General features: G+C 72.4%; 47 protein-coding genes (2 of these 47 only partly in view). 28 read left to right on the top strand and 19 right to left on the bottom strand.

What is annotated here, in order from left to right; all coding sequences use genetic code 11:
• Positions 1-1,102: the 3' portion of a chaperonin GroEL gene (gene groL, locus HUT19_RS16710; protein WP_176181262.1), read on the top strand. It extends 524 nt beyond the left edge of the window; only the last 1,102 of its 1,626 coding nucleotides appear in the window; the start codon falls outside the window, past its left edge; its stop codon occupies positions 1,100-1,102.
• An 84-nt stretch (positions 1,103-1,186) separates the two neighbouring features.
• On the opposite strand, the gene HUT19_RS16705 is transcribed toward groL, so the two are convergent.
• Complete coding sequence (locus HUT19_RS16705) at positions 1,187-1,960, bottom strand: SDR family oxidoreductase (protein WP_176181261.1); 774 nt, start codon at positions 1,958-1,960, stop codon at positions 1,187-1,189.
• 218 nt (positions 1,961-2,178) lie between these two features.
• A complete protein-coding gene (locus HUT19_RS16700) occupies positions 2,179-2,880 on the bottom strand; it encodes an MOSC domain-containing protein (protein WP_176181260.1) in 702 nt (233 codons plus the stop codon).
• 81 nt (positions 2,881-2,961) lie between these two features.
• Between HUT19_RS16700 and HUT19_RS16695 the strand changes: the two genes are divergently transcribed.
• Entirely contained in the window at positions 2,962-3,870 is a 909-nt protein-coding gene (locus HUT19_RS16695; protein WP_176181259.1) for a LysR family transcriptional regulator, read from the top strand.
• 140 nt (positions 3,871-4,010) lie between these two features.
• Here the strand turns inward: HUT19_RS16695 and HUT19_RS16690 are convergent, their stop codons facing one another.
• Positions 4,011-4,328 carry a WhiB family transcriptional regulator gene (locus HUT19_RS16690; protein WP_176181258.1) on the bottom strand — a complete coding sequence of 106 codons (318 nt, stop codon included), beginning with the start codon at positions 4,326-4,328 and terminating at the stop codon, positions 4,011-4,013.
• Between the two features lie 408 nt (positions 4,329-4,736).
• On the opposite strand from HUT19_RS16690, the gene HUT19_RS16685 reads away from it, so the two are divergent.
• From HUT19_RS16685 to HUT19_RS16670, 4 genes are all read left to right on the top strand, one after another.
• On the top strand, positions 4,737-5,348 hold the full coding sequence (locus HUT19_RS16685; protein WP_003948568.1) for a response regulator transcription factor: 612 nt from the start codon (positions 4,737-4,739) through the stop codon (positions 5,346-5,348).
• 288 nt (positions 5,349-5,636) lie between these two features.
• Complete coding sequence (locus tag HUT19_RS16680) at positions 5,637-6,248, top strand: sigma-70 family RNA polymerase sigma factor (protein ID WP_254885617.1); 612 nt, start codon at positions 5,637-5,639, stop codon at positions 6,246-6,248.
• Positions 6,249-6,374: 126 nt separating this feature from the next.
• On the top strand, positions 6,375-7,877 hold the full coding sequence (gene guaB, locus HUT19_RS16675) for an IMP dehydrogenase (protein WP_176181256.1): 1,503 nt from the start codon (positions 6,375-6,377) through the stop codon (positions 7,875-7,877).
• Positions 7,878-7,967: 90 nt separating this feature from the next.
• Positions 7,968-9,095 (top strand): GuaB3 family IMP dehydrogenase-related protein, encoded by a 1,128-nt coding sequence (locus HUT19_RS16670; protein WP_176181255.1) that lies wholly within the window; start codon positions 7,968-7,970, stop codon positions 9,093-9,095.
• Positions 9,096-9,187: 92 nt separating this feature from the next.
• On the opposite strand, the gene HUT19_RS16665 is transcribed toward HUT19_RS16670, so the two are convergent.
• The 3 genes from HUT19_RS16665 to HUT19_RS16655 all read right to left on the bottom strand — a co-directional run bounded on the left by HUT19_RS16665 (position 9,188) and on the right by HUT19_RS16655 (position 11,808).
• Positions 9,188-10,402, bottom strand: coding sequence for an IS30 family transposase (locus tag HUT19_RS16665; RefSeq protein WP_254885586.1), 1,215 nt, complete (start codon positions 10,400-10,402; stop codon positions 9,188-9,190).
• An 87-nt stretch (positions 10,403-10,489) separates the two neighbouring features.
• Positions 10,490-11,158: a hypothetical protein gene (locus HUT19_RS16660; RefSeq protein WP_176181254.1), complete on the bottom strand. Its 669-nt coding sequence runs from the start codon at positions 11,156-11,158 to the stop codon at positions 10,490-10,492.
• Between the two features lie 206 nt (positions 11,159-11,364).
• Positions 11,365-11,808, bottom strand: a complete 444-nt coding sequence (locus tag HUT19_RS16655; protein WP_176181253.1) for a hypothetical protein — start codon at positions 11,806-11,808, stop codon at positions 11,365-11,367.
• Between the two features lie 93 nt (positions 11,809-11,901).
• Between HUT19_RS16655 and HUT19_RS16650 the strand changes: the two genes are divergently transcribed.
• The 3 genes from HUT19_RS16650 to HUT19_RS43980 all read left to right on the top strand — a co-directional run bounded on the left by HUT19_RS16650 (position 11,902) and on the right by HUT19_RS43980 (position 16,371).
• Complete coding sequence (locus tag HUT19_RS16650; RefSeq protein WP_176181252.1) at positions 11,902-13,059, top strand: rod shape-determining protein; 1,158 nt, start codon at positions 11,902-11,904, stop codon at positions 13,057-13,059.
• Positions 13,060-13,258: 199 nt separating this feature from the next.
• On the top strand, positions 13,259-15,553 hold the full coding sequence (locus HUT19_RS16645; protein ID WP_254885616.1) for a DUF6049 family protein: 2,295 nt from the start codon (positions 13,259-13,261) through the stop codon (positions 15,551-15,553).
• Between the two features lie 206 nt (positions 15,554-15,759).
• On the top strand, positions 15,760-16,371 hold the full coding sequence (locus HUT19_RS43980; RefSeq protein ID WP_176181251.1) for a TetR family transcriptional regulator: 612 nt from the start codon (positions 15,760-15,762) through the stop codon (positions 16,369-16,371).
• Between the two features lie 104 nt (positions 16,372-16,475).
• Here the strand turns inward: HUT19_RS43980 and HUT19_RS16635 are convergent, their stop codons facing one another.
• Positions 16,476-17,747, bottom strand: a complete 1,272-nt coding sequence (locus HUT19_RS16635; RefSeq protein WP_176181250.1) for a nucleotide sugar dehydrogenase — start codon at positions 17,745-17,747, stop codon at positions 16,476-16,478.
• 200 nt (positions 17,748-17,947) lie between these two features.
• Between HUT19_RS16635 and HUT19_RS16630 the strand changes: the two genes are divergently transcribed.
• Positions 17,948-19,654: a glycerol-3-phosphate dehydrogenase/oxidase gene (locus HUT19_RS16630; protein ID WP_176181249.1), complete on the top strand. Its 1,707-nt coding sequence runs from the start codon at positions 17,948-17,950 to the stop codon at positions 19,652-19,654.
• Between the two features lie 68 nt (positions 19,655-19,722).
• Here the strand turns inward: HUT19_RS16630 and HUT19_RS16625 are convergent, their stop codons facing one another.
• Positions 19,723-20,916: a serine hydrolase gene (locus tag HUT19_RS16625; protein ID WP_176181248.1), complete on the bottom strand. Its 1,194-nt coding sequence runs from the start codon at positions 20,914-20,916 to the stop codon at positions 19,723-19,725.
• Between the two features lie 161 nt (positions 20,917-21,077).
• Here HUT19_RS16625 and HUT19_RS16620 point away from each other — a divergent pair, with 161 nt between their 5' ends.
• Complete coding sequence (locus HUT19_RS16620) at positions 21,078-23,174, top strand: serine/threonine-protein kinase (protein WP_176181247.1); 2,097 nt, start codon at positions 21,078-21,080, stop codon at positions 23,172-23,174.
• 145 nt (positions 23,175-23,319) lie between these two features.
• Positions 23,320-25,887 (top strand): protein kinase, encoded by a 2,568-nt coding sequence (locus tag HUT19_RS16615; protein ID WP_176181246.1) that lies wholly within the window; start codon positions 23,320-23,322, stop codon positions 25,885-25,887.
• A 352-nt stretch (positions 25,888-26,239) separates the two neighbouring features.
• Here HUT19_RS16615 and HUT19_RS16610 read toward each other — a convergent pair whose 3' ends face one another.
• A complete protein-coding gene (locus HUT19_RS16610; RefSeq protein ID WP_176181245.1) occupies positions 26,240-27,793 on the bottom strand; it encodes an AMP-binding protein in 1,554 nt (517 codons plus the stop codon).
• Positions 27,794-27,958: 165 nt separating this feature from the next.
• Between HUT19_RS16610 and HUT19_RS16605 the strand changes: the two genes are divergently transcribed.
• The 3 genes from HUT19_RS16605 (at position 27,959) to HUT19_RS16595 (ending at position 31,271) form a co-directional block, all read left to right on the top strand.
• Entirely contained in the window at positions 27,959-29,122 is a 1,164-nt protein-coding gene (locus tag HUT19_RS16605; protein WP_176181244.1) for an acyl-CoA dehydrogenase family protein, read from the top strand.
• Positions 29,123-29,129: 7 nt separating this feature from the next.
• A complete protein-coding gene (locus HUT19_RS16600) occupies positions 29,130-30,215 on the top strand; it encodes an acyl-CoA dehydrogenase family protein (RefSeq protein ID WP_176181243.1) in 1,086 nt (361 codons plus the stop codon).
• A gap of 471 nt (positions 30,216-30,686) precedes the next feature.
• Complete coding sequence (locus tag HUT19_RS16595; RefSeq protein WP_176181242.1) at positions 30,687-31,271, top strand: ATP-binding protein; 585 nt, start codon at positions 30,687-30,689, stop codon at positions 31,269-31,271.
• Between the two features lie 481 nt (positions 31,272-31,752).
• Here the strand turns inward: HUT19_RS16595 and HUT19_RS16590 are convergent, their stop codons facing one another.
• Positions 31,753-32,679, bottom strand: a complete 927-nt coding sequence (locus tag HUT19_RS16590; protein WP_176181241.1) for a cyclase family protein — start codon at positions 32,677-32,679, stop codon at positions 31,753-31,755.
• Between the two features lie 97 nt (positions 32,680-32,776).
• On the opposite strand from HUT19_RS16590, the gene HUT19_RS16585 reads away from it, so the two are divergent.
• The 4 genes from HUT19_RS16585 (at position 32,777) to HUT19_RS16570 (ending at position 37,610) form a co-directional block, all read left to right on the top strand.
• Positions 32,777-33,703 carry an SDR family oxidoreductase gene (locus HUT19_RS16585; RefSeq protein ID WP_176181240.1) on the top strand — a complete coding sequence of 309 codons (927 nt, stop codon included), beginning with the start codon at positions 32,777-32,779 and terminating at the stop codon, positions 33,701-33,703.
• Between the two features lie 56 nt (positions 33,704-33,759).
• On the top strand, positions 33,760-34,956 hold the full coding sequence (locus HUT19_RS16580; protein WP_176181239.1) for an acyl-CoA dehydrogenase family protein: 1,197 nt from the start codon (positions 33,760-33,762) through the stop codon (positions 34,954-34,956).
• Positions 34,953-36,431: an aldehyde dehydrogenase gene (locus HUT19_RS16575; RefSeq protein ID WP_176181238.1), complete on the top strand. Its 1,479-nt coding sequence runs from the start codon at positions 34,953-34,955 to the stop codon at positions 36,429-36,431. The genes HUT19_RS16580 and HUT19_RS16575 overlap by 4 nt, the downstream gene beginning before the upstream one ends.
• Positions 36,432-36,557: 126 nt before the next feature.
• On the top strand, positions 36,558-37,610 hold the full coding sequence (locus HUT19_RS16570) for a Zn-dependent alcohol dehydrogenase (protein WP_176186963.1): 1,053 nt from the start codon (positions 36,558-36,560) through the stop codon (positions 37,608-37,610).
• Here the strand turns inward: HUT19_RS16570 and HUT19_RS16565 are convergent.
• A complete protein-coding gene (locus HUT19_RS16565; RefSeq protein WP_176181237.1) occupies positions 37,600-38,700 on the bottom strand; it encodes a GlxA family transcriptional regulator in 1,101 nt (366 codons plus the stop codon). The two genes, HUT19_RS16570 and HUT19_RS16565, sit on opposite strands and share 11 nt — an antisense overlap.
• Positions 38,701-38,813: 113 nt before the next feature.
• On the opposite strand from HUT19_RS16565, the gene HUT19_RS16560 reads away from it, so the two are divergent.
• Positions 38,814-40,175: an MFS transporter gene (locus HUT19_RS16560; protein ID WP_176181236.1), complete on the top strand. Its 1,362-nt coding sequence runs from the start codon at positions 38,814-38,816 to the stop codon at positions 40,173-40,175.
• A gap of 51 nt (positions 40,176-40,226) precedes the next feature.
• Here HUT19_RS16560 and HUT19_RS16555 read toward each other — a convergent pair whose 3' ends face one another.
• The 4 genes from HUT19_RS16555 to HUT19_RS16540 form a co-directional block, all read right to left on the bottom strand.
• Complete coding sequence (locus HUT19_RS16555; RefSeq protein WP_254885615.1) at positions 40,227-40,862, bottom strand: flavin reductase family protein; 636 nt, start codon at positions 40,860-40,862, stop codon at positions 40,227-40,229.
• A gap of 125 nt (positions 40,863-40,987) precedes the next feature.
• Complete coding sequence (locus tag HUT19_RS16550) at positions 40,988-41,836, bottom strand: enoyl-CoA hydratase/isomerase family protein (RefSeq protein ID WP_176181235.1); 849 nt, start codon at positions 41,834-41,836, stop codon at positions 40,988-40,990.
• Between the two features lie 100 nt (positions 41,837-41,936).
• A complete protein-coding gene (locus HUT19_RS16545; RefSeq protein ID WP_176181234.1) occupies positions 41,937-44,186 on the bottom strand; it encodes an acetate--CoA ligase family protein in 2,250 nt (749 codons plus the stop codon).
• 189 nt (positions 44,187-44,375) lie between these two features.
• A complete protein-coding gene (locus HUT19_RS16540; protein ID WP_176181233.1) occupies positions 44,376-45,533 on the bottom strand; it encodes an NAD(P)/FAD-dependent oxidoreductase in 1,158 nt (385 codons plus the stop codon).
• Between the two features lie 176 nt (positions 45,534-45,709).
• Here HUT19_RS16540 and HUT19_RS16535 point away from each other — a divergent pair, with 176 nt between their 5' ends.
• The 3 genes from HUT19_RS16535 to HUT19_RS16525 are packed head-to-tail and all read left to right on the top strand — an operon-like array spanning position 45,710 to position 47,197.
• Positions 45,710-46,162 (top strand): DoxX family membrane protein, encoded by a 453-nt coding sequence (locus tag HUT19_RS16535; RefSeq protein ID WP_176181232.1) that lies wholly within the window; start codon positions 45,710-45,712, stop codon positions 46,160-46,162.
• Entirely contained in the window at positions 46,159-46,626 is a 468-nt protein-coding gene (locus HUT19_RS16530; RefSeq protein WP_254885614.1) for a Zn-ribbon domain-containing OB-fold protein, read from the top strand. Before HUT19_RS16535 ends, HUT19_RS16530 begins: the two co-directional genes overlap by 4 nt.
• Before the next feature lie 4 nt (positions 46,627-46,630).
• The gene (locus tag HUT19_RS16525) at positions 46,631-47,197 is read left to right on the top strand and encodes a GNAT family N-acetyltransferase (RefSeq protein ID WP_254885613.1); all 567 of its coding nucleotides are present in this window, start codon (positions 46,631-46,633) and stop codon (positions 47,195-47,197) included.
• A 61-nt stretch (positions 47,198-47,258) separates the two neighbouring features.
• Here HUT19_RS16525 and HUT19_RS16520 read toward each other — a convergent pair whose 3' ends face one another.
• From HUT19_RS16520 to HUT19_RS43975, 3 genes are all read right to left on the bottom strand, one after another.
• The gene (locus HUT19_RS16520) at positions 47,259-47,984 is read right to left on the bottom strand and encodes a pyridoxal 5'-phosphate synthase (RefSeq protein ID WP_176181230.1); all 726 of its coding nucleotides are present in this window, start codon (positions 47,982-47,984) and stop codon (positions 47,259-47,261) included.
• Positions 47,985-48,090: 106 nt separating this feature from the next.
• Positions 48,091-49,266, bottom strand: coding sequence for an acetyl-CoA acetyltransferase (locus tag HUT19_RS16515; protein WP_176181229.1), 1,176 nt, complete (start codon positions 49,264-49,266; stop codon positions 48,091-48,093).
• 195 nt (positions 49,267-49,461) lie between these two features.
• Positions 49,462-49,587, bottom strand: a complete 126-nt coding sequence (locus HUT19_RS43975) for a hypothetical protein (RefSeq protein WP_303331911.1) — start codon at positions 49,585-49,587, stop codon at positions 49,462-49,464.
• A gap of 186 nt (positions 49,588-49,773) precedes the next feature.
• On the opposite strand from HUT19_RS43975, the gene HUT19_RS16510 reads away from it, so the two are divergent.
• Both HUT19_RS16510 and HUT19_RS16505 read left to right on the top strand, forming a co-directional pair.
• Complete coding sequence (locus tag HUT19_RS16510; protein ID WP_176181228.1) at positions 49,774-51,195, top strand: acyl-CoA dehydrogenase family protein; 1,422 nt, start codon at positions 49,774-49,776, stop codon at positions 51,193-51,195.
• On the top strand, positions 51,195-51,677 hold the full coding sequence (locus HUT19_RS16505; protein WP_176181227.1) for a nitroreductase family deazaflavin-dependent oxidoreductase: 483 nt from the start codon (positions 51,195-51,197) through the stop codon (positions 51,675-51,677). Before HUT19_RS16510 ends, HUT19_RS16505 begins: the two co-directional genes overlap by 1 nt.
• A gap of 158 nt (positions 51,678-51,835) precedes the next feature.
• On the opposite strand, the gene HUT19_RS16500 is transcribed toward HUT19_RS16505, so the two are convergent.
• Positions 51,836-52,483, bottom strand: a complete 648-nt coding sequence (locus HUT19_RS16500) for a TetR family transcriptional regulator (protein WP_176181226.1) — start codon at positions 52,481-52,483, stop codon at positions 51,836-51,838.
• A gap of 342 nt (positions 52,484-52,825) precedes the next feature.
• On the opposite strand from HUT19_RS16500, the gene HUT19_RS16495 reads away from it, so the two are divergent.
• The 3 genes from HUT19_RS16495 to HUT19_RS16485 form a co-directional block, all read left to right on the top strand.
• Positions 52,826-53,683 (top strand): VOC family protein, encoded by an 858-nt coding sequence (locus tag HUT19_RS16495; protein WP_176181225.1) that lies wholly within the window; start codon positions 52,826-52,828, stop codon positions 53,681-53,683.
• 197 nt (positions 53,684-53,880) lie between these two features.
• Complete coding sequence (locus HUT19_RS16490) at positions 53,881-56,541, top strand: PQQ-binding-like beta-propeller repeat protein (RefSeq protein WP_176181224.1); 2,661 nt, start codon at positions 53,881-53,883, stop codon at positions 56,539-56,541.
• A gap of 366 nt (positions 56,542-56,907) precedes the next feature.
• A protein-coding gene (locus HUT19_RS16485) for a hypothetical protein (RefSeq protein WP_176181223.1) crosses the window boundary here: on the top strand, positions 56,908-57,124 show its start. 344 nt of this gene lie beyond the right edge of the window; the window shows 217 of its 561 coding nt (coding positions 1-217); it begins with the start codon at positions 56,908-56,910; its stop codon lies beyond the right edge, outside the window.

Here is a 57,124-nt window from a genome sequence, read left to right as displayed (position 1 = left end):
CGAGGAGTCCAACACCTTCGGCCTGGAGCTGGACTTCACCGAGGGCATGGCCTTCGACAAGGGCTACCTCTCGCCCTACATGGTGACCGACCAGGAGCGTATGGAGGCCGTCCTCGACGACCCGTACATCCTGATCCACCAGGGCAAGATCGCCTCGATCCAGGACCTGCTGCCACTGCTGGAGAAGGTCATCCAGGCCGGCGCCAGCAAGCCGCTGCTGATCATCGCCGAGGACGTGGAGGGCGAGGCCCTGTCCACCCTCGTCGTCAACAAGATCCGCGGCACCTTCAACGCCGTCGCGGTGAAGGCCCCGGGCTTCGGCGACCGCCGCAAGGCGATGCTCGGTGACATGGCGACCCTCACCGGCGCCACCGTCATCGCCGAGGAGGTCGGCCTCAAGCTGGACCAGGCCGGTCTGGACGTGCTGGGCACCGCCCGCCGCGTGACCGTCACCAAGGACGACACCACCATCGTCGACGGTGGCGGCAAGGCCGACGATGTCGCCGGCCGGATCGCCCAGATCAAGGCCGAGATCGAGACCACCGACTCCGACTGGGACCGCGAGAAGCTCCAGGAGCGTCTGGCGAAGCTGGCCGGCGGTGTGTGCGTGATCCGCGTGGGCGCGGCCACCGAGGTCGAGCTCAAGGAGAAGAAGCACCGTCTGGAGGACGCCATCTCCGCGACCCGCGCCGCGGTCGAGGAGGGCATCGTCTCCGGTGGTGGCTCCGCCCTGGTCCACGCCGCCAAGGTGCTCGAGGGCAACCTCGGCCTGGAGGGCGACGAGGCCACCGGTGTCGCCGTGGTCCGCCGCGCCTCGGTCGAGCCGCTGCGCTGGATCGCCGAGAACGCCGGTCTCGAGGGCTACGTCATCACCGCGAAGGTGGCCGAGCTCGAGAAGGGCCACGGCTACAACGCGGCCACCGAGGAGTACGGCGACCTGGTGAAGGCGGGCGTCATCGACCCCGTCAAGGTCACCCGCTCCGCGCTGGAGAACGCCGCGTCGATCGCCTCGCTGCTGCTCACCACCGAGACCCTGGTGGTCGAGAAGCCGGCCGAGGAAGAGCCGGAGGCCGGAGGCCACGGCCACGGTCACGCGCACTGACGCGAGCCGCACGCCACGAAGGCGCGGTCACCCCGGGCGGGGCGGCCGCGCCTTCGCGCTGAGCGGCGCCTGCCGGCGGGCGGGTTACCGGCGGGCGTACTTGCGGCCGACCCGGGAGGAGACCGCGGACACCGCCGCCCGCGGGACCAGCTTCGCCAGCCCCGTCATCGTCTTGTAGCGCGGGTCCGGGATGGAGAGCGACTTCCCGCGCGAGAAGTCCTTCAGCGCCGTCGCGACCAGCCGGTCGGCGTCCAGCCACATCCAGTTCGGCACGCTGTCCGGCTTGATCCCCGCCCGCGCGTGGAACTCCGTCCGCACAAATCCGGGGCACAGCGCCATCAGCCGTACGCCCGAGCTCGCCAGGTCCTTCGCCGCGCCCTGGGTGAACTGCACGACCCACGCCTTGCTCGCGCCGTACGTCCCGCGCGGGAAGAACGCCGCGATCGACGACACATTGATCACCCCGCCGCGGCCCCGGTCGCCCATCGTCTCGCAGGCCGCGCTGGTGAGCCGGAGCACCGCCTCGCAGTGGAGCCTGAGCATCCGCAGTTCATCGGCGAGCGGCACCTCCAGATAGCGGCCGCGGTTGCCGAACCCGGCGTTGTTGACGAGCAGATCGACCGGGTGCGTGCGGTCGGTGAGCCGGGCCTCGACCGCCGCGATGCCGTCCTCCTCGGACAGATCGGCCCGCAGGACCTCGGCCTCCACGCCGTGCCGGTCGTGCAGATCCGCCGCCTGCTCGTGCAGCCGCTTCTCGTCGCGCGCGACGAGCACCAGGTTGTGCCCGTCGGCGGCGAGCCGGCTGGCGAAGGAGGCTCCGATGCCCGCTGTGGTTCCGGTAATCAGTGCAGTCGTCATAGGCGCACGTTATCGGCAGGGGAACGGCCGGGCGGGCGGTGCGGCGATCTGGGGCGGTCGCGACCGGAGCGAGCGCTTCCGCCGGGGCACTGGTTCCACCGGCGCTCCACCAATGCTTCGGCGGCGGTCCATCAGCTTTCCGGCGGCGCTCCCCGAGCGGTCCCTCGGTGGTTCCGCGAGAACGTCCGCAGGCGGTCGGGGCGGTCAGCGGTCGGCGGTCAGCGCTCGGCCTCGACGGCCCGCCGCTCGGTCTTCGCCAGATAGTCGAGAGCCTTGGCGCGCGCCTCGGGGTGCAGGGCCTCACCCGCCGCCAGCACCCGCGGCAGCAGCACCCGTTCGGTGGTCTGGGCGCGGAACAGGAAGGAGACGCTCACCTCGTGGTCGGGCCGGTGCACGATCTCGACGCGGTCCCCGGAGCGGACCTCACCCGGTTCCAGCACCCGCAGATAGGCGCCGGGGACGGCCGCCTGGGTGAACCGCTTCAGCCAGCCCCGCTCGCCCAGCCGGCCCGCGAACGTCCGGCACGGGATGCGCGGCGAGGTCACCTCCAGCAGCAGGTCGCGGCCGATCCGCCAGCGCTCGCCGACGAGGGTGCCGGTGATATCGATCCCGCTGGTGGTGAGGTTCTCGCCGAAGGAGCCGTTGTGCAGTTCGCGGCGCAGTTCGCGCTCCCAGACGTCGAGGTCCTCGCGCGCGTAGACATAGACCGCCTGGTCGTCGCCGCCGTGGTAGCGGGTGTCGCAGACGGCGTCTCCGGCCAGACCGCTGCCGCCGGAGCCCTTCGGACCCGGTGCCGTCACCCGCACCGGGCCGTCGACCGGCCGCTTGTCGATACCGGTGCCGGTGGGGCTGTCGGCGTAGGCGGCCATCATCGCGCGCCCGACGTTCACGGTGAGCACGGATCCCGCGGATTGCACCATGGTCCGAACCTAAACGACCCAAGGCCAAAGCGTCGACGCGATTTCTCCGGTCGGGTCCAAGGGGCGCTTATGCTCAAAGACATGATCGAGGCCCGTCATCTCAGGGTGCTGCGTGCGGTGGCCGCCACCGGTTCCTTCTCCGCGGCGGCGCGTGAGCTGGGCTGCACCCAGCCCGCCGTCAGCCAGCAGATGAAGGCCCTGGAGGGAGCCGCGGGCACTCCGCTGCTGATCCGCACCGGACGGGAGATGCGGCTGACCGAGGCGGGCGAGGCCCTGGTGCGGCACGCCACGGGCATCCTGGCCGGGCTGACCGCCGCCGAGGAGGAGGTCGCGGCGATAGCCGGGCTGCGGGCGGGCCGGGTGCGGCTGGTGTCCTTCCCCAGCGGCAGTTCGACCCTGGTGCCGACCGCGCTCGCCGAGATGCGCGCCGCCCACCCCGGGACCCGGGTCTCGCTGGTGGAGGCCGAACCGCCGCGCTCGGTGGAGATGCTCCGGGCGGGTGACTGCGAGATCGCCGTGGCCTTCCGTTATCCACAGGTCGACGGTGCGGCGGAGGCGGGCCCGGGCTGGGAGGACCTGGTGGCCCGGCCGCTGCTGAGCGACCGGCTGGCGGTCGTGGTCCCGCGGGAGCACCGGCTGGCGGGGGCCGGGACGGTGGGGATGGCGGAGCTGGCGGAGGAGCCGTGGATCGCGGGGTGCCCACGCTGCCGACGTCATCTGGTGGAGGTGTGCGAGTCCGAGGGCTTCACCCCGCGGATCGACTTCGCGACGGATGACTACCCGGCGGTGATCGGCCTGGTGGCGGCCGGGCTCGGGGTCGCGGTGCTGCCGGAGCTGGCGCTGGAGTCGGTACGCGCCAAGGGGGCGGTGACGCTGGAGGTCAAGCCCGCCGTGCGGCGTGAGGTGGTGGCGCTGACACTGCCGGACCTGGCACGGGTGCCCGCGGTGGCGGCCACGCTGGACCGGCTGGAGCGGGCGGCGCGCCGCTGAGGGGCGCTCCCGGCCCGGGGGCCGGTGCGGGCGGCGGGACGAGAACCGCGCCGTGCGCGCGGTAATCCGCCGCTGGGATGTCCGTATACGGCCGGGTGGGTGATGGAACGTTTCTTCAGTCCTTCGGGCCGGGAATCCTGTCAGGATCCGGGAGGCCCTGACGACGTGGCCACCGCGCGGTGGCGGGCCCGCCCCATGAGCTCCTCACGCTCGTCCTCGGTCAGCCCGCCCCAGACGCCGTACGGCTCGCGTACGGCGAGGGCGTGAGCCGCGCACTGCGCTCGTACCGGGCAGCGCATGCACACCTCTTTCGCCGACATCTCCCGCGCGCTGCGGGCAGCTCCGCGCTCCCCCTCCGGATGGAAGAAGAGCGAGCTGTCGACTCCGCGACACGCGGCCAGCAGCTGCCAGTCCCACAGGTCGGCGTTCGGACCGGGAAGACGGGAGAAATCTGCCATTGCCTTATCTCCTCGAAGCGATCGGCTGCGGACGCTGTGTCCTGGGTTGTGTACCTACGGTGTAAGTAGATGTAAATATGACTCATTGCGAATCTAGCCACACAGGCCAGCAAATTGGAAGCAAGGTCGCCAAATGCCACCGAAGGGGATGACCTGGGGAGGACCTATGGGGGAGAGGCGGCCGAGCGCGACCGGCGCGACGCAGCGGCTCTGTATCCGTCCCCTCACGTAGAGTGTTGAAGGTGCCCGCCGAACCCCGTAACTCTTTCGGGTGACCGTCGTTGAGAGTGCGGAGGCGGTTGATGGGTAAAGCTCTCGGACAGATATCCGGGGCTGTCAATCGCTCAGGTGACGATATGTACCAGCCTGGAGGCTCAAGGTGACGCGCATCAGCTGCGGAGGACGGCCATGACATCCGTCCTCGTCTGCGACGACTCCCCGCTTGCCCGAGAGGCACTGCGCCGCGCGGTGGCGACCGTGCCCGGTGTCGAGCGTGTGACGACAGCGGCCAACGGCGAGGAAGTCCTCCGCCGCTGGGGTGCAGACCGCTCGGACCTGATTCTGATGGACGTACGGATGCCCGGTCTCGGCGGAGTCGAGACCGTGCGGCGGCTGCTGTCCGCCGACCCCGGCGCCCGGATCATCATGCTCACGGTGGCCGAGGATCTCGATGGAGTGGCGCTGGCGGTGGCCGCCGGCGCCCGTGGCTATCTGCACAAGGACGCCTCGCGCGCCGAGTTGCGGGCCACCGTGACCCAGGCGCTGGCCGACCCCACGTGGCGGCTGGCGCCGAGGCGGCTGCGGTCCGCCGAGATGGGCGCGGCCCCCACACTCACCGCCCGGGAGATCCAGGTGCTGGAGGGGATGAGCCACGGCCGCTCCAACGCGGAGATCGGCCGTGAGCTGTTCCTCTCCGAGGACACGGTCAAGACGCACGCCCGTCGGCTGTTCAAGAAGCTCGGTGCCTCGGACCGGGCCCATGCGGTGGCCCTCGGGTTCCGCTGGGGGCTGGTCCGCTAGCGGACCGGCCCGTATCGACGTGCTGCGCAGCGGGGGCGCGACGGTCCCCGTCCGCCGGATGGCGGGCGGGGCGAGAGCGTGTGCGGCAGGCGCTGTGGCAGCGGCTTGTATCAGTTCCCCGCGCGATGCCGCATCCTTGGTGGTGTGGAGTTCCTCGGGGACGAGTCGGTCGGGCGTGAGGGGAGAGCGCAGGACGTGACAACAGCCGGCGCACCTGCTCATAACGCTTCAGCGCACAACCAAGGACGTGGTGCCACGGAGCCTCCGGGCCCAAGGCACCATGGACGGATGCGCGACGACGAGAGGCCAGGAGCCGCCAAGGGCGGCGCCCCGGGGGCCACCGGGGCGATCGGCGCCCTGGTCGGGCGCGCCGTCGAAGGGGACGAGCAGGCCACCCATGACCTGCTGGCCCATGTGCATCCACTCGCCCTGCGCTACTGCCGTACGCGACTGTCCAGGCTGCCCGGGGACGCCCGGCACTTCGTGGACGACCTCGCGCAGGAGGTCTGTCTCGCGGTGCTGTGCGCGCTGCCGCGCTACCGCGACACCGGAAAGCCCTTCGAGGCGTTCGTCGTGGCGATCGCCGCGCACAAGGTCGCCGATCTCCAGCGGGCGGCCATGCGCCACCCGGGGAGCACCGCCGTGCCCTCGGACGAGATGCCGGAGCAGCCGGACGACTCGCTCGGGCCCGAGGAGCGGGCGCTGCTCAGCAGCGACGCGGAGTGGGCCAAAAAGCTGCTCGCCAATCTCCCGGAGAACCAGCGCGAGCTGGTGCTGCTCCGGGTCGCGGTCGGGCTGACCGCGGAGGAGACCGGACAGATGCTCGGGATGTCGCCCGGAGCGGTACGGGTCGCACAGCACCGGGCCCTCAGCAGGCTGCGCGCGCTCGCCGAGCAGTAGCCGCGCGCCGGGCCTGAGCAGCGGCATTGTGCGGGTGCGCACAGTTGTCCACAGGGCTGGATGGGGCACCCGGGAAGGCCGTTAGCATGGGAGTCCGCGCTGGGGCAAGACCATTGGAAGGGTGTCATGACTGACAACGTCGACGGAGTGCCTGAGAAGTTCGCGATGCTCGGGCTGACGTACGACGACGTGCTGCTGCTGCCGGGCGCCTCCGAGGTGCTGCCGAACGCGGTCGACACCTCGTCCAGGGTCTCTCGGAACGTCCGGGTGAACATCCCGCTGCTGTCCGCCGCCATGGACAAGGTCACCGAGTCCCGGATGGCCATCGCCATGGCCCGGCAGGGCGGCGCGGGTGTGCTGCACCGCAATCTGTCCATCGAGGACCAGGCGAACCAGGTCGACCTGGTCAAGCGGTCCGAGTCCGGCATGGTGACCGACCCGATCACGGTCCGTCCGGACGCCACGCTCCACGAGGCGGATGCGCTGTGCGCGAAGTTCCGCATCAGCGGCGTCCCGGTGACCGATGTGGCGGGCAAGCTGCTCGGCATCGTCACCAACCGTGACATGGCCTTCGAGGTGGACCGCGGCCGTCAGGTCCGCGAGGTGATGACCCCGATGCCGCTGGTCACCGGCAAGGTGGGGATCTCCGGCGAGGACGCGATGCAGCTGCTGCGCCGCCACAAGATCGAGAAGCTGCCGCTGGTGGACGACGCGGGTGTGCTCAAGGGCCTGATCACGGTCAAGGACTTCGTCAAGGCCGAGCAGTACCCCCACGCCGCCAAGGACGCCAATGGCCGGCTGGTCGTGGGCGCGGCTGTGGGCGTCGGCGACGAGGCGTACGACCGGGCCCAGGCGCTGGTCGAGGCCGGGGCGGACTTCCTGGTGGTGGACAGCGCCCATGGCCACAGCCGGGGCATTCTCGACATGATCGCCAAGGTGAAGTCCAATGTCGCGGTCGATGTGGTGGGCGGCAATGTCGCCACCCGGGACGGCGCCCAGGCGCTGATCGACGCCGGTGTGGACGGGGTGAAGGTCGGCGTCGGTCCGGGCTCCATCTGCACCACCCGCGTGGTCGCGGGCATCGGTGTGCCCCAGGTGACCGCGATCTACGAGGCGGCGCAGGCGTGCCACGCGGCCGGGGTGCCGCTGATCGGTGACGGCGGTCTCCAGTTCTCCGGTGACATCGCCAAGGCCATCGCGGCCGGGGCCGACACGGTGATGCTGGGCAGCCTGCTGGCCGGGTGCGAGGAGTCGCCGGGCGAGATGGTCTTCATCAACGGCAAGCAGTTCAAGTCCTACCGGGGCATGGGGTCGCTGGGCGCGATGCAGTCGCGCGGCCAGGGCCGCTCCTTCTCCAAGGACCGCTACTTCCAGGACAACGTCCTCTCCGAGGACAAGCTGGTCCCCGAGGGCATCGAGGGCCAGGTTCCCTACCGCGGCCCGCTGGGCTCCGTCGCCCATCAGCTGGTGGGTGGTCTGCGGGCGTCCATGGGCTACGTCGGCTCGGCGAACGTGCCGGAGCTGAAGGAGAAGGGCCGCTTCGTGCGGATCACCGCGGCCGGTCTCAAGGAGAGCCACCCGCATGACATCCAGATGACCACCGAGGCGCCGAACTACTCCGGCCGCTGAGCCCAGGGCCCCGCGCGACCCCGGGCCACGGGGACCGCGCGGGGGGCAGGGATACTGGTACGGCAGATTCAGGCAGCGAAAGGCACCCACGTGACTGAGATCGAGATCGGGCGCGGCAAGCGCGGCCGCAGGGCGTATGCGTTCGACGACATCGCCGTTGTGCCGAGTCGTCGTACCCGGGACCCGAAGGAGGTCTCGATCGCCTGGCAGATCGACGCCTACCGATTCGAGCTGCCGTTCCTGGCCGCTCCGATGGACTCGGTGGTCTCCCCGCAGACCGCGATCCGCATCGGTGAGCTGGGCGGTCTCGGCGTCCTCAATCTCGAGGGGCTGTGGACCCGCTACGAGGACCCCGAGCCGCTGCTGGCCGAGGTCGCCGAACTGGACGAGCGCACCGCGACCCGCCGGTTGCAGGAGATCTACGCCGAGCCGATCAAGGAGGACCTGATCGGCCAGCGCCTCAAGGAGGTGCGCGATGCGGGCGTGGTGACCGCCGCCGCCCTGTCGCCGCAGCGCACCGCGCAGTTCTCCAAGGCCGTGGTGGACGCCGGGGTCGACATCTTCGTGATCCGCGGTACGACGGTCTCCGCCGAGCATGTGTCGGGCGCCGCCGAGCCGCTGAACCTCAAGCAGTTCATTTATGAGCTCGATGTGCCGGTGATCGTGGGCGGCTGCGCCACCTACACCGCCGCGCTGCATCTGATGCGCACCGGCGCGGCCGGGGTGCTGGTCGGCTTCGGCGGCGGTGCCGCGCACACCACCCGCAACGTGCTGGGCATCCAGGTGCCGATGGCCACCGCGGTGGCCGATGTCGCCGCCGCCCGCCGGGACTACATGGACGAGTCCGGCGGCCGCTATGTGCATGTGATCGCCGACGGCGGTGTCGGCTGGAGCGGCGATCTGCCGAAGGCCATCGCCTGCGGTGCGGACGCCGTGATGATGGGCTCGCCGCTGGCCCGCGCCACCGACGCGCCCGGCCGGGGCCACCACTGGGGCATGGAGGCCGTCCACGACGAGGTGCCGCGCGGCAAGCGGATGAACCTGGGAGCGGTGGGCACCACCGAGGAGATCCTGCTCGGCCCCTCGCACACCCCGGACGGTTCGATGAACTTCTTCGGCGCGCTGCGCCGGGCGATGGCCACCACCGGGTACTCGGAGCTCAAGGAGTTCCAGCGGGTCGAGGTCACGGTCGCACCGTCGCAGCACGACAACCGCTGAGCGGCGTTCCACCGCACATCTCCACAGCGAAGGGGAAGGCCCCGACCGCATCGGCGGTTTCTAGGGGTCGTTGCAACACGTGGTCGTGTTGATCAGGCCGCGAGCAGTTTATGCAGGCGCTCGGCTGGGGTTTCCCAGCCGAGCGTTTTGCGTGGGCGGCGGTTGAGCTGGTCGGCGACGGCGGCCAGGTGCTCGGGGCCGTGGGCGGACAGGTCGGTGCCCTTGGGGAAGTACTGACGGAGCAGTCCGTTGGTGTTCTCGTTCGAGCCGCGCTGCCAGGGGCTGGCGGGGTCGCAGAAGTAGACCGGGATGTCGGTGGCGAGGGTGAACTCGCCGTGGCGGGCCATCTCGCTGCCCTGGTCCCAGGTCAGGGACCGTTTCAGCTGGGCGGGCAGGGTCTGGACTGTGGTTGTCAGCGCTCCCAGGACGGCCTCGGCGCCGTGGTCGCCGGGCAGATGCAGGAGCATGGCGTAGCGGGTCGCGCGTTCCACCAGGGTGCCGATCGCGGACTTCCCGTCCTTGCCGATGATCAGGTCGCCTTCCCAGTGGCCGGGCAGGGCCCGGTCCTCGGCCTCGGCGGGCCGTTCGCTGATCATCACCATCGGGGTGGTGAACCGCGGCTGGCGGCAGTTGGCCTGCTTCTGCGGCTTGCGGCGGGCCCGCCCCGAGCGCAGGGTGCCGGCGAGCTCGCGCCGTAGCCGGCCTCTGCCCTGGACGTAAAGGGCCTGGTAGACGGTCTCGTGGACCACGTGCATCTCCGGCCGGTCGGGGAACTGTGCCCGCAGAGCGTGGCATACCTGCTCCGGGCTCCACTTCTCGTCCAGCATCGCCTGGACGGCGGCCCGCAGCTCGGGGTTCTCGCTGATCTTCCGGCGCTTGGGGCGGGGCCGGCGGGCATCCGCGCGGGCCTGGGCCGCGTAGGGCCGGTACTGACCGCTGCCCGGGTGCCGGTTGCGGCGGATCTCCCGGCTGATCGTGGACGGACTGCGGCCCAGCTCGGCCGCGATCGCCCGGACCGTCGCCTTCTCACGCAGCCGGTCGGCGATGTGGATCCGGTCGGCCTCGCACAGGTACCGCGACGGCGCAGAAGGCGGCCCCACCGAGTTGATCGGTGGGGCCGCCTTGTTGCTGCCGGACACGCCGCGTCCGTAGCGCCAGCGTTTCCCGGTCCGCCGGTTGATCCCGACAATCCGGCACGCTTCCGTGTTGCTCACGCCCTGCTGCATGAGCCGGAAGTATGCCTCCCGCTCACGAGTGAGCTTCCTGGGTCCCTGCGGCTGCCGGTCCTCACGGATCTCGAAGTCCATGCCACCCCTTGAGCTGGGGTGTTGCAACGACTCCTAGAACCCAAGATCCGCGGTCGGGGCCTTCCCCTTCGCTGGTGTGCCGTGGCGTCAGTCGTTGTTGCTGAGGCGGAAGGCGGTGCCGACGGCGGCGATCGGAGCGAGGGCCATGAAGATGTAGGTCATCGCGTCCGAGTCCTCCTTCCAGGCGTCGAACAGGCCACCGCCCTGGGTGCCGAACAGCGGCGAGTTGAAGTGATCGAAGAAGATCTCCATCGCGGACATCTTCTCCATGCCGGCGGCCTGGAGCTCGGAGGCGTGCTGGTCCAGGAGGTCGGATGTGATCATGGCGTAGCCGAAGAGCTCACCGAAGAACACCGCGCCCAGCGCGAGGACCGCGCCGACGACCCACAGACCCGGGTTACGGCCACCGAGCTTGGCGATGACAAAGCCGATCAGACCGCCGAGCGCAACACCGGCGTAGGCGAACTGGGTCACCTCCACCTTCGGGCCGTCGGTGTCCGCCATCGCGCTCAGCAGGAAGGCGTACAGGAAGCCGCCCACGAGCGCGGCGACAACAGCGGCACCGACGGCGAGCAGTGCGTTGCCCTGGCGGCCCTGCGGCGCGGGCGGCGGGAAGCCGCCGCCGAACTGCGGCTGCGGAGCGCCGTACTGCGGCGCCGGCTGCTGCTGCGGGTAGCCGTAACCGGCCGGCTGCTGAGGCTGCTGCGGCGGGTAGGGCTGCTGGGGCTGCTGTGGCTGCTGCCAGTTCTGGCTCATGGAGATCCCCCGGGGATGAAGGTGGCAATCCGCGTTCCGGGGACAGCCCTGACCTGCGGTGCAGTGGGCTGGGAACGCGGACGAATAGTTCGCGCCATTAAACTAACAGGAGGGCATGACAACGGGACAAGTCGTGTCTGGCGTCCGTGACATGGCTGGGACCGGACGGAGACACGGCGCCCCGGCATATCGGGATATCGCGGGTGCTATTCGGTGATCCGTTTCGCTACCAGGTAACTTTCCGCCCCCGCCACGGCGTAGAACATGATGTCGTTACGGCTCAGGACCTCCCCGCGCCAATGATCGGCCACCAGGCCGAAGTGGTCGATCAGGGTATCCGCCGTGCCCCAGGAACTGTCGTCCCCGATCTGGACCGCGATGCCGACCAGTTGCGCGAAGAAGACGCTGACCAGGGCCAACGGTATGCCGATCAGCGCGAGGAGCGGAGCGCGGCCGCCCAGTCCGCCCAGCGCGGCGCCGATCAACAGCCCGGTGGCCAGGGCCCAGTAGCCGACCTCCTGACCGCCGTGGCCGATTTTCCCCTGCGCCTCCCCGAAGACCAGGGCCCCGAGCAGTCCGGCCGCGATGCCCGCGGCGAGTCCGCGACCAGGCCGTGCCGTGGGAACGGCGGGGGCTGCGGACGTGATCATGACGGCAAGGTAGCAGCGCTTCGGCCCGCGCGGGGGTGTGCTGATGACATCCGGGGGGAGGACAGAATCCGGCATAAGCAATAATGTCAACTTATGGCGCAGAACAAGTCGTTCACAGGACGAGACATGGGCATCGACCTGGGCACCGCGAACACGCTGGTGTACGTCCGGGGCAAGGGAATCGTGCTCAACGAGCCGTCGGTCGTGGCCGTCAACACGGTCGACGGCAGTGTGCTGTCGGTGGGTTCGGCGGCGAAGGAGACCATGGGGCGGACCCCGACGAACATCGTCGCCGTCCGACCGCTGCGCGATGGCGTGATCGCCGATTTCGAGATCGCGGAGCGGATGCTGCGGTACTTCATCAAGAAGGTCACGGGCAGCCGCCGCCTCGCCCGTCCCCGCGTTGTCGTCTGTGTGCCGTCCGGTATCACCGGCGTTGAGCGGCGCGCGGTGATGGAGGCCGCCACCCAGGCCGGAGCGCGCCAAGTGCACCTGGTCGAGGAGCCGATCGCGGCGGCGATCGGCGCGGGGCTGCCGGTGAGCGAACCGACCGGCTGCATGGTCGTGGACGTCGGCGGCGGAACGACGGAGGTCGCGGTCGTCTCGCTGGGCGGCATCGTCACCGCCCGCTCGGTGCGGGTGGCGGGCGACGCGATGGACACCGCGATCAGCGCGTATGTGAAGAAGCATTACGCACTCGCGATCGGTGAACGGACCGCCGAGGAAATCAAGGTGAGTATCGGCTCCGCGGCACCGGGCGGTTCGCTGTCGACACCGCGCGCCGGCACGTCCGTCCGGCGGCCGGAGCGGAATGTGGAGGTCGTCCTCCCGGGCGACAGCGGTGATCCGGAGGACACCCAGGCGCTGTTGCCGCCGGACCGCTGCACCATCCGCGGCCGCGACCAGGCCACCGGGCTGCCCAAGGTGCTCGAACTGACCGCGGACGAGGTACGGCACGCGCTGGGCGAACCGGTGGACAGCATCGTGGCCGCGGTCCGCTCCACACTGGACGAGACCCCGCCGGAGCTGGCGGGCGACATCATGGACCGCGGCATCGTGCTCACCGGCGGCGGCGCCCTGCTGCGCGGACTGGATGCCCGGCTGGGCCGCGAGTTGGACATCCCGGTGCTGGTCGCCGATGACCCGCTGGACTGTGTGGCCATCGGTACCGGCCGGTGTGTCGAGGACTTCGCGTCGCTGCGGACCGCGATGGACGCCCGGCCCCGGCGCCCCGACACCGTCCGGGTCTGACGGGCTCGGGCGGGGGCGGGCGGGGCCCCGGGCGCTCTGCGGCCGCGGGGCGCCCCCGTTCTCGTACGCCCCGTCTCCGTACGTCCTCGCTCTCGTGCTCCCGCGCGGGGTGGGCCCGCGCCCGCCGTGCCCGCACTCGACGGCGGCCCCTCGGTCGGCGCGTCCGGGCGTGCGGCGGTGCCGCGGCCGTGGTGGGCTGGTGGCACCGCGTCCCGTGCGGCGCGGGCGGACGGGAGGTGCGGGCGTCGAGGTGACGGCAGTCCTGCGCGGGGCACACAGGCGAGCGGTCTTCGTGACCGTCGCCGTCCTGGCCGCGATCGTCTCCCTCCTGCCCTCCGCCGCCGCCCTGCCCCCCGCTTCCCGTACACCGCCCCCCGGCACCCACGTTCCGTCCGCGAACAACCCCGGCACCGCCCCGGGTCACCCCGCCGGGCCACCGTCCGTCAGCCGGGTGGCGTATCCCGCCTCCGTCGAACTGGAGTCGCTGAACCCCTCGGTGGTGCGCCAGGGCGGGGAGCTGAAAATCGGCGGAACCGTCACCAACACCTCGGGCCGCCGGCTCAACGCCACCCGCCTCGGGGTGCGGATCGGACGGCAGGGGGCGATCGACACCCGCAGCGGACTCGCCGCCGTGGCCGGGCGTACCGCCCTGGGCCGCGCCGACGGCCCGCGGGTGCCGGGCCGTACGGCCGCCGTGGCCGCGCTCGCACCCGGCGCCGTGCAACGCTTCCAGCTCACCGTGCCCGTACCGGACCTGGGCCTCGACGGGCCCGGGGCGTTCGGGCTCACCGTGGACGTGGCCCGCGGGAACGGCACCGTCCTCGGGCTGGCGCGCGGTTATGTGTGCGCCTATCCCGACGGCACCGATCCGGAGCCGCTGCACACCACCGTCCTGTGGCCGATCACCGATGTCCCGCACATGGAGGCGCTGACCCAGCGCACCTCCGACCGGGTGCTGCCGGTGTTCCGCGACGACGCGCTGAAGGCGGCCTTCGGGCCCGTCGGACGGCTGCGGCGGCTGGTCGACATGGGCGAGGGCCAGCCGGTGACCTGGGTGATCGACCCCGATCTCATCGTCCAGGCCCAGGCCATGAGGGACGGCTACCGGGTGTCCGGGACCCCCGGCGGCACCGATCCGCAGGACGCCGTCGACGGCGAGGGCGGCGACGCGGCGGCGGACTGGCTGGCCGCGCTCCGCAAGGCGGTCCACGGAAGGGACGTCATCGCGCTGCCGTACGCGGATCCGGACCTGGCCTCGCTCGCGCGCGGCGGCGACGAGTCCCTGGCCGGGCTGCTGCGCCGGTCGTCCCGGACGGGCCGGACGGTGGTGGACCGGGCGCTGGACACCCACGCCCGCGCCGATGTGGCCTGGCCCGCGGGCGGCGCGGTGGACGGTGCGATCGCCGCGTACACCCGGCGGCTGGGCCTGAGCACGGTGCTGGCCTCCGGCGGGTCGGTCGGCCCGTCGGCCGCGCTGGTCGCGGGGGGAGCGACGGACGACGGCGCGGTGTCGCTCGACGGCGGGACGACCGCGCTGACCTACGACACGACGCTCGCCGCCCTCCTCTCCCAGGGTTCCCAAGGCTCCCAGGGGTCCGCTGGCGGCTCCGTCACCGGCGCCCCCGCCCGGCTGCGGCTGCGGCAGCGGCTGCTCGCCGAGACGCTGACGGCCGTACGGGAGCTGCCGTACGCCCGCCGCGACCTGGTGGTGGTGCCACCGCGCCGGATGCCGGTCGCGGTGGCGGGTGTCCTGCTCGGGGCGCTGGCCGACGGCCAGCGGGCGGGCTGGCTGGAGCCCACCCGGTTCGAGGTGGCGCTGCGCGAGCCGGAGCCGGGGGAGTTGCGGAGCTTCGACGGCTATCCCATCGCGCTGCGCGCCTCGGAGCTGCCGCCCGCCCGGCTCGCCGCGGTCGCCCGGGACCGGCGGCGGATGCGGGCACTGGCGAAGGTGCTCTCGGACGGGCGGGCCACCGCCGCGTCCGTACGGGCGGCGATGACGCGCTCCCTGTCGACCGCCTGGCGCGGCAACGCGGAGGGGGCCGGTGCCTACCAGCGGGGCGTGACCCGCTATCTGACGGCCTCCCTGGCGTCGGTGCGGCTGGTGCCCAAGTCGACGGTGGTGGTGGCCGGGGGCACCGCGACCATCCCGGTCACCGTCGACAACGGGCTCCAGCAGGACCTCACCGGGGTCGAACTGCGGGTGCTCTCCAGCCACCCGGAGCGGCTGAGCACGGTGGACCGGTCGGTGGAGGTGCGGGCCTCCCGGGCGGTGAGCCGGACGGTACGGGTCCGGGTGAGCGCGTACGCCAACGGCCCGGTGCGGCTGACCGCCCGGCTCTACACCACCTCGGACGGCCGACCCTGGGGCGAGCCGATGACGTTCACCGCGGATGTGCGGTCGGTGCCCTCGGGAGCCGTCGCGTTCGTCGGGGGCGGGATGCTGCTGATCGTGCTCGCCGCGGCGGTCCGGCTGCGCCGTGCGCGCGGGACGTGACCGACGGCCGACGGCGACCGGTCCCTGACGCGTCCGGTCCCTGACAATGCGTCCGCGCGGGCCTGGCGGTGTCCGGCCCGGGCCGTACAGTGGGGCGGTTTCCGACACGCCGCATGCCGTACTCCGCGTCGTCCGGCGTGATTGCCGTGAGCAGCAGTGCAGCAGTAATGAGCCGTGATAGCTGTGAACCCGTGGAGGTTGCCGCCATGACCATCGGAGGCCGCAAGCGCACCGGCCGGAGACCCGGCGTGACGGAGAGCCGCGACACGATCCTGGGGGTGGCCCAGCGGATGTTCGCGGAGGGTGGCTTCGACGGCGCCTCGGTGCGGTCGATCGCCAAGGCCGCGGGGGTCGACGCCGCACTGGTGCACCACTTCTTCGCCTCCAAGGAAGGGCTGTTCACCGCCTGTATGCGGGACGCGATGCGCCCGGAGCTGCTGCTCGGGCCGGTCCTGGACGGTGGGGTGGAGGGGCTGGGGGAACGGCTGGTCCGCGCCTTCCTGCGGTTATGGGAGGAGGAACCCACCCGCGCCAAGCTGCTGTCGATCCTGCGCTCGGCGGTCTCCCACCCGGCGTCCGCGCGGACGGTGCGCGGCTTCATCGCCCGCGAGGTGCTGGGCCGGGTCGCCGAGATGGCGGGCGGGCGGAGGCCGGACGTACGCGCCGGGCTGGTCGGCTCCCAGCTGGTCGGGCTGGCCCTCACCCGCTACGTCCTGGAGATACAGCCGCTGGCCTCGCTGGACCGGGAGGTGGTGGTCGGCACGGTCGGAGTCACGGTCCAGCGGTATCTGACGGAGGAGCTGCCGGTCGTCGCGTAGTCCGGGGCGCCCGGAGCCAGGGGAAGCGCGGCCCGCCGGCGGGAGTCCGGAAGGCGGCGGCCGGGGCACCGGCGACCGGACGGCTCCGGTGGCCCGCCCCGCCGTCAGAGCCGGTGGGCCGTGCCCGCCGGGCTCGCCCCTCTGGTGTCCAGCAGCAGTTGGGCTTTCACCGCGAGCCCTTGCAGGTCGTACGCCCGGTGGTGTTGCAGCAGCACGGTCAGGTCCGCGTCGGCCGCCGCTTCGTACAGCGCGTCCGCCCGCTCCACCCGCCGCCCCCGCACCCGCCACTGCGGCACATACGGGTCGTGGTAGCTGATCTCGGCGCCCAGCTCCATCAGCCGGGACGCGATCTCCCGGGCGGGCGATCCCTCCTCGTCGGCGATGTCGGGTTTGTAGCCGACGCCCAGCAGCAGGACGTGCGCACCGCGCGCGGACTTGCCGTACTCATTGAGCAGGGCCGTGCACCGCTGGGTGACGTAAGCCGGCATCCGCCCGTTGACCTGCTGCGCCAGCTCGACCATCCGCAGCGGGAGGCCGAGGCCGCGCTGCTGGTAGGCCATGTGGTCGTGGTCGACGGGCACTCCGTGGCCGCCGACGCCGGGGCCCGGGCGGAAGGACTGGAAGCCGAAGGGCTTGGTCTCGGCGCAGCGGACCACGTCCCACAGGTCCACGCCCAGGTCGTGGCAGTACACCGCCATCTCGTTGACCAGGGCGATGTTGACGTGGCGGTAGTTGGTCTCCAGGACCTTGACGGCTTCGGCCTCGCGCGGGCCGCGGGCGCGCACCACCTTCTCGGTGAACCGGCCGTAGAAGGCGGCGGCGGCCTCGGTGCAGGCGGGGGTGAGGCCGCCGATCACCTTGGGGGTGTTGGCGGGGCCGTAGGCGCGGTTGCCGGGGTCGAGGCGGCAGGGGGCGTAGGCGAGGTGGAAGTCGCGTCCTGCGCGCAGCCCGGATCCCTCCTCGAGAACCGGACGCAGGAATTCCTCGGTGGTGCCGGGGTACACGGTGGATTCCAGCAGGACAGTGGTGTGCGGTCGCAGTCGGGCCGCGAGCGTACGGGCCGCCTCGGTGACCGCCGACAGATCGAGCTTCCGGTCCTCGCCCAGCGGGGTCGGGGCGCAGATCACGGCGGTACGGACACGGCCCAGTTCGGCGGGGTCGGCGGTGATCCGGAAGCCGCCGGCGACCATCCGGCGCAGATCGGCGGCGGACAGCCGGCCGTCAGCGGCCCCGGAGGGCAGCCGGCCGGCCCGCAGATCGCCGATGGCGCGCGGATCGGGGTCGTAACCGACGGTGCGGACGGCCGCGGCGGTGGCGGCCTGGGCGAGGGGGAGACCGAGATGGCCGAGTCCGATGACGGCGAGATCTGCGGACATGACTGCGAGCCGTCCTTCCCGAGGCGATTCCGGATGGCGCAAAGGCAGACTAAGCGGAAATATGACTCGTATTCAGTATTGGTGGGGGGTGTTGGCCCGGTGTTGCGGCAGTGGGTGGAGCAGCGCCATGGCACGGCGAGGAGAAAGCCAGGAAAATCACTGAACGTGCGACGTGATGTCGATCACAACGGGAGGCAGCGGTGAGGACACCGGCACTGGGACCGTCCGAGCGTGGCGAGGCGCTGGCCCGGATGGCGGACCGTGAGCTGGACGTACTGGTCGTGGGCAGCGGAGTGGTCGGCGCGGGCACCGCGCTGGACGCCGCGACCCGCGGGCTGGAAACCGGCCTGGTGGAGGCACGCGACTGGGCCTCGGGTACCTCCAGCCGGTCCAGCAAGCTGATCCACGGGGGCCTGCGCTATCTGGAGATGCTGGACTTCGCCCTCGTCAGAGAGGCGCTCAAGGAGCGCGGGCTGCTGCTGGAGCGGATCGCGCCGCATCTGGTGAAGCCGGTGCCGTTCCTCTATCCGCTCAAGCACCGGGGCTGGGAGCGGCTGTACGCGGGTGCGGGGGTCGCGCTCTACGACGCGATGTCGGTCTCCTCCGGACACGGCCGCGGGCTGCCCGTCCACCGCCATCTGACCCGGACCCGGGCCCTGCGGGTGGCGCCCTGCCTCCGCAAGGACGCGCTGGTCGGGGCGTTGCAGTACTACGACGCCCAGGTGGACGACGCCCGCTTCGTCACCGCGCTGGTGCGGACGGCCGCCCGCTACGGGGCGCATGTCGCCAACCGGGCGCGGGTGGTCGGCTTCCTGCGCGAGGGGGCGCGGGTGGTCGGCGCCCGGGTGCACGATCTGGAGCAGGGCGGGGAGTTCGAGGTCCGCGCCCGCCAGGTGGTGAACTCCAGCGGGGTGTGGACCGACGAGACCCAGGCGCTGATCGGGGAGCGCGGGCAGTTCCACGTCCGCGCGTCCAAGGGCATCCACCTCGTGGTGCCCCGGGACCGGATCCACTCCACGTCCGGGCTGATCCTGCGCACCGAGAAGAGCGTGCTGTTCGTGATCCCCTGGGGCCGCCACTGGATCGTCGGCACCACCGACACCGACTGGGACCTGGACAAGGCCCATCCGGCCGCCTCCAGCGCCGATATCGACTATCTGCTGGAGCATGTCAACGAGGTGCTCGCGGTGCCGCTCACCCGCGACGACGTGGAGGGGGTCTACGCCGGGCTGCGCCCGCTGCTGGCCGGGGAGTCGGACGCGACCAGCAAGCTCTCGCGCGAGCACACGGTGGCCCACCCCGTACCGGGCATGGTGGTGGTCGCGGGCGGCAAGTACACCACGTACCGGGTGATGGCCAAGGACGCGGTGGACGAGGCGGTGCACGGCCTCGACCGCCGGGTCGGGCCCTGCGTCACCGAGGAGGTGCCGCTCATCGGCGCGGTGGGCTACCGGGCGCTGTGGAACGCACGGGCCCGGATCGCCCAGCGGTCCGGGCTCCATGTGGCGCGGGTGGAACACCTGCTGAACCGCTACGGGGCCGTGGTCGACGAGATGCTGGAGCTGATCGCCCAGGACCCCTCGCTCGGCGAACCGCTGGCCGGGGCCGATGACTATCTGCGGGCCGAGATCGTCTACGCCGCCTCCCACGAGGGCGCCCGCCATATCGACGATGTGCTCACCCGCCGCACCCGCATCTCCATCGAGACCTTCGACCGCGGTACGCGCTGTGCGCGCGAGGTGGCCGGGCTGATGGCCGGGGTGCTGGGCTGGGGCCAGGAGCAGATCGACAAGGAGGTCGAGCACTACGAGAAGCGGGTCGAGGCCGAACGCGAATCCCAGCGGCAGCCGGACGATCTGACGGCGGACGCCGCCCGGCTGGGTGCGCCGGACATCATCCCGCTCTGAGCGCCCGCGGTGCGGACGGACCCCGTCGAGTGACGCCGGGACGGGGCTCGTCCGTGGGCCGCGAGCCGCTATGAACCGGTGCAGAACGCGGCCTTGAGCAGGGCCGACTCGGTGGCGGGGGCGGGCCGGGCGCCGCTGTTGAGCCGGTAGGCCAGGCCCCGGCGCCCGTCGGAGGTGGCGACGGCCAGTGCGTAGGAGCCGGTGATCTCCCCGTTGTGGCCCCAGAGCGTCACTCCGCAGGGCAGCCGCACCGGGAACAGCCCCATCCCGTACCGGCCGTGGGAGGCCGAGGTGTCGCGCATGGTGCGCAGCCCGGCGCGGTCCAGTACCGGGCCGCGCTGGAGCCCGGAGACCAGCCGGGTCAGATCGTCGAGGGTGGAGACCATCTCGCCCGCGGCTCCCGCCGTGGAGGGGTTGAGGTCGGTGACGTCCCGTCGGGCGCCGTCCTCGCCGGAGTACGCGCGGCCGTGCGGGGCCGGAAGGGTGGTGCGGGTGCCCGGGAAGGAGGTGTCGTCCAGGGCCAGGGGACGCAGGACCAGCCGCCGCGCCTCGTCGGCGTAGCTGTGGCCGGTGACCCGCTGGATCACCATCCCCAGCAGGACGTAGTTGGTGTTGGAGTAGCGCCAGGCGGACCCGGGCCGGAAGTACGGGGGGTGGGAGACGGCGGTACGGACCAGCGAGGCCGGGGTGCGGGTACGGGTGCCGGCCGAAGACAGTTGCCGGGCCAGCTCCGGATCGGCCGGGTAGTCGTACAGACCGCTGGTGTGGGTGAGCAGCTGACGGAGGGTGATGCGCCGTCCGTCGTTCCCCTGACCGTGCACCAGCCCCGGCAGATGGCGCTCGACGGTGTCGTCCAGACGCAGCCGCCCCTGGTCGGCCAGCCGCAGCGTCACCGCCGCGATGACGGTCTTGGTGAGACTCCCCGCACGGAAGTGGTCGTTCCGGTGGATGCGCCGCCCGGTGCGGACATCCGCAACGCCCGCCGCCGTGAACCGCGTCCCGCGCCCGTCCCGGACGAGCACCGCCGCTCCCGGCGCGGCGCCGTCCGCCACCAGCGCGCGGACCGCCGTACGGACCGCCGCGTCCCGTGACGCCCCCGCGCTCGCCGGTGTCTCCCCGCCCGCACCGCCGTTCGCGCCGTGGCCGCAGCCGGACAGCGCGACCGCCAGTGCGGCCGCCAGAGCGGTCGTCAGCGCGGCCGGGCGTGCGAGGGCGGTCGGCATCCGACTCCGCTTGTGCCATCGTAGGGCGGAGATGGGCATGACACGGGCCTTCCTTCTCTGCGTATGCACCGATGTTCGCAGGTGTCGCGGAGGGCGGCGCGCCACGCCGTGGACCCCGGACTTCCGCGGGTCCGCGGATGAGAGACAATGGTCGCTCTCCCAGGGTGGGTTCAGGGTGGGTTGATTTGCAGAGGGGTCGCATGTCGGAGGCGGAGCAGACGCAGGGCCCGACCGGGCGCCTCCTCGCCGGGCGGTACCGGCTCGGGGAGATGCTCGGTCAGGGCGGCATGGGAACGGTCTGGCGCGCGAGTGACGAGACCCTCGGCCGTACGGTCGCGGTCAAGGAGCTGCGCTTCCCGTCCAGCGTCGACGAGGACGAGAAGAGACGGCTCATCACCCGTACGCTGCGCGAGGCGAAGGCGATCGCCCGGATCCGCAGCAACGGGGCCGTCACCGTCTACGACGTGGTCGACGAGGACGACCGCCCCTGGATCGTCATGGAACTGATCGAGGGCAGCTCGCTCGCCGATGTCGTCCGGGACGACGGCCCGCTCACCCCGCGGCGCGCCGCCGAGGTCGGGCTCGCCGTCCTCGATGTGCTGCGCGCCGCCCACCAGGCGGGGATCCTGCACCGCGACGTCAAACCGTCCAACGTCCTGATCTCCGACGACGGCCGGGTGGTGCTCACCGACTTCGGTATCGCCCAGGTCGAGGGCGACCCGTCGGTCACCTCCACCGGCATGCTCGTCGGCGCGCCCTCCTACATCTCGCCCGAGCGCGCCCGCGGCCACAAGCCCGGCCCCCCCGCCGACCTGTGGTCGCTGGGCGGTCTGCTGTACGCCGCGGTGGAGGGCGTACCGCCCTACGACAAGAGCACGGCCATAGCGACCCTCACCGCCGTGATGACCGAGCCGGTGGAGCCGCCGAAGAACGCGGGCCCGCTGGAGGAGGTCATCTACGGCCTGCTCGACAAGGACCCCGAGCGGCGGCTCGACGACGCCGGTGCGCGGGCGCTGCTGGAGGACGCGCTGAGCGCCCCGGAGGGCTCCGCCGTCCCGCCGCCCGCCGACGCCACCCGCGCGATGAGCCTGCCGCCCACCCCGTCGGCGGAGGAAGAGGCGGCGGCCAAGGCCAAGGAGTCGGCCGTATCGGAGCGCAGGCGGGGCGCGCTGCGCTCGGTGCGCAACGCGGCGGCGGCAGCCGCGGCGACGAAGCGGTCGGAGAGCGCGCAGAAGTCGGGGGCGACGTCGGGATCGTCGGGTTCCGGTTCCGGGTCGAAGGCTGCCAGAGGTTCCGGTTCCGGGTCCACGGGAGCGAAGTCGTCCGGTGCGAAGGCGTCGGGCCCGAAGGCGTCGGGCTCGAAGTCCGGTTCCGCCTCTGGTTCCGGGGCCGGTGCTGCCGCGGCGTCGAAGACCGCTTCCGCTTCCTCGTCGTCGTCCCGGTCCCCGGTCAACCCGGAACCGCCCGCTCCGCCCCGCGCCTCGCTCACCGATGTGGTGCCCAGGCGCACGCTGATCATCATCGCGGTGGTCGTGGCCCTCGCCATCATCGGTGTCGTTCTTGCTGTCGTGCTCAGCGGCGGTGACAACAACGACGGCGCCAAGGGGGCGTCCGGCGGCGACAAGGCCGCTTCGGCCGGTGCGGGCGGCAATGCGAAGACCGGGAAGGGCGACGCGGAGAAGTCCGAGGAGTCGGCCAAGAAGTCCCCCAAGACCGAGGCGTCCGGCGGTCCGTCGGAGCAGGACGACAACAACTCCGGCAAGGGCGGCGGCAAGGGCTCGGACGACGACGGCGACAAGGGCAAGGGCTCCGGCGGCAAGGAGAAGGAGGGCGGTTCGCTCCCGGACGGGTACGAGATGGTCAAGAGCTCCGACTTCCCCTTCACCATGGCGATGCCGAAGGGCTGGTCCGCCCACCGGATGGACGGCTACGACGGCGGCCGGAAGTACTACGGCGGCTCCACCCTTCCGCGTATCCAGGTCGACTTCACCAACTCCCCCAAGGACGACGCGGCTGCGGACTGGCGCAAGAGCGAGTCCAGTGCCCCGCAGCGGATGACCGACTACAAGGGGCTGGGCATCAAAGAGGTCGACTGGCACGGCTACCCGACGGTCGCGGACTGGACGTTCGAGTACCACACCGGGGGCAAGCGGGTCCGGGCGATCAACCGCGGGTTCAAGGTGGACAGCAGCCACGGCTTCGCCATCGTGGTCACCTGCGAGGCGTCCAAGTGGGACGACAGCGAGTGCAAGACCCTCCGCGAGACCGCCTTCAGGACCTTCGACATCACGGACTGAGCACTCCTGTCGGCGAAGCGTCGCACGGGCACGTATCGTGAGAGGCCGTGGACCGTGCGCAGCCGTATGGACCGGCAAAATGACCGTACTTGACGGTTTCCGGCTGTGCTGATGAGCGTGTGAAACCCGCGCTCGGGGAGGCGTCGTGGACGAGTACGCCGGTCGGGTGCTGGCCGACCGCTATCGCCTGCCCCTGCCACCCGCCGACGAGTACGAGTTCGTCGAGACCCGCGCCCTCGACACCTACAGCGGGCAGGAAGTCCATCTGCGGCAGATACCGCTTCCGGAGGTCGTCGACGCGGAGGTCGTCGACGAGGAGGCCCGCTTGGGCCGGGCCCACTCCGGCGGCCCGGGACGGACGGGCGGAGGGCCGGCGGACGAGCCGGCCGGGGGCGGTGACCCGGCCGTACGACGTGCCACGGTCGCCGCGACGGCGGCGGCCCAACTCCCCGACCACCCGCGGCTGGGACAGGTCTTCCATGTCTTCGCCGAGTCCGGAAGCCTGTGGATCGTCAGCGAACTGGTCGCCGGACGGCCGCTCGCCGCGCTGCTCGCGGAGGGGACGCTCTCCCCGCACCGCGCCGCCGAGATCGCCAACGACATCCTGACCGCGCTGCGCGCCCTGCACGCCCACGGCTGGATCCATCGCAACATCACCACCCGTACGGTCCTGTTGTGCGAGGACGGCCGTGCGATGCTGACGGGGCTGGCGGCCGGGGCCGCGGAGGAGGCGCTGTGCGGCTACGACCCGGTGCCGCCGCCCGCCGGGGCGGATGCGGATGAGGACGACGGTCCGGCCGCGGAGCCGCCCGCACGCCCGGTCCCGGTCTCGTCTCGGGCTCCGGTTCCGGCTCCGGCCGCGCCGGAGCGGAGCGGCGGACCGCGCTACCGCGACCAGGGCGCGGCCGGTGGCTTCCCCGGTCCGCGCGCCGCGCCCGAGGCGGGCGCGAGGGCCGGAACGGGCGTACCGGCCGTACCGGGCGGGCCCGGTGGGCCTGCCGTGGGCGAGCGGGAGCCGGGCATGCACTGGGTGCCCGGTGCGCGGGAGAGCGAGCCGGGCGGCGGTACGGCCGATCCTCAGGGCGCGGCCGCGCGAGCCGCGCGCGCCGGAGCCATCGCCGCGTACGCGGCGGGAGCACGCGCCGCCGCGCGGGCGGGCGTCGATCCGTCCCCGGACGCGTACGCGGAGCACGACCCGTACGACGAGCGGGACACCGACCTCGACCACGAACCCGGCGACGACCGGGACCAGGACCTCGTCGGCGACGGTGCGTCCTGGCCCGGGGCGCCGGACCCCGGCGCACGCACCGGCGGCGGTTCCTGGGACACCGACGGCGCTCCGGGCGGCGCCACGGGCGGGGGCCCCGGCACCGCGCTGGCCGCCGAACGGGCTCGGCAGGCGCGGATCGTCGTGGTGGGCGCCGTCAGCGAGCGCTGGGCGCCCGAGCAGGCGGTCCCGGTCCACGAGAACTGGCGGCTCGCGCCGCCCGTCGGCCCGGCCGCCGATCTGTGGGCGCTCGGCGTGCTGCTCTTCCGCGCCGTCCAGGGCCACGCCCCGTACCCGGAGGACAACGCCGCCGAACTGGTCCAGCTGGTGTGCGCGGAGGCCCCGGCGTACGCGGAGGAATGCGGTCCGCTGCGTCCCGTGGTCGAGTCGCTGCTGCGCCAGGACCCCACCGAGCGGCCGGATTTCGAGGAACTGCGCGGCTGGCTGCGGTCGCTGATCCGGTCGGCGCCCGAACCGGATGTCGGCAGCCGTACGGTCACGGTGCCGTCGATCGGTCCGGGCGGCGCGTCCGACCCCCGGCGGCTGCCGGTGGTGCGCCGCCGAGGCTGGCTGGTGCGCAGGGGCCGGGGCCGCCCCGTCCCGTCGGCCGCCGCCGTGCACGGCCGCCACAAGCGCGCCAAGCAGCCGAAGCAGCCGAGGCAGCCCAGAGCGCCCAGACCGCCGCGCGTCGACCGGATGGCGCAGCAGCGGCCGCAGACGTCCGCCGGGGCGGAGGAGCAGCGTGAGCCGCACCGGCTGGGCCGGGTGCTGTTGCTGGTGATACTGCTGGCGCTGGCGGCGGCGGTGCTGTACGCGATGATGTTCATGCCGCGCGACAAGGAGACCGGCGGGCAGGACCGTACGGGGTCGGCGGGCGCGCAGAGCGCGGCGCCCAGCGCCCCCCACGACCCGGCCCCCCGATCCACCGCTCCCGGCTCCCCCGGCGGCAAGGGGGACTCCCCGCAGCCGCGGTCCACCCATCCGGCGGGGATGGCGAAGGGCTTCGCGGTCCGCGATGACCCCAAGGGCTTCAAGGTCGCCGTGGACGAGGACTGGACCCGCCGCGGTGAGAACGGGCGCGGTCAGATCCGCTATCTCGGCGGTGACTTCGAGCTGCTGGTGGTGGCCGGGCGGGACAAGGCGTCGGAGTTCGGCGGCGACCCGATGGCGTACCAGCAGAACCGGGAGGCGGAGCTCGACGCCTTCCGCAACTCCTCCTGGGCCTCGTCGTCGGGGCTGCGGCGGATCGACGTCGGCCGCACGGCGATGGCGGAGGGCGCGTTCAGCTGGCGGGACAGCAGCGGGCGCGATGTCTACGCCCGGAACCTCGCGATGCTGATCGACGGCCGGTACCACGTGGTGCTGGTGATCGGCCCATCCGACGAACGCCGCGCGGTCAGCCGTTACTTCGAGCAGGCCACGGCGACGTACAGCACCACGGGCTAGTGCCGCGCCAGTCAAGGTGTGCCCGGTGGCGAGGCGTCCTGGCGCGTGCGATCGCAAGGCGGCGGGGAAGCACTCGTAGTGGGCCTGCTCGGGCTTTCGGCCAACGCGGCGAGAGGGGGCACCTCCCAGCGGTAGCTGGGGGAGCGTGCCAGGGCGGCGAGCGGGGCGAACCTCGGCTGACGCGGCACTAGGCCCTGTCCTGCCGATCTTCGCGGGGCCGCGACGCCTGGCACCGCACCTCGCCGCGTTGTCGGGATCATCCGAGTACGCCCGGTACGAGGACGACCCTCCGCCTTGCGATCCACGGCACCAGACGCCGCGGCCTGATCCACGAAGATCGACAGGACAGGACCTAGGCGGGCTGACCGCCCCCGCCGAACCGCTCGCGCAGCCGGTACTTCAGCACCTTCCCCAGCGTCGGGTTCCGGGGCAGCGCGGCCACCACCTCCAGCCGCTCCGGGAGCTTGTGGACGCTGAGTCCCGCACTCCGCAGATGCGTGGTCACGGCGTCGAGCGTCAGCGGCCGGGCCGCCGCGGGCTGTTCGACAACGGCGCAGACCATCTCGCCGCGAGCCGGGTCCGGCAGTCCGACCACGGCCACATCACCCACGTCCGGATGCTGGTACAGCAACTGCTCGATCTCCTTGGCCGAGATGTTCTCGCCCTTGCGGATGATGATGTCCTTGGCCCGCCCGGTGAGGACGAGATGGCCGCTTCCGGTGAGACGGCCCAGGTCACCGGTGCGGAAGAAGCCGTCCTCGTCGAACGCCTCCCGGGTCTGGGCCTGGTCCAGATATCCGGCGCAGACCGCTTCGCCGCGCAGCCGCACCTCCCCGTCCACCACGCGGATCTCCATGTCCGCCGGGGGACGTCCCTCGGTCGTCGCGAGGAGTTCGTCGGTGTCGTCCGGCGACCCCATGGTGATCATGGGGGCTTCGGTCATGCCGTAGCCGTGGGTGAGCACGCAGCCCAGTTCACGGGTGACCTCGTAGTACAGCTCGGGCGGTTTGGGGGCGCCGCCGCCCGCGAGCAGCCGCAGGGTGGGGATGAGCGGATGTGCGGGGTCCTTGCGCTGTTCGGCCAGGAACATCGCGTAAAAGGCGGTACTGCCGCCCGCGGTCGTCACCCCGTGCCGCCGGTACGCGGCGAGCGAGCCGGGCAGCGCGAAGTGCTCGAACAGCACGGCGGGGAAGCCGTGGAGCAGCAGCATCACGGTGTAGTCGGGTCCGGCGACATGGGCGTAGGGAAAGGCCATGGAGCCGACGTCGTCCGGGCCGAGCCGCAGCGCGTGGGCGAGACAGGCACCGGCGGCGATGAGGCTGCGGTCGGTGTGCAGCACGCCCTTGGGGTCGGAGGTGGTGCCCGAGGTCCAGTAGATCCAGCGCACATCGGTCCCGTCGGCCGGTGGCGGCGGCAGCCGTACGGCCGCGGGGTCGGCCTCCGGCAGGGTGTCGTACGCCTCGATGACCAGCGGTGGTTCGGGCAGTTCGGCGGCGAGGCGGTGGGCCAGCGCCGTGTGGTCGAAGCCGCGCCAGCGCCCGGGTACGGCGAAGAAGCGGGCCCCGGACTTCCGTAGCACGAACCCCACTTCGCGGTCGCGGTAGGAGGGGATCAGCGGGGTCTGGACGGCGCCGAGGCGGGCCAGCGCCATGGTCAGGACGACCGTCTCGATCCGGGTGGGCAGCTGCCAGGCGACCCGGCTGCCGGGGTGAACGCCCAGCTCGTGGAGACCGGCCGCGGTCCGCTCGGCGCGACGGCGCAGGGCACGGAAGGTCAGCCGCCGGTCCTGACGAGGGGAATCGGCGGCCTGGAGCAGGGCGGGGGCGTCGGGGGTGAGGGCGGCACGCCGCTCCAGCAGCTCCCACAGCGTCGCCGATCGTCCGAGTTCATGCGCGGTGTCGGTCATCCCGGCCTCCCGTGGCACGCGCTCGCCCGCTCGCCGTAGCTGACGGGTAGTCAGGTAGTGCGAGCGTAGGACGCCGGGCCTTGTCGGTCCAGAGGGCGCGGGCTAGCCTTCCGGTGTCACGCTTGTCTGACACCCCATCAGAAACCGAAGGACGGGCGGCCGCCGATGGATCTCTCCTGCACCGAGGACGAGGAGGACTTCCGGCACCGGCTGCGCGCCTGGCTCGCCGCGGTCCTGCCCACGCTGCCGCCCCGCCCGGACCCGGCCGACTGGCCCGGCCGCCGCGCCTACGACTGCGGCTGGCAGCGCATGCTCCACGACGCCGGGTACGCCGGACTGCACTGGCCGGAGGAGGCCGGTGGCCAGGGTGCCACCCCCACCCAGCACCTGATCTTCCTGGAGGAGACGGAGCGCGCCGGTGCGCCCTATGTGGGCGCCAACTTCGTGGGACTGCTGCACGCGGGCCCGACCATCGCCGCCGAGGGCACGGCCGCGCAGCGGGCGCGCTGGCTGCCGCCGATCCTGCGCGGCGACGAGGTCTGGTGCCAGGGCTTCTCCGAACCCGAGGCCGGATCCGACCTGGCGGCGCTGCGCACCCGGGCGGTACGGGAGGGCGACACCTATGTCGTCAGCGGCAGCAAGATCTGGACCTCGCATGCGGAGGTCGCCGACTGGTGCGAACTCCTGGTGCGCACCGCGCCGGTGAACCAGGACACCCCGAAGCACCGGGGCATCTCCTGGCTCGCCCTGCCGATGGACGCGCCGGGGGTGACCGTACGGCCGCTGCGTACGCTCGCCGGGACCGCGGAGTTCGCCGAAGTGTTCCTGGACGAGGTGCGGGTGCCGGTCAGCCACCGGGTCGGCGCGGAGAACGACGGCTGGCGGGTGACCATGGTGACCCTCTCCTTCGAGCGCGGCACCGCCTTTGTGGGCGAGGTCGTCGCCTGCCGCCGGGTGCTGGAGTCCCTGGCCCGGACGGCGAAGACCAACGGGCGCTGGGACGATCCGGTGCTGCGGCGGAGGTTGGGGCGGCTCGCGGCCGACTGCGCCGCGCTGTGGCGGCTGACCCAGTGGAACGTGAGCGAGGCGCAGCGCACCGGCGGGGTGCCGGGCGTCGGCGGCTCGGTCTTCAAACTGCGCTTCTCGCAGGTGCGGCAGGAGCTGTACGACGCGGCCGCCGAGGTGCTGGGGCCGGACGCGCTGGACGCGGAGCACGAGTGGGTCACGGGCCGGCTGTCGTCGCTGTCGTACACGATCGCGGCCGGGACCACGCAGATCCAGCGGAACATCGTCGCCGAGCGGATCCTCGGCCTGCCGAAGGGGCGGTGACCGGGCCGTGGACTTCATGCTCACCGAGGACCAGGGGGCGCTGCGGACGGGGATGCGCACGCTGATGGAACGGCGCTTTCCGCGCGCGGCGCTGCGCGCGGTGGTGGACGCGGTCGGGGACGCGGTGGGGGAGGGCACGGCGGGAGGGGCGCTCGACCGGTCGTTGTGGCGGGAGCTGGGGGCGGTGGGATTCTTCGCGCTGCGGCTGCCGCAGGCGGTGGGCGGGGTGGGGCTCGGACTGCCCGAGGCGGTACTCGCCTTCGAGGAGGCGGGCCGGGCGCTGCTGCCGGGGCCGCTGGTCACCACGCATCTGGCGGCGGGCCTTTCGGCGACGGGCCTTTCGGTGGCCGGTGCCGCGGCCGAGGGGAAGGCCGTGGTGACGGGCCTGGACGCGACGGGTGCGACGGCTACGACGGGTGCGACGGGTGCGACGGGTGCGACGGGTGCGACGGGGGCGACGGGGGCGACGGATGCGGTACTGGTCGAGCATCTGGCGTCGGCCGACGCGGTCCTGGTGCTCGGCGAGGAGGATGCCGGGATGCGCCCGGCGGAGGAGGTTCTGCCCTCGGCCGCGGCCGTACGGTCCGTGGACCCGGCGACTCCGCTGCACCGGGTGCGCGGCGAGACGAGGGCACTTCGGCAGCGCGGGACCGCCGCCCGGCTACGGCGGGAGGCCGCGCTGCTGACCGCCGCGCAACAGCTCGGCAGTGCGGCGCGCACGGTCGAGCTGGCGGTCGCCCATGCCGGGGAGCGTGTGCAGTTCGGCCGGATGATCGGTACTTTCCAGGCAGTTCAGCATCTGTGCGCGTCAATGCTGGTCCGTGCGGAAACAGCCAGAAGTGTGGTGTATGCGGCCGCGATCACAGAAGACCCGGGGGATGTCGCCGCCGCCACACTGCTGGCGGACGAGGCGGCTGTCCGCAATGCCCGCGATTGTCTGCAAGTCCACGGTGGGATGGGCTTCACCTGGGAGGCTGATGTCCATCTGCATCTGAAGCGGGCCTGGGTGAGGGCTGAGCAGTGGCAGACCGCGGCCGCGGCGGAGGAGGAACTCGCCGCTCGTCTGGTGTTGACCGGTGCACCATGTTTGTAGCCGAGCTCAGGGGATACGCCTGAATTGTTGGGATGTCGCAATCTTCGGGGAAATCCCCCTGGGCTTTGAGGTGACCGAGCGTTGATACCGGGTTGTTTCCTAGGCGTGACTCGTCACAGGGGGGAGTCGGGGCCGCGCTCGGGTACTCTCCGTTGGGTGCGAGCGCTTTTGGGGTGCGATGAGCCCGGTGTTGCCCGTGGGGCGACTCCGGGCATGACGATATGCCCCGGTCGCGCGGGGTGTGCGGTGGTTCGGGCTCGGTGTTCGAGTCCGCGGACCGTGCGTCGCACAGTATGCCCCACGCATACTCCTTGGCGCTGGAATATGACTGAAGCGCTTGTTGGGGTGACTGTACGTCAACCATGCTGTCCCGCAAGGGGGTACTTCCCAGCGGTTGCTGGGAGAGAGTCACGTTCGGTGACCTCTTGGAGGTACGAGGCGATGTGTCCGCCAGTTCGGATGGTGTGAGCGGTGCAGGTGCTTCAGATGCAGATGGAGGTCAGGCCGGACCCCTCGGAGGTGAGCCGGGCCCGTCGGTGGGCGCGCTCGCGTCTCGCCGGTTCCGGGATCGCGGCCGACGAGGCGCTCGCCGATACGTTGGTCCTGCTGATTTCCGAGCTTGTCACCAATGCCGTGGTGCACACGGGCTGTCCCGCGGTGCTGCGGATGCTCTTCCCCGCACAGTCCGCCGCGGGCGGCGGGGCCGGGAGCGGTGGCGGTTCGGGCGGCGCCGGCGTTGGCGCGGTCGGTGGCGGTGGATCGTTCGCGGGCAAGGGGCCGGGCTTCGGGACCGTCCGGGTCGAGGTCGCGGACACCAGCACCCGGGCGCCCCGGCAGCGCTGTGCCGATGAAGAGGCCACCAACGGCCGCGGTCTGGAGCTGGTCGACGGGCTCGCCGACCGCTGGGGCTGGCAGCCGGAGGGCGCGGGCAAGCGCATCTGGTGCGAAATCGACCGTGAGAAGCGTGAAGATCCTTTTCTGGCCGCACACAGCACCGCTCATACGCCATCACACATAGGGCGAACTCGACAAAGTCCAGACCAGGTGTTGACGTGACGTGGTCGGTTGATCACTCTAGGATCAGCGATTCGTCGCGAGGGGACGTCGAGGGCGTTGGTGGCTCTGTGGGCTCTGTGTTCACGGAGTCGTTCCTCGGCGAGTGCGGGTCGCGGCCTGGTGGCTGAACAGGGCTCAGCGCCGGAGCCGGGTGGCGGTGCGCGGTGCCGTGCTCGGGGTGTGCACGAGCGCACCGCCGCCCGATGACCCGCCCGTCCCCTCGCGCCTTGGACGCCGACAGGAGCAAGACGGCCGTGGGGTACAGGCTGTGGGGTGCTGGTCCGTGGGGTGCTAGAGCCGCGCCAGCCGAGGTTCGCCCCGCTCGCCGCCCTGGCACGCTCCCCCAGCTACCGCTGGGAGGTGCCTCCTCTCGCCGCGTTGGCCGAAAGCCCGAGTGGGCCCCCTGCGAGGGCTTCCGGCCGCCTTGTGATCGCACGCACCAGGACGCCTCGCTACCGGGCGAACCTTGGTTGACGCGGCACTAGAGGATCGCCACGGGGGCGACCGGTGAGCCCGTCCCGCCGGTGAACGGCTCGGGTGTGGCCGACAGCAGAAACGCGGAGCGTCCCTCCTCGGCGCAGACCGCCGCCAGCTCCTCCAGATTCCAGTTCTGGCCCTGCATCATGCCCATTTCGACGAGGTCGAGGGCGTGTACGGGCATCCACAGGTCCTCGATCTCCGGCGGGAAGACCTCGAAGGTGAGCGTGTCATTGGCGACCGCGGCCACATCGCGTGTGTGGAACCACTCCGGAGTGCGGATCGACAGCCCGGGCGAGGGGAACGCGTACGCCTCCTTCTCGCCCGCCAGGCAGTGCTGGATCTGACCGGTCCGGATGAGCGCGATGTCGCCGCAGCGGACCTTCACCCCGGCCAGTTCCTCGGCGGCGTCGAGGTCTTCGGGGGTGATGGGGTGTCCCTCGGGCAGCCGGTCCGCGCCACGGGCGCGTGCGACATCGAGGAGTACTCCGCGGGAGACGACATGGCGCGCCTTCTCGATACCGCTGAACGCGGCGCGGGTGTGGGCGGTGATGGAGTCGGCGGGGCGGCCGTTGTAGATCCGGCCGGAGTGCGAGGCATGGGGCAGCCCGTCCCAGTGGGTGCCCGCCTGTAGCCCCATGGTCACGGCGTCGTCGCTGGTGGCGACGGTGTCCGGGCCGAACATCTCCATATTGACGGCGACCATGGTGTGCAGGGGATTGACCCGCCCGGGGATCATCCCGGTCTGGATGCCGTCCTGGCGCAGCGGGATCGCGAGGGGGACGCGATGGCCGGTCCGTATGGTGTCGGCGGCCTCCCGGACCACCTCGTCGGTGATCAGGTTGAGGGTGCCGATCTCGTCCGCCGCCCCCCAGCGGCCCCAGTTGTTGACGCGCTTCGCGATCTCGTGGAACTCGGCCGGCAGCGGCATGGCGTCTCCTTCGCGGTTTCCGTTCGAGGGCTTGTACTCGGGCCGCCTCTGCTCAAAAATCTAACGGGCCGTCAGAAACTCCGGGAGGGGATGCGACGTGGGCAACTTCTTGGACGGCAAGGCGATCGTCGTCACCGGGGCCGGGCGCGGCATCGGACGAGCCGTGGCCCTCGCCTGCGCGGCCGAGGGGGCGAAGGTCGTCGTCAATGACTACGGGGTCTCCATCGAGGGAGCCCAGCCGAGCAGCGAGGTCGCCGAGGCCGTGGTCAAGGAGATCGAGGCCATGGGGGCCGGCGGGGCGGGCGGTGCGGCGGTCGCGGTCGCCGACGACGTCTCGACCATGGCCGGTGGCCAGCGCGTCGTGGACGCCGCGCTCGCACGCTTCGGCCGGCTCGACGGCGTCGTCTGCGTCGCCGGGATCCTGCGCGAGCGGATGCTCTTCAACATGACGGAGGAGGAGTGGGATCCGGTCCTCGCCACCCACCTCAAGGGCACCTTCACGGTCTTCCGGGCGGCGGCGGCCGTGATGCGCGGGCAGCGCTCCGGCACCCTGATCGGCTTCACCAGCGGCAATCACCAGGGAAGCGTCGCCCAGGCCAACTACGCCTCCGCCAAGGGCGGAATCATCTCGCTGGTCCGCAGCGCCGCACTGGGCCTGCACAAATACGGGGTCACCGCGAACTGTGTGGCTCCGGTCGCCCGTACCCGGATGTCCGCCAACGTCCCGATGGAGCTCAAGGAGATCGGCGAACCGGAGGATGTGGCGGCACTTGTTGTCTATCTGCTGAGCGAGCGCGCCCGCGCCGAGCAGATCACCGGGCAGGTCTATACGATCGCGGGCCCCAAGATCGCCGTCTGGGCCCAGCCCCGGGAGCTGCGCGCCGGGTACGCGGAGGGCGCCTGGACCCCCGAGAAGATCGCCGACTTCCTCCCGGGCACCGTCGGCACCGACCCGATGCCGATGCTCGCGCAGCTGGAAGCGATGGCCCGGGCGGCCGCCGACGGCCAACGCCCCAATGCCTGACCCCGCCGGGAACCACGCCGCCGTCGGGAACGGCCACACAGGAGAGGGGAGAGGCCGTGGACTTCGCTTTCGGGGCGGAGGACGAGCGGTTCCGCGATGAGGCGCGGGCCTGGCTCGAGGAGCATGCTGCCGGACCGGTCGCTGCCCTGCGCGGGCAGCCGCCCGGGGACGGCCGGGCAGCGGCGCACCGCGCGTGGGAGCGCACGCTCGGAGGGGGCGGCTGGATCGGCCTCGGCTGGGCACGCACGCACGGCACCTGGGGAAACCGGACCGTCACCCTGCCCCAACAGGTCGTCTGGGCCGAGGAGTACGCCCGAGCCGGGGCGCCCGCGCGACTCGGGCACATCGGCGAGAACCTCCTCGCGCCCACGCTGCTCGCCTACGGCGACGACGCCCAGCGCACCCGCTTTCTGCCCGCCATCGCACACGGCGAGGAGCTGTGGTGCCAGGGCTACAGCGAACCGGACGCGGGCTCGGACCTCGCCGGGGTGCGGACCCGCGCCGTCCGCGACCCGGGCGAGGGCACCTACCGCATCACCGGGCAGAAGATCTGGACCTCCCTCGCCCGTGAAGCGGACTGGTGCTTTGTGCTGGCGCGCACCGAGCGGGAGTCACAACGCCACCATGGACTCTCCTTTCTGCTGGTGCCGATGGACCAGCCGGGCCGGATCGAGGTGCGGCCGATCCGGCAGATGACCGGGACCGCGGAGTTCAACGAGGTGTTCTTCGACGGGGCCGTGGCCCGCGCCGAACACCTCGTCGGCGGCGCGGGCCAGGGCTGGCAGGTGGCCATGGGCCTGCTCGCGGTGGAGCGCGGGGTCTCCACCCTCGCCCAGCAGATCGGCTTCGCCCAGGAGCTCGGCCGGGTCGTGGCACAGGCCTTGGAGACCGGAGCCGCCCGCGAACCGGTGCTGCGCGACCGGCTGGTACAGCAGTGGGCCGAGCTGAAGGTGATGCGCTGGAACGCTCTGCGCACCCTTGGCGCCACACCGGACCCGGGCGCGCCCAGCGTCGCCAAGCTGCTGTGGGGCGGCTGGCATCAGCGCCTCGGCGAGCTGGCCGTAGAGGTCAGGGGCGCGGCGGCCGCACTGGGCCCGGCGGGCTGGACCGCGGAACACCCCTATGAACTCGACGCTTCCCAGCGTCTCTTCCTCTTCTCCCGTGCCGACACCATCTACGGCGGCTCGGACGAGATCCAGCGCAACATCATCGCCGAGCGGGTACTTCACCTCCCCAAGGAATCACGCGGATGACCACGGACCGGCAGAGCACGTACGGACACTGGATCGGCGGCGGGTGGCGGGCGCCCGGCCGGGGGCACTACCCCGTGCTCAACCCCGCCACCGAGGAGACCGTCGGCCATGCCCCCGAGGCGGCCGCGGCGGAGGTCGACGCCGCGGTCCGGGCCGCCCGCGCCGCGTACGACGGCTGGTCGCGCACCGCCCCACGGGAACGCGCCGCCGTACTCGACCGCGTGGCCGCCCTTCTGGCCGAGCGCGCCCCCGACCTGGTGCCCCTCCTCCAGGCGGAGACCGGTGCGACGCTGCGCGTCACCTCGGCGCTGCAAGTGCCCCCGGCCGTCGACCGCTTCCGCCGCTATGCGCGCGGCGCCGTCGAAACGGACACCCTTCCGCTCGCCCCGTTGCCCGTGGCCGCCACCCCGCTGGCGCCCGGCGGGCTCATCGGGGCGGCCGCGGTCCGCCGCCCCCTGGGTGTTGTCGCCTGTATCACCTCCTACAACTTCCCTCTCGCGAATCTCGCGGGCAAGGCCGCCCCGGCCCTGGCCATGGGCAATACGGTGGTGGCCAAACCGGCCCCGCAGGATCCCCTGTGCTGTCTTGAACTCGGCCCGCTGCTGAAGGAGGCCGGGCTCCCGGACGGTGTCTTCAATGTCGTCACCGGCTCGCGCGCGGCGGTGGGCGAGGCACTGGTCGCCCACCCCGGTGTCGACATGGTCAGCTTCACCGGATCCACCACTGTGGGGAAAAAGATCGCCGAGTCCGCGGGGCGGTCGATGAAGCGCACCCTGATGGAACTCGGGGGCAAGGGCGCGGCCATCGTCCTGGGGGACGCCGACGAGCGAGTGATCGCGTCGGCGGTCGGGGCGGTCGGCTCGACCTTCTCCTTTCACAGCGGGCAGATCTGCACGGCGCCGACCCGCGTGCTCGTCCATCGATCGCTGTACGAGAAGGTCATCGCCGCACTCACACACTACGCACGGTCACTCAAGATCGGTGACCCTGTGGATAACTCCACGATCGTCGGCCCGCTCATCTCCGCGGCCCAGCGCGACCGCGTCGAGGCGTATCTCGCCGGAGCCCGTGAGCAGGGAGCCCGCATTGTCGTGGGCAACGAACGCCCCGCCCTCAAACCCGGTTTCTACGCTGCCCCCGCCCTTGTCGCCGACGCCGACCCCGAGATGGCCATCGCGCAGGAGGAGGTGTTCGGCCCGGTCGTCGTGGCCCTGCCGTTCGACGACGAGGACGAGGCGGTACGGATCGCGAACGGCACCCCGTACGGCCTCTACGACTACGTCTTCAGCGCCGACGCGGGCCGAGCCTGGTCCCTCGCCGCCCGGCTGCGCAGCGGAAACGTCGGCATCAACACCGCCCAGCGCCACCCCGAGACCCCCTTCGGCGGGTTCAAGGACAGCGGTGTGGGCCGCGACGGCGGCTCGTTCGGCCTGCACGCGTACAGCGAACTCCAGTCGCTCGTCTGGGCCTCCTGATCTCCGGGCCCCGTGCGAGCGGTGCGAGGAGCCGCCGTGGGACCGGAGCCGGAGAGCCGCGAGCGGCCCGTGGTGCCCGGAACACCCGAGGAACGCCGACCCCAGGAATCGGGGAGTGTGATGAGGATGCGAGGCGTCGTCTTCGACGGCACGGAGGCGCGGGTCGTCGACGACCTGGAGATACGGGACCCCGGCCCCGGCGAGGTGCTGGTGCGCGTCGTCGCCGCCGGACTCTGTCACAGCGATCTGTCGGTCATCGACGGCACCATCCCCTTTCCCGTCCCGGTCGTCCTCGGTCATGAAGGGGCGGGTGTCGTCGAGGCGGTCGGCCCTGCCGTCGGCCATGTGACCCGTGGCGACCATGTCGCGCTCTCCACCCTCGCCAACTGCGGAACCTGTCCGGACTGCGACCGCGGCCGTCCCACGATGTGCCGGGCGGCCATCGGCCGGCCGTCCCGGCCGTTCTCCCGCCCCGGCGATCAACGGCTGTTCAACTTCGCCTCGAACTCGGCCTTTGCCGAACGCACCCTGGTCAAGGCCGTTCAGGCGGTGAAGATCCCCGAACAGATCCCGCTCACCTCGGCCGCCCTCATCGGCTGCGGTGTCCTCACCGGCGTCGGCGCCGTGCTCAACCGCGCCCGGGTGGACCGCGGCGAGTCCGTCGTGGTCATCGGCGCCGGGGGGATCGGGCTCAATGTGCTCCAGGGGGCCCGTATCGCCGCGGCTTCCCCGGTCGTGGCCGTCGACTCCAACCCCGCCAAGGAGCCGCTGGCCCGGCACTTCGGCGCGACCCACTTCGTCCCGTCCGCCGAGGCCGTCCGGGAGGTCCTGCCGACCGGCGCGGACCACGCCTTCGAATGCGTCGGCTCCACGCACCTCATCCGGCAGGCCGTCGATCTGCTCGACCGGCACGGCCAGGCGGTGCTGCTCGGCGTCCCGCCCGCCGCCGCCGAAGCGTCCTTCCAGGTCTCCTCGCTCTATCTGGACAAGTCCATCCTGGGCTGCCGCTACGGCTCCTCCCGCCCCCAGCGCGACATCGCCCTGTACGCCGACCTCTACCGGCGGGGCAGACTGCTGCTGGATGAACTGATCACCCGCAGCTATCCGGTGGAGGACTTCGCCAAGGCCGCCGACGACGCCCACCACGGACGGGTGGCACGGGCCGTGCTCACCTTCTGACCGCCCGCTCCGACGACTCGAACGACTCGAACGACTCAGACGACTCCGGCGAGCCGGGCGGTTCGGACGACTCGGAGAACGCGACGGAAGGAGACGCGGCCGCGGTCCCGGTGCGGAAGGTGCGCCGGTAGGCCGTCGGCGAGACACCGAGCGCCGCCTGAAGGTGCTGGCGCATCGACGCGGGGGTGCCGAAACCCGCGTCCCGCGCGATCCGGTCCACGGACAGTTCGGTGTCCTCCAGCAGGTGCCGTGCGCGTTCGACCCGCTGCGCCGCCAGCCACTGGCCGGGGCTGACCCCGGTCTCCTCGCGGAAGCGCCGGGTGAAGGTCCGTACGCTCATCGACTCCTGGGCGGCCAGCTCACGCAGCGAGATGGGGCGGTCCAGACGGCCCAGGGCCCAGGCCCGCGCCGCCGTCGTGGTGGCCTGCTCAGGCTCGGGGAGCGGACGGCGGATGTACTGCGCCTGGCCGCCGTCGCGGTGCGGCGGCACCAGGCTGCGCCGGGCCACCTCGTTGGCCACGGCCGTGCCGTGGTCGCGCCGCACGATGTGCAGGCACAGATCGAGCCCGGAGGCGACACCGGCGGAGGTGAGCACATCGCCGTCGTCCACGAAGAGCACGTCCGGGTCGACCGTGATGGCCGGGAAGAGCCGCTGGAAGTGGTCGGTGCTGTGCCAGTGCGTGGTGGCCGGACGGCCGTCGAGCAGACCGGCCGCCGCGAGCACGAAGGAGCCTGTGCAGATGGACACCCAGCGGGTGCCCGGGCGGGCATGGGCCAGCGCGGCGGCGAGCGCCGCGGGCAGCCTGCCTTCGTCGAAGACCGGCCCGAGTTCGTACGACGCGGGCACCACGATGGTGTCGGCCTCGGCCAGGGCCTCCGGACCGAGCTCCACCGTGATCGGGAAGTCGGCGTCGGTCCGTACCGCACCGGGCTCGGGGGTGCAGGTCACCACGTCGTACAGGTGGTGACCCCCGGGGGAGCGGGCCTTGCCGAAGATCCGGTAGGGGATGCCGAGTTCGAAGGGGATCACGCCGTGCAGGGCGAGCACGACCACACGGTGGCGCCCTTCGGCTGTCTTCGTCCGGGGCATCCGCCACCTCCAGAGCGTACGGGTACATCACGGGAAAGGGCCTGGCCCGATCCTAACGAATACTGTCCCGCGGGCCACTCGATCGTGCCGGCCCGCGGACCGATCCTGGTCCGGTGACACAGACAACCGGACTCCCCGAAGCCTCGGAACAGGATGAGCAGCGGCCCGAACCGGCCGCGCGACGGGCACCCCGCCTACGCCTCCCCCACGGCGCCCCGCACCGGGCGTGGCTGGTCGCCGCCATCGGGTTCGTGACGATCATCGGGGCGGCCGGTTTCGCCTCGCTGCCCGGTCTGCTGATCGATCCGCTCCATGAGGAGTTCGGCTGGTCGCGCGGCACGATCGGATTCGCGGTCTCCGTCAATCTCGCCCTCTATGGGCTCACCGCGCCGTTCGCGGCCGCCCTGATGGATCGCTTCGGCATGCGAAAGGTCATCGCCGGTGCCCTCGTCGTGATCGCGGCGGGCGGCGGGCTGACGGTCTTCATGACGGCCCCGTGGCAGCTCATCCTCTGCTGGGGCGTGCTCGTCGGCCTCGGCAGCGGCTCCATGGCGCTCGCGTTCGCCGCGACCATCACCAACCGGTGGTTCGTCGCCCGGCGCGGGCTGGTGACCGGCATCCTCACCGCTGGCGGGGCCTCCGGGCAACTGGTCTTCCTGCCGCTGCTCTCCTGGATCGTCGAAGACCACCACGACTGGCGCCCCGCCGCCGTGACCGTCGCGGTCACCGCGCTGGCGATCGTGCCGTTCGTCTGGCTGCTCATGCGCGACTACCCGTCGGACGTGGGGCTCACCGCCTACGGCGCCGACGGTCCGCCCGTCCCGCGGCCCGCGCCACGGCGGGGCGCGGCCCGGCGCGCGGTCACCGCGCTCACCTCGGCCGCCCGCGGCGGCACCTTCTGGCTGCTCGCCGGGACCTTCGCGATCTGCGGCGCCTCCACCAACGGCCTGATCAAGACGCACTTCGTCCCCGCGGCGCACGACCACGGGATGCCGGTGACGGTCGCCGCGAGCCTGCTCGCGGTCATCGGGGTCTTCGACATCCTGGGGACGGTGGCCTCCGGTTGGTTCACCGACCGCTTCGACGCGCGGCGGCTGCTGGCCGTCTACTACGCGCTGCGCGGGCTGTCGCTGATGTTCCTGCCGATCCTGCTGGCCGACGCGGTGCATCCGCCGATGATCTTCTTCATCGTCTTCTACGGACTCGACTGGGTCGCCACCGTGCCGCCGACCATGGCGCTGTGCCGGGAGCGGTACGGCGAGGACAGCGCGATCGTCTTCGGCTGGGTGCTGGCGTCCCACCAGGTGGGGGCGGGGCTCGTGGCCTTCCTGGGCGGCGCGGCGCGCGACGCGTTCGGCTCCTACAACCTCGTCTGGTACGCGTCGGGCGCGCTGTGCGCGGTGGCGGCCCTGATGGCGCTGGTGATCCGGCGGACCGGGCCGGTCGCGGCCGAGCCGGTGCCGTCCGCCGCCTGAGGGGAGTGGGCCGCCCGCCCCTCCGAGGAGGGCGGCCGGGGCCCCGGGGCGCTACGACGCGGGAGCGAGGGCGCCGAACCCGCCCCGGTGGAAGAGCAGCGGCCCCGCCTGCGCCGCCGTCTCGTCCGTACCGAGCGCACCCACCCGGCCGACCACGACCAGGTGGTCACCACCGGTGTGCACCGTGTGCACCGTGCAGTCGATCCACGCCGGAACGCCGGTGAGCCGGGGCGAGCCGGTGGCCGGGGACGGTTCGTGGGCGACGCCCGCGAACTTGTCCGGCCGTACGGACGCGCTCACCGCGAAGCCCCGGCACAGCTCGCCCTGGTCCGCGCCGAGGACATTGACGCAGAAGACCCCGGTGCGGGCGATCCGCGGCCAGGTGGTGGAGGTGCGGGCGACCATGAAGGCGATCAGCGGTGGAACCAGGGACAGCGAGGTGAAGGACTGGCAGGCGAAGCCCGTCGGGCCCTCCTCGTCGGCGGTCGTGATCACGGTGACGCCGCTCGCGAAGTGCCCCAGCACCCGGCGGAATTCGGCGGGGCCGAACGGAACGCGCTCGTCCGCCCGGATGCAGCGCAGCTCGGGTGGGGGCAGCGGATCCACCGCGCGCGGTGTCGAGGTCGGTGAGCCGACCGCGCGCAGATAGCGGACGGCGGTGGCGGCCATACCGGCATGTCCCATCATGCGTTCCATTGAATCTGATGGAGTGTCAGATAGGAAGCGGGGTGACATACGGTTCCCCACCCGGTCCGCGGCCTTCGACCGGGCCCGGTCCGCGGCCTCGAGACCGGGCCCGGTCTCAAGGCCGCTCACCGGCCCCGGTACGCGGGGGAGCGCCGTTCGGTGAACGCGCGGATGCCCTCATCCGCGTCGGCCGTGGACATGTTGATCTCCTGGGCGGTGGCCTCGGCGGCGAACGAGGCGGCCCGGCCCGATTCGAGCGAGGCGTTCACCAGCGCCTTGGTGAGGGCGATGGCCCGGGTGGGGCCGGTGGCGAGGCGTTCGGCCCAGGACCGGGCGGCCGCGGCCAGCTCGGCGTCCGGGACGACCCGGTTGACCAGGCCGAGCCGCTCGGCCGCGGCGGCGGGCAGCGCGTCGCCGAAGAACATCAGCTCCTTCGCCCGCTGCGGACCGGTCAGCCGGGGCAGCAGATACGCGCCGCCGCCGTCCGGGACCAGGCCGCGGCGGATGAACACCTCGATGAAGGTGGCCGATTCGGCGGCCAGCACCAGATCGCAGGCGAGCGCGAGATGGGCGCCGAGTCCGGCCGCCGTGCCGTTCACGGCGGCGATGACCGGCTTCTCGCAGTCGAGCACGGCGGCGATGAGCCGCTGCGCCCCCGCCTGGACCAGCCGTGCCACATCGCCCGGAATCCGCTCGCCCCGCTGTCCGTTCGCGGTGCCGCCCGGCCGTCCGTTCGCGGAGGGGCCCCGCAGATCGGCGCCCGCGCAGAACCCCTTGCCGGTGGCGGTGAGCACCACCGCCCGGACCGCCGGGTCGGCGGAGGCGCCGTCGAGCAGGGAGATCAGCCGTTCCCGCTGGTCGGGGGTGAGGGCGTTCAGCGCGGCCGGGCGGTTGAGGGTGATCCACGAGACGCCGTTGTCAGTGGCGTGCCGTACAACGGAGTCGAGGGAGTCCTCGGGGGAGGGAGACATCATGGGGAAGCTCCGGACATCGGCGTGCTCGGCGGGGTGGACGAGTGCGGCCGGGCCGGTGAGGCCGGCCGGATGGGCGCGGTCGGCGGGGTGGACCGGGGGTTCAGCGGCAGATCGCGAGTGCGTCCAGCGCCACCGCGCCCTGGCCGCGGTTCAGCACCAACAGGGGGTTGACGTCGAGTTCGGCGAGGTCGTCACCGAGTTCCAGAGCCATGCGCTGGACCCGCAGCACCACCTCGACCAAGGCGTCCACATCGGACGGGGGAGCGCCGCGTACACCGTCGAGCAGGCCGCGCCCGCGCAGTTCGTCGATCATCGCGCGGGCGTGGTCCTCGCCGAACGGGGGGACGCGTACGGCGGTGTCCTTGAGGACCTCGACGAGCACACCCCCTACACCGACGGTCACGGTGGGGCCGAAGAGGGAGTCGTGGCTGAGGCCGACGATCATCTCCACGCCGCGCTCGACCATCTGGCAGACCAGGACGCCGTCGAGTTCGACGCCGTCGTAGCGGGCGATGTCGGTCAGTTCGCGATAGGTGTCGCGGACCTGGCTGGCGGAGGTCAGCCCCAGTCTTACCAGGCCGAGTTCGGTCTTGTGGGCGAGCTGCGGGGCGGACGCCTTCATCACGACCGGGTAGCCCACCAGACCGGCGGCGCGGACGGCCGCGGCGGCGCTGGTCACCAGCTGCTCGCGCGGCACGCGGATGCCGTACGCCCGCAGCAGTTGCTTGGCCGCGTGCTCGCTCAGCTGCTCGCCGGGCCGCAGCAGACCGCGCACCTTGCGCACCGCGGGGGAGGGGGTGCGCGGGGCGTCGTCGAAGGGGGAGCGGTAGCCGGAGGTGAAGCGGTGGTGGCCCAGATAGGCGCGGACGGCGGTGATGCAGTTGGCGAAGGTGCGGAAGGTCGCCACCCGGGAGGAGCCGAGCAGCGTGGTGCGATAGGCGTCCTCGGTGCCCACCGGGGAGCCCCAGACCACGCACACGAGCTTGTCGGTCTGCTCGGCCGCGGCCACCAGGTCCTGGGCGAGCCGGTCGCTCATGGGCGGGAAGGGGCCGGTGATCGGGCAGATCAGCACCCCCACGGCCGGATCGGCGAGGATCGCGTCGATGATCTTCCGGCCCCGCTGGTCGCCGACCGGGTGGCCGCCGTTGTCGACCGGGTTGGCCACGCTGAGGTCGCCGGGTATCCACCGGTGGAGTTCGGCCTGCCTCTCGGCGGAGAGGACGGGCAGGGGGAGCCCGGCCGCGGTGGCCAGGTCGGCGAAGTGGGCGCCGGTGCCCCCGGAGATCGAATACACCACCACGCCCTCGGCGCGCGGGGGCCGGGCGCGGGCCAGTAGCGCGGCGGTGTCCTGCAACTCGTCCAGGCCGTTTACCCGGATCACGCCGAACTGCCGCATGGCCGCGTCCACCACCGCGTCCGAGCCGGTCAGTTTGCCGGTGTGGGAGGCGGCGGTGCGGGCGCCGGTCTCGGTGCGGCCCACCTTCACGGCGACGACGGGCACCTTGGCGCGGGCGGCCCGGTCGGCGGCCAGCAGGAAGCCGCGTCCGTCCTTGAGCCCCTCCGCGTACAGGGCGATGGCTCCGACCTCGGGCCGGGTGGCGAAGTATGAGATGAAGTCGGCGGTCTCCAGATCCGCTTCGTTGCCGGTCGGGGCCCAGTGGCTGAGCCGGATGCCGAGTTGCTGGAGGGTGAAGACGGGGCGGCCCTGGTGGCCGGACTGGGTGATGAGGGCGATGGCGGGCCCCTCGAGGTCGTCGCGGAACTCCTCGAAGGCGTTGAGGTTGGTGTTGGGGCCCAGCAGGCGCAGCCCGGCGCGGCGGGCCGCGGCGGCCAGCCGTGCCTGTGCGGCGGCACCTTCGGGGCCGGTCTCGGCGAAGCCGGAGGCGAAGGCGACGGCGAACTTCACCTTGGCCCCGGCCAGTTCCTCGATGACCGGCAGTGGATCGCGAACGAGGAGGACGGCGAGGTCGACCGGTTCGGTCAGCTCGGCCACGGACGGGACGCAGGGAATGCCGAAGACGGATGGACGGGAGGGATGTACGGGGTGCAGCCGGGCGCCGACGCGCTCGGCCCAGGCCACCAGCTGCCGGGTGATACCGGTGTTGGGGCGGCCCTCGGTGTCGGACGCGCCGATGAGCGCCACCGACTCGGGGCGGAAGAAGCGGTCCAGGTCGGGGACACCGGTGTACAGCGGACGGCCGCTCACGTCCCGGTCCTCCGCCTCCTCGGCGCTCCCGGCCCCCGCCGAGCCGGTGTGGACGTGGACGGTGGGGCCGGGAGCCCGTCCGCAGGCGACGGCGCGGGCGTGACGGGAGTTGGTGGTGAGGGTGCCGTGAGTCGATCCAAGCATCGGTGTCCGCCACTCCTGCTCGATGGCCAATAGTCCATTAGCTGACGACCAGTCAAATTACCGCCTAGTCAGGTTACTGAAGTGAAGGCGAGTCAGGAACGGTCGCAACGTGGAGAACACGTACCGTGACGACCCGGGGACGGCCCGGGTCGGATGGAAGGACGAGGTCAGGACGCGGTCTGGACGTCGTCAGGACGTGGTGCGGGCTACGGTCTTCGCGATCTTGCGGGCGTCGATGGCCAGCTCGCGCAGCATGCCGCTGATCGGGTTGGTGTAGCCGGTGAAGTGCAGTCCGGGGGCGGCCTTCAGGGTGCGCCGGCCGTGGGTGAGGGGGCGGCCACGGGCGTCGAGCACGCCCAGATGGCCGACGAGTTCCTCCAGTCCGCGCCGGTAGCCGGTCGCCGCGACGACGGCCTCGGGGCTGATCCGGGTGCCGTCCGCCAGCACCACCTTGTCCTGATCGAAGGAGTCGACCGCCGCGACCACCTCCACTCGGCCCGTCCGTACCGCGTCGACCAGCCCCACGTCCTGCACTGGGATGGCCCCCTGTCGTACCCGGGTGTAGAGCCCGGTGTCCGGCCGGGGCAGCCCGTGTTCGGTCAGATCCGGCATGCTCACCCGGCACATCACCCGCGCCGCCCGGTCCACCAACGGGCGCGGCAGCCGCCGCACCAGGATGCCCGTGCGCTGCGCGGGCCAGCCCGCCGTCGAGCGGCGCAGGATGTGCGGTGGGGTGCGGACCGCGAGCCGCACCCGCTCCGCACCTCCGTCGACCAGGTCGACCGCGATCTCCGCGCCCGTGTTGCCGACCCCGACCACCAGCACGTCCTTGCCCGCGTAGGGGCGCGCGTTGCGGTAGTGCCCGGCGTGCAGCAGTTCACCGGTGTAGGTCTCGCGGCCCGGCCAGTCCGGCAGTCGCGGAGTGTGGTTGAAGCCGGTCGCGACCACGACCACCGGCGAGGACAGCGCCCGCCCGCCGGTGGCCCGCAGCATCCACGCGGTGTTGTCCGCCGTTCGCTCGATCCGGGAGACCTCCACCCCGGTGACGACCTCCAGCCGGTGGTGTTCGGTGTAACGCTCCAGATACCGGATGACGTTGTCCCGGGTCACCCACCGGCCGAACGACCGCGGCATCGCGAGTCCGGGGAGCGCGGACAGCCGACGGGTGGTGTGCAGATGCAGCCGGTCGTAGTGGTTGCGCCAGGAGGCGGCGACCGTGTCGGACTTCTCCAGGACCACGGAGTGGATCCCGTGCGCGCGCAGCGTGGCGGCGGTGGCGAGTCCGCCCGGTCCGCCGCCGATCACATACACGGGTGAGGACTTCGGAGAGGGGTTGTCGACGGCCATGCGGGCGAGCGTAGTCGGGTATTTGACGGGTTTCGGTCAAAGGGATTCCGAATCGATTGCGGATGGGTCACGGCAGGTAACGCGACCCCTACCCCTTGCGCACATCCCGTCCGTCCCATGAAACTGACGTACCGTCAGAAAAGTCGGGGATCAGCCGGGCAGGAGGTGGAGGCACCATGCGGACGATCTGGCTCAGCGGCCCCGAATGGCTCGCCGTGCTGCGGACCGGACTCGGGCTGTGGTGGCTGGAGAGCTGGCGGCACAAGGACAAGAAGAGCTGGTTCCAGCGCGGCAGCGGAATCGCCTGGGCGAAGGGTGTGGCCGCCGAGCACCGCTGGACGTTCGTCCGGCGCGGTTTCGACGCGGTGGTCTCACCCCGGCCCGACCTCATGGCGTATGTGGTGGTCCATGCCGAACTCGCCCTCGGCCTCGGGCTGATCCTCGGCCTGCTGACCCCCGTCGCCCTGATCGGCGGTCTGCTCCTCAACCTGCTCTACTTCCTGCTCATGATCCACGACTGGGCCGAGCAGGGGCAGAACAGCATGATGATGCTGATCTCCCTGGTCGCGCTGGCCGGTATGAGCTGGCAGACCTGGTCGCTCGACGAGGCCTGGGGGCTGTTCCTGTGAGCGCCGGGCCCAACGCCGCACCGGGCAGCCGGGCTCCGCGCTTCGATCTCCCCGAGCCCGATGCCTTCACCCGCCCCTACTGGGACGCCGCCGCCGAGGGCCGGTTGCTGATCCGCCGCTGTGCGGTCTGCGGACGCGCCCACCACTACCCCCGCGAGTTCTGCCCGCACTGCTGGAGCGAGGACGTCGCCTGGGAGGAGGCGAGCGGCGACGCGACCCTCTACACCTGGTCCGTGGTGCACCGGAACGACCTCCCGCCGTTCGGCGAGCGCGTTCCGTACACCGCGGCCGTCGTCGATCTCGCCGAAGGGCCGCGGATGATGACCGAGCTGGTCGACGGCGCCTCGGGCGACCCGCACAACGGGGCCGGGCTGTCCGTCGGGATGCCGCTGCGCGCCGCCTTCCGCGCCCCGGGCGACGGCGGAACACCGGCTGTTCCGGTCTTCCGCCCGCTGCTTGAATGATCGGGTGCTGAAACCGGTGGAGCTCCAGGGCGCGGGGCTGCGGCTGCGCCCGTGGGAGAACACCCCGGGCGACCGCCGGGCCGCCCTGCGCGGGCTGACCGACCCCGACTTCCGCCGCTGGAACACCCCGGTGGCCCTGGTCGACGACGAGGAGGACGTCCGCGCCTGGACCCATGGCCGGGCCGATGGCTGGCGGCGCGGCGACATGGCGTCGTTCGCCGTCCTGGAGGACACCGAGATCCGCGGCCATGTCTCCCTCGGCGTGTTCGACTACGGGGCGCGCAGCGCCCGGGTCGGCTACTGGGTGCTGCCCGAGGCCCGCGACCGCGGGATCGCCTCCCGCGCCCTCCGGACGATCACCGGCTGGGCCTTCCACGACCTGGGTCTGCACCGTCTGGAACTCCGGCACGACATCGGCAACGAGGCGTCCTGCCGGGTCGGCCTGCGCTGTGGGTACGTCCCCGAGGGCCTGCTGCGCCAGGCGCGCTTCGACCTCGGCGGGGTACCCCACGACGTCCATCTGCACGCCCGCCTGGCCGTCGACGACCCGCGGCCGGACGTTCCCCGGTGAGCCGCGCGGGTCGGGGCCTTCGCCGGCGTCTTCGCCAGGGCCTTCGGGGCCTTCGGGGCCTTCAGGGCCAGAGCAGCTCCCGCCGCCAGCCGCCGGGCTCCTCCGGAGCGCGCCGGTAGCGCAGCCGTACGTGCCGCCGCCGCGCCTCCTCCTGGTAGAACTCCACCTCGTCCGGCTCCAGTACGTACAGCGTCCAGGTCGGCGCGGTGGCGTCCGGCTCCCGCTCCGCCCGCTCGTACGCCGCCTCCAAGGCACGCTCCAGCTCCTCGTACGAACCGAGCACCTCGCTCTGGCGCCCGGCCCCGGCCAGCGCCGCCGCGAGCGCGGCGGGGGACCGGCCGCGCAGATCCGCCGCGCTCTCCTCGGCCCCGGCCTCCTGGACCCGGCCGCCGATCCGCACCTGACGGCCGGTGCGCGGCCAGTGGAACGCCAGCGAGGCGTACGGGTGCTCGGCCAGCTCCCGGCCCTTGCGGCTGGTGCGATGGGTGCCGAAGTGCCAGCCGCGGGCGTCGGCGCCGTGCAGCATCACCGTGCGCTGGGACGGGCGGCCGTCCGCCCCGGCCGTGGCCAGCATCATGGTGTGCGGGGTGGGTTCGTCCGACCCGGCGGCCTCGCGCAGCCAGCGCCGGAACAGCGGAAGCGGTGCGTCCGGGGCCTGGTGCGGGTCGAAGACGGGCAGTTCGCCGCCGTGGCGTACGCGCAGTCCGCGCAGCAGTTCCTCGAAGGCCGCGTCGTCAGGGGTCCCCGCCCCGGGCGCCCCGGGGCCGTTCTGCTCGGCTTCGCTCATCGGACGTTCTCCGCCTCCCGCGTCCGCGCCTCCGCGCACGCTCGCTCACCCCACGGTTTCGGCCATCCGATCACCCGGGACCGGCCGGGGCAAGCGCGGCGGCCCGTCAGCCGCGGCCGAGGACCACCGTGCCCGACGAACAGAACCAGCCACCCGTCCCCGAGGCCACGGCCAGCTCCGGCAGCCGGCCGTCGGCCTTGCGGACCTGGTGGCCGCCTGCCTCGCCACGCAACTGCCGTACCGCCTCGACCAGGAGGAACAGCCCGCGCATCCCCGGGTGGCAGGCCGACAGGCCACCGCCGTCGGTGTTGGTCGGCAGCTCACCGCCGAGCGTCAGCCGCCCCTTCGCGGCGAACGCGCCGCCCTCGCCCTTGGCGCAGAAGCCGAGGTCCTCGAGGGTCACCAGGGTCATATAGGTGAAGGCGTCGTACAGCTCCGCCACATCGATCTCCGACGGGCGCACCCCCGCCCGTTCGAAGGCCGCGCGCCCCGAGGCCGCCGCGGGGGAGGCCGTGAAGTCGTCCCACTCCGACATGGTGGAGTGCGAGAGGGCGGTGCCGGAGCCGAGCACCCACACCGGCGGCGCGGCCGTGTCCGGTACGTACTCCTCGCCCGCCAGCAGCACCGCGCAGCCGCCATCCGAGCGGATGCAGCAGTGCAGTTTGGTGAACGGATCGGCGATCATCGGCCCGCTCAGCACATCATCGACGGTGATCGGATCGCGAAACATCGCATCCGGATTGTGCGCGGCGTTGACACGCGCCTGAACGGCGATGTCCGCGAGTTGCTCGAGTGTGGTGCCGTACTCATGCATATGGCGACGGGTGGCCATCGCGTACTTGGCGATCAGCGTATGCCCGTAGGGCACTTCGAACTGGAGGGGGCCACGCGCCCCGAAGGAGAGGTTGGCGGTGCGGCGGCCCGCCCGGATGTCGGCGCGGGCGGTCGAACCGTAGACCAGCAGGACGGCCCGGGCGCGGCCCGCGGCGATCGCGTCCGCGGCATGGGCCGCCATCACTTCCCAGGTGGCGCCGCCGACGGTGGTGGAGTCGGCCCAGGTGGGGCGCAACCCCAGATACTCGGCGACCTCGACCGGCGCGAGCGTGCCCAGTCCGGCGGAGGCGAAGCCGTCCACGACGGAGCGGTCGAGCCCGGAGTCGGCGAGCGCACGGCGCGCGGCCTGGGCGTGCAGCGCGTAGGGGGTGGCCGTGTCGACCCGGCCGCAGTCGGAGAGGGAGACGCCGACGACGGCAACCTTGCGGACGCGCTTCGCTGCGCACATGAATCTGACGGTACATCAGGTAACTGGTGCCGGGGCAGGGTCGTGCGGGCCATGCGCAGGGGGTGACTGCGCGGAGTGGTGCGCGGGCAGCGGGCGGCGCCGCGCGGTTGGGGCCCGGACGCCCTCGTAGTCGCACACTCGACCGCCGACGGTCGAGCGTGGTCCCCGTCCGGACCTCATGTGCGGCGGCGACGGCTACTGCATGAACTGCGCCGCACACGCGGCGATCGCCACCAGAAGGCTCAGCAGCCCGATCACGACCTGCCACTTGTCAGGGCTGGTCCAACGGCCGCTCGTCTCCTGTGTGTCCCGATCGTCCATCACCCCTCCTCGCTCCTCCGACAGGCCCCGGAGGACAGGGCCACCGCCGGTCCGAACTCCGGCGGAGCTGAAGGGAGGAACGTGGTGGGGCGGCGCCCATCCTACAAAGGACCGCGGGCGGAAGGGGTGGGAAAGTGTGGATTGCCTCTCTAGTATGACGACCCGTCAGAAACGGAGGGATCGCCGATGGACACCGCGTTCACCGAGGAACAGGACCGGATCCGCCGTACGCTGCGCGAACTGCTGCGGGAGCGATGCGGCGCGGACCGGGTCAGGGCGGCGACCCGCACCGCGCCCGGCCACGACGCGCCGCTGTGGCGGCTGCTCGCCCGGCGCCTGGGGCTGCCCGGGCTGGCGCTTCCCGAGGCGTACGGCGGCGTCGGCTGCGGACCCGTCGAACTGGCCCTGGTCTGCGAGGAGGCCGGACGGGCACTGCTTCCGTCGCCCCTGCTGGCCACCGCCGTGCTCACCGCGCCGCTCGTCGCCCGGCTCGGCACCGACGCCCAACGCGCCGAACTGCTGCCGCGGATCGCGAGCGGGGAGCTGACGGCGGCACTCGCGGTGCCGGGCGGTGCGCTGCCGGAGGCACTCGGGCTGACCGGGGCCGACGCGGGCGCCGCCGGGGGAGCGCGGGGCAACGGTGCCCGGGCGGACAACGGTGTCTGGGAGAGCAACGGTGTCTGGGAGAGCAACGGTGTCTGGGCGGGCGGCGGGCGCGCGGGCGGGGTGCAGGCGCGCCACGACGGCGTCGCGGGGTGGCGGCTGTACGGACAGGTGGACCAGGTGCTCGACGGGCACAGCGCGGGGCTGCTGCTGGTCGCGGCCCGCGCCGGGGGCTATACGCGCGGCCGGACACTGCTGTTCACGGTCCGGGCGGAGGCGGCGGGGCTCACCCGTACCCGGCTCACCGCGCTCGACGAGACGCGTCCGCAGGCCCGTATCGAGCTGCGGAACGTGGCGGCGGAGCCGCTGGGCGGCGACCCCGGCCAGGGCGTGAGCGGGGGCGAGGGCTCGGGCGAGGGCCGGGACGCGCAGCGGGCGGCGGACGGGCTGGTCCGGCTGGGTGCGACGGCCGCGGTCCAACTCGCCGCCGAGGCGGTGGGGGTGGCCGAAGCGGCGCTGACGCGCACGGTCGCGTACGTACGGCAGCGGGAGCAGTTCGGCCGTCCGATCGGCTCCTTCCAGGCGGTCAAGCACCGGCTGGCGGATGGGTACGTGAGGGTCCAGGCGGCTCGTTCGGCGGTGTACTACGCGGCCTGGGCGGCGAGCCGGACGGACGCCCCCGACCAGCGGCCCGAGCACCAGCAGTCCGGTCGGTGGCCAGGGCGTCAGCGGGACCGCGAGGCGGTGGTCGCGGGCGGGCTGGCACTCGCCCATGCGCTGGAGGCGCAGCGCGCGGCGGCGGCCGAGGCCGTACAGCTCCACGGCGGCATCGGCTTCACCTGGGAGCACGACGCACATCTGGCCTTCAAGCGCGCGGCCTCGGACGAGCTGCTCTTCGGCCCCGTCCACCGGCTGCGGGCGCGCGCGGCGGAGCGGGACGCGCTGTTCGGTGTCGAGCTGTCCGCGGCGTCCGCGGCGGTTCCCCGGACGGCGGTGGCGGTCTGATGGCCGGTTACGGCGTGCGGCTGGTGCGGAAGGTGTCGTCGACCCGGGCCTTCGCGAAGGTCGCACCGTCTGTTGTCCCGGTGTTCGACCGGGCCGTCCACCGACTGACCCGCGGCCGGGTGCTGCCGAGCGCGCTGATGCTGCCGGGGGTGATCCTCACGGCCCGGGGCGCGCGGACGGGGCGGCCCCGCCGTACGCCGCTGGCGTGCATGCCGGAGGAGGGCGGCGGTTGGATCCTGGTCGGCAGCAACTTCGGCCGCCCGGGGCATCCGGCGTGGACCGCGAATCTGCTGCGGCACCCGGACGCCGAGATCAGCTGGCGGGGCCGGGACATCGCGGTGCGGGCCCGGCTGCTGGAGGGCGCGGAGCGGGAGTCGGTGTGGGCGGCGGTGCTGGCCTTCTGGCCTCCGTACGCGAGTTATCAGGCGCGGGTGGAGCGCCGGATCCGCCTCTTCCGCCTGGAACCGGTCCCGCGTGACTGAGCGGAGACCTGCCCGCTGCCCCGGATGGCCCGGTCCCGGCCGCCGTCCCGCTCCGGAGAACGGCCGCGGCGGACCACTCGGGTCGAGTGGTCCGCCGCGGCGTGACAGGACGTGCCGGCCCGCCGGTCGGCCGGACCGGCGCGCGCAGTGCTACCCGGCTATTTCGCCGGTTTCCGGCCGGTGATGCCCAGGTGGACGATGTAGGCCAGGTTCGGCTTGAGCTCGGCCTGCTTCACGCCCCAGCTCTGGAAGCCCTTCTGGTGCGCGGCGACCGCGGCCAGCATCGCGACGAGCGTTCCCGCCACCGCCGCGGCGCTGATGTGCTTGTCGATCCGTCCCTTGGCCTGGAGGTCCTTGACGGCGTCCGTCAGGGAGTTGGTCACGGCGTTGAGGATCTTCATACGGATCTTGTAGAACCGTTTGTCGCCCTCGGCCGCACCAAGATCGACCACTCGCAGGATGGCGTCGTGTTTGCGCCAGAACGAGAGGAAGCCGTCGACCAGGTCCTCCGCCGCCTGCGCGCCGGACTTCCCGGCCCAGGAGCGACCGGCGACCAGATCGGTCAGCGCCGCGCCCTCCTTGGCCATCTCCTCCGCGAGCTCGAGGACGGCGCCCTCCACATCGGGGAAGTACTGGTAGAACGTCGCGGGCGAGGTCCCTGCCTTGCGTGCGACATCGATGACCTTGACATCTCGGTACGGGGATGAGCTGAGCATCTCGCTGAGGCAGTCGAGCAGCTTCTGCCGCGTCGCCTGCCCGCGGCGACCGGCCACCCGCCCGTCGACGGTGCGTACTTGTCCTGTCATGCCGTCAGCTTACCGAGGGGTGATCAGAGCGCGATTCGGCTGCGTGCAAATGGGGTTAGCGAGGGATGAGAGGGTTTGTCGGGCCTCCCAAGCAGGTCGGAATGGCTTATTCCGGCCGCTCTCGACCCTCGGAAGCCCGTCCGAGACCACTCCCCCACTTGAGTGGTTCATGTTATCAACAGCCTGTGGATAAGGAGGGTGGATGAGCCCCCGGGTCCGGGTGTGGCCGTACAGGATTGGCCGAAAGGTGAGATTTCCGGAGCGGGCGCCGGGGGCGATCCCCCGTTAGCGTGGCAATAGGGAAGAACGCTCCCTACAGGAGGACGCGGGAGGATCCGGGACATGGCCGCATTCGCCGAAGGCGTGCCCTGCTGGGCGGACGCGATGCTTCCCGATCTCGAGGCGGGCAAGCGCTTCTACGGCGAGCTGTTCGGCTGGACCTTCGAGGAGCGCGCCACGGACTACGGCTCGTACACCCGCGCCCTGCTCGGCGGCAAGGTGGTCGCGGGGCTGGTGCCCAAGCCCGACGGGCGGATGCCGACCGTCTGGAACATCTACTTCGCCACCAAGGACGCCGCCGCGACCGCCGCCCGGATCCGCGAGGCGGGCGGCCGGGTGATCGCCCCGCCCGTGTGGATCGACGATTCCTGTGTCATGGCCACGGCCGCCGACCCGGGCGGCGCGGTCTTCGGGCTCTGGCAGGCGGGCAGCCACTCCGGCTTCGCGCGGCGCGGCGCCCCGGGCTCGTACGGCTGGACCGAGGTCCGCACCCGGCAGCCCCGTCCGGTGGACGCCTTCTATCGGGCGGTCTTCGGATACGGCATGGAACCCGTCGCGCCGCGCGAGCCGCGGGGGGACGCCGCCCCGGCGGAGGCCCGTGGCGCCGCTCCCGACCGTGTCCTGTGGACACCGCGCGGCGAGCCCACCGGGCCCCGGCACGCGATCGGCGGACGGGTGGTGATCGGTGAGCGGTACCCGCCCGAACTCCCCGCGCATTTCCTCACGTACTTTGTGGTGGCGGACTGCGACCACGCGCTGCGCACGGCCCACAGGCTGGGCGGGCGAGTTCTCAATGACCCCGAAGATGCGCTGTACGGGCGTTTCGCGGTCCTTGCGGACAATCAGGGCGCGGTCTTTGCCGTCATCGACACCTCGGCGACGGGTCCTTCCCCGGCGGAGAGCAGGGCGGGACCGGGCTGAGAGCGCGGTGACGGCCGCGCCGTCGAACCGGGTGGTGTCCGGCTCCGTATCGCCCGATGACACGACGATTCGGCCCCGGGTTCGCAACCGCCGCCTTCGCCAGAGAGAATGCAGGATGCGTGCCGCCGGACGGTTTGTCGGTGAGACGCTGCACGGGGCTGTACTTTTTCAAGCCCCCACGGGGAGGTGGCAGGCAAGTGGTGGAGCAGCTGACGCAGCACGATCCGAGGCGGATCGGCCCTTTCGAGGTGCTCGGTCGACTCGGCGCGGGCGGCATGGGGCTGGTCTATCTGGCCCGCTCGGCATCGGGCCGACGGGTCGCGATCAAGACGGTGCGGACCGAGCTCGCCGAGGACCAGCTGTTCCGCGTCCGGTTCACCCGTGAGGTGGAGGCGGCCCGCGCGGTCAGCGGTTTCTACACGGCCGCGGTGGTCGACGCCGATCCGCGGGCGGCGGTGCCCTGGCTGGCCACGGCGTACGTCCCCGCGCCCTCCCTCGAGGAAATCGTCAATGAGTGCGGGCCGATGCCCGCCCAGGCGGTGCGCTGGCTGGCGGCCGGGGTCGCCGAGGCGTTGCAGTCCATCCACGGCGCGGGTCTGGTCCACCGGGATCTGAAGCCCTCGAACGTGCTGGTCGTCGAGGACGGCCCGCGCGTGATCGACTTCGGTATCGCGTCCGGCGTTTCGAACACCCGGCTGACCATGACGAACGTGGCGGTCGGCACCCCCGCGTACATGTCGCCCGAGCAGGCGCGTGACTCGCGCAGCGTGACGGGCGCGAGCGACATCTTCTCGCTCGGCTCGACCCTGACCTTCGCGGCCACCGGACACGCGCCCTTCCACGGCGCGAACCCGGTGGAGACCGTGTTCATGCTGCTGCGTGAGGGCCCGGACCTGGCCGGACTGCCCGACGAGCTGCGGCCGCTGATCGAGTCGTGCATGCAGATGGAGGCCGACCGCCGCCCCTCCCCGGCCGACCTCCAGTCGCAGCTGGCCCCCCATCTGTTCGCCGCCAACGCCGACGACAGCGGTACGGCCTCGGCCTGGCTGCCCGCGGGCGCCGTCGCGCTCATCGAGCGCAAGCGCAGCGGGCGTAACCAGGTGCGCGGCGCCTCCGGCTCGCGCCCCTCGCCCGGCGGTCGCCGTTCTTCCCAGGGCAGCGGCAGCGGCGGCGCCGGCCGTGCGTCGGCTCCGCTGCCGCCGGAGCGCCCGCCCACACCGCCGCCCTCCTACGCGCCCGCCGCCGGAGCCGGAGCCGCCGCCGGGGACGGTCCCGGCGGCCGCCACGGCGCGGCCTCGCCCGCCGCCGCGGGCGGCTGGGAGCCGGTGGGCGTGGGTGATCCGCGCGGCGGTCTGCGCGCGCCGGAGGCCGCGAGCCCGCCGAGCGCGCTGGGCTCCATCGGACCCGGCCGGCACGCCGCCCCCGCCGGGCCCCCGTCCGCCGTACCGTCGGCGCCGCTGCCCGCCGCGGCCGACGGCCCGGTGCGGCTGCCCGGCTCGCAGGTGCCGATCGGGCCCGGGATGCGGGCGGCCGAAGCCCGCGATCCACAGCAGCGGCAGGACACCGGCCCCGCCACGGGCTGGGTGCGCCCGCCCGGCGGGATGACCACCGGCGGGGTGAACGGCGGTGAGGCCGCGGCCACGGGCGCCATGCCGCCGCCCTCCCACGCCGCGTCCGCCGACGCGGCCGACGGGCCGGGCGGCGCGGGTGGCCGCGGCCGCTGGCGGCCCTGGCGGTTCCGGATGTCCAACGACGTCTGGGGCACCCCGGCCGTCGCCGACGATCTGCTCTATGTGACCTCCTTCGAGGTGCACGCGCTGGATGTGGCCACCGGGCGGCGGCAGTTCAAGACCCGCGACGTGGCCTGGGCGATGGCCGTGGCCAACGGGCGGATCCACGCCTCCGACGGCCCCACGCTCTACGCGCTGGACGCGGCGGACGGCGCCGAGCGCTGGCGGCTGTCCACCGACGGCTGGGTCTACTCGCTCAAGGTGGACCGCGGCACGGTCGTCACCGGTACCCGCGGCGGCGGCGTCCAGGCGTGGGAGGCGGCCAACGGCGAGCTGCTGTGGGAGATGCAGGGGCTCCAGACGGATTTCGAGACACCGGAGTCCGGGCCGCTGATCCACGACGGCACGGTCTATGTGTGGGCGGACGCGCGGCTGCGCGCCCTGGAGGCGCGTACCGGCGCGGAGCGCTGGTCGTACCCGATCGGCGACGCGGCGTCCTGCGGCGGGGTCCCGATGCGGCTGCTGTCGGCGCCCGACGGCGTCGTCTACGTCACCGCCGGTACCCGGGTGCTCGCGATCGACATCGCACGCGGCGATGTGCGGTGGCGTTTCGAGGCACCCGCCGTCTTCCTGTGCGCGCCCGCGTACGCGCCGGGGCCCGCGGTGACCGGCGGCGGTATCTACATCGCCGACTACCTCGGCACGGTCTACGCGCTGGACGCGGCGAACGGCCGGGACCGCTGGCGGATCGCCACCGAATCGCGCCAGTCGGTCGAACCGGTGCTGGTGGCCGACGGTTCGGTGCATCTGGGCAGCGGCAGCGCGCTGTACACGCTCGATGCGGTCACCGGCACCCCCAAGTGGCGGTTCGCGGCGGGCGGCGAGGTCATCGGCTCGCCGGTCGTCGCGGACGGCCGGGTCCACTTCGGCTCGGCCGACCACTGCCTCTACACGGTGGACGCGGCGGGCGGACAGCTGCGGTGGAAGCTGGCCACGGGCGGTGAGATCACCGGGTCCCCGGTGGCCGCCGGGGGTGTGGTGTACGCATGCAGTAAGGACCGCTGTGTCTACGCGCTGGACGCGGTCAAGGGCACCGGGCAGTCCCGCCCCTCGGGCAACCGGCCGTAGCGGACGGCCGGGACGCGGGCGCGGCCGGACGCCGGGTCACCGGCCGGTGGTGGTGTTCCTGACAAGTCCTGCTACCGTTGCGCGCGTTCAGCGACCTCCCGGGGGAGCACGGGAGGTCGGTGGACCGTTGCGGGGAGTTCCCGGCCCGCGGGGCCACCGGGGCAGAACTCCGGCCCCCTCTCTCCCTCGTCACTCCTCCCGCGCCGTCCGGAACCGCCGTGACGGGTGGGGTCGTCTCCGACTACTGAGAAGCCGGGCCGGGCCCCGATGTGACTTTGGGGTAGGAAGTGCCGTTGCTAGGGTGGCGTGCACTCGTCAATCGGTTTCCGGTTGGCTTGATAGTGTCTTTCAACGGGGGAGAATTCCATGCAACGCCGCTCTGTTCGCCTGCTCGCCGTCACCCTCATCGGGCTGATGGCACTCACCGGATGCGGGAAGAAGGGCAGGAGCCACGGGGGCGGCGGCTTCGGCGGCCTGGGCTCGGGCGGCAGCGGCGGTGACTCCCCGGCGTCCGACCCCAGCGGTCTGCCCAGCGGCGTTCCCACCGATCTGCCCTCGGGGGTGCCGTCGTACACCCCGGGCT

This window comes from Streptomyces sp. NA02950 (assembly GCF_013364155.1).
Lineage (GTDB): Bacteria > Actinomycetota > Actinomycetes > Streptomycetales > Streptomycetaceae > Streptomyces.
This window is presented reverse-complemented; position numbering and strand designations above follow the sequence as displayed.

Excerpts from the sequence above, each read along its gene's own strand:
- HUT19_RS16705 (WP_176181261.1), bottom strand. The coding sequence starts at position 1,960 with ATGACGACTGCACTGATTACCGGAACCACAGCGGGCATCGGAGCCTCC.
- HUT19_RS16700 (WP_176181260.1), bottom strand. The coding sequence starts at position 2,880 with ATGGTGCAATCCGCGGGATCCGTGCTCACCGTGAACGTCGGGCGCGCG.
- HUT19_RS16695 (WP_176181259.1), top strand. The coding sequence starts at position 2,962 with ATGATCGAGGCCCGTCATCTCAGGGTGCTGCGTGCGGTGGCCGCCACC.
- HUT19_RS16690 (WP_176181258.1), bottom strand. The coding sequence starts at position 4,328 with ATGGCAGATTTCTCCCGTCTTCCCGGTCCGAACGCCGACCTGTGGGAC.
- HUT19_RS16685 (WP_003948568.1), top strand. The coding sequence starts at position 4,737 with ATGACATCCGTCCTCGTCTGCGACGACTCCCCGCTTGCCCGAGAGGCA.
- HUT19_RS16680 (WP_254885617.1), top strand. The coding sequence starts at position 5,637 with ATGCGCGACGACGAGAGGCCAGGAGCCGCCAAGGGCGGCGCCCCGGGG.
- guaB (WP_176181256.1), top strand. The coding sequence starts at position 6,375 with ATGACTGACAACGTCGACGGAGTGCCTGAGAAGTTCGCGATGCTCGGG.
- HUT19_RS16665 (WP_254885586.1), bottom strand. The coding sequence starts at position 10,402 with ATGGACTTCGAGATCCGTGAGGACCGGCAGCCGCAGGGACCCAGGAAG.
- HUT19_RS16660 (WP_176181254.1), bottom strand. The coding sequence starts at position 11,158 with ATGAGCCAGAACTGGCAGCAGCCACAGCAGCCCCAGCAGCCCTACCCG.
- HUT19_RS16655 (WP_176181253.1), bottom strand. The coding sequence starts at position 11,808 with ATGATCACGTCCGCAGCCCCCGCCGTTCCCACGGCACGGCCTGGTCGC.
- HUT19_RS16650 (WP_176181252.1), top strand. The coding sequence starts at position 11,902 with ATGGCGCAGAACAAGTCGTTCACAGGACGAGACATGGGCATCGACCTG.
- HUT19_RS43980 (WP_176181251.1), top strand. The coding sequence starts at position 15,760 with ATGACCATCGGAGGCCGCAAGCGCACCGGCCGGAGACCCGGCGTGACG.
- HUT19_RS16635 (WP_176181250.1), bottom strand. The coding sequence starts at position 17,747 with ATGTCCGCAGATCTCGCCGTCATCGGACTCGGCCATCTCGGTCTCCCC.
- HUT19_RS16625 (WP_176181248.1), bottom strand. The coding sequence starts at position 20,916 with ATGCCCATCTCCGCCCTACGATGGCACAAGCGGAGTCGGATGCCGACC.
- HUT19_RS16620 (WP_176181247.1), top strand. The coding sequence starts at position 21,078 with ATGTCGGAGGCGGAGCAGACGCAGGGCCCGACCGGGCGCCTCCTCGCC.
- HUT19_RS16610 (WP_176181245.1), bottom strand. The coding sequence starts at position 27,793 with ATGACCGACACCGCGCATGAACTCGGACGATCGGCGACGCTGTGGGAG.
- HUT19_RS16605 (WP_176181244.1), top strand. The coding sequence starts at position 27,959 with ATGGATCTCTCCTGCACCGAGGACGAGGAGGACTTCCGGCACCGGCTG.
- HUT19_RS16590 (WP_176181241.1), bottom strand. The coding sequence starts at position 32,679 with ATGCCGCTGCCGGCCGAGTTCCACGAGATCGCGAAGCGCGTCAACAAC.
- HUT19_RS16575 (WP_176181238.1), top strand. The coding sequence starts at position 34,953 with ATGACCACGGACCGGCAGAGCACGTACGGACACTGGATCGGCGGCGGG.
- HUT19_RS16570 (WP_176186963.1), top strand. The coding sequence starts at position 36,558 with ATGCGAGGCGTCGTCTTCGACGGCACGGAGGCGCGGGTCGTCGACGAC.
- HUT19_RS16565 (WP_176181237.1), bottom strand. The coding sequence starts at position 38,700 with ATGCCCCGGACGAAGACAGCCGAAGGGCGCCACCGTGTGGTCGTGCTC.
- HUT19_RS16555 (WP_254885615.1), bottom strand. The coding sequence starts at position 40,862 with ATGATGGGACATGCCGGTATGGCCGCCACCGCCGTCCGCTATCTGCGC.
- HUT19_RS16550 (WP_176181235.1), bottom strand. The coding sequence starts at position 41,836 with ATGATGTCTCCCTCCCCCGAGGACTCCCTCGACTCCGTTGTACGGCAC.
- HUT19_RS16545 (WP_176181234.1), bottom strand. The coding sequence starts at position 44,186 with ATGCTTGGATCGACTCACGGCACCCTCACCACCAACTCCCGTCACGCC.
- HUT19_RS16540 (WP_176181233.1), bottom strand. The coding sequence starts at position 45,533 with ATGGCCGTCGACAACCCCTCTCCGAAGTCCTCACCCGTGTATGTGATC.
- HUT19_RS16535 (WP_176181232.1), top strand. The coding sequence starts at position 45,710 with ATGCGGACGATCTGGCTCAGCGGCCCCGAATGGCTCGCCGTGCTGCGG.
- HUT19_RS16520 (WP_176181230.1), bottom strand. The coding sequence starts at position 47,984 with ATGAGCGAAGCCGAGCAGAACGGCCCCGGGGCGCCCGGGGCGGGGACC.
- HUT19_RS16515 (WP_176181229.1), bottom strand. The coding sequence starts at position 49,266 with ATGTGCGCAGCGAAGCGCGTCCGCAAGGTTGCCGTCGTCGGCGTCTCC.
- HUT19_RS43975 (WP_303331911.1), bottom strand. The coding sequence starts at position 49,587 with ATGGACGATCGGGACACACAGGAGACGAGCGGCCGTTGGACCAGCCCT.
- HUT19_RS16510 (WP_176181228.1), top strand. The coding sequence starts at position 49,774 with ATGGACACCGCGTTCACCGAGGAACAGGACCGGATCCGCCGTACGCTG.
- HUT19_RS16505 (WP_176181227.1), top strand. The coding sequence starts at position 51,195 with ATGGCCGGTTACGGCGTGCGGCTGGTGCGGAAGGTGTCGTCGACCCGG.
- HUT19_RS16500 (WP_176181226.1), bottom strand. The coding sequence starts at position 52,483 with ATGACAGGACAAGTACGCACCGTCGACGGGCGGGTGGCCGGTCGCCGC.
- HUT19_RS16495 (WP_176181225.1), top strand. The coding sequence starts at position 52,826 with ATGGCCGCATTCGCCGAAGGCGTGCCCTGCTGGGCGGACGCGATGCTT.